The organism is Streptomyces sp. 6N223 (genome assembly GCF_052246635.1).
Classification (GTDB): domain Bacteria; phylum Actinomycetota; class Actinomycetes; order Streptomycetales; family Streptomycetaceae; genus Streptomyces.
The window spans coordinates 55,178-97,815 of record NZ_JBQQCA010000025.1; the positions used below are offsets into that span (position 1 = coordinate 55,178).

Annotated in this window: 45 protein-coding genes and 1 pseudogene (1 of these 46 cut by a window edge); 25 read left to right on the top strand and 21 right to left on the bottom strand. The window is 72.4% G+C overall.

Annotation, left to right across the window (positions count from 1 at the left end):
• From ACTWQH_RS17320 to ACTWQH_RS17355, 8 genes are all read left to right on the top strand, one after another.
• Positions 1–430 carry the 3' end of a recombinase family protein gene (locus ACTWQH_RS17320; protein WP_443287525.1) on the top strand. 1,139 nt of this gene lie to the left of the window's left edge, so the window shows 430 of its 1,569 coding nt (coding positions 1,140–1,569); the start codon falls outside the window, past its left edge; its stop codon occupies positions 428–430.
• 408 nt (positions 431–838) lie between these two features.
• The gene (locus tag ACTWQH_RS17325; protein ID WP_443287478.1) at positions 839–1,585 is read left to right on the top strand and encodes a hypothetical protein; all 747 of its coding nucleotides are present in this window, start codon (positions 839–841) and stop codon (positions 1,583–1,585) included.
• Positions 1,586–1,854: 269 nt separating this feature from the next.
• Positions 1,855–2,433 carry a recombinase family protein gene (locus ACTWQH_RS17330; protein ID WP_443287479.1) on the top strand — a complete coding sequence of 193 codons (579 nt, stop codon included), beginning with the start codon at positions 1,855–1,857 and terminating at the stop codon, positions 2,431–2,433.
• A 248-nt stretch (positions 2,434–2,681) separates the two neighbouring features.
• Complete coding sequence (locus tag ACTWQH_RS17335) at positions 2,682–2,885, top strand: hypothetical protein (RefSeq protein ID WP_443287480.1); 204 nt, start codon at positions 2,682–2,684, stop codon at positions 2,883–2,885.
• Positions 2,872–3,402, top strand: coding sequence for a DUF6879 family protein (locus ACTWQH_RS17340; RefSeq protein ID WP_443287481.1), 531 nt, complete (start codon positions 2,872–2,874; stop codon positions 3,400–3,402). Before ACTWQH_RS17335 ends, ACTWQH_RS17340 begins: the two co-directional genes overlap by 14 nt.
• Positions 3,395–4,225 (top strand): helix-turn-helix domain-containing protein, encoded by an 831-nt coding sequence (locus tag ACTWQH_RS17345; protein ID WP_443287482.1) that lies wholly within the window; start codon positions 3,395–3,397, stop codon positions 4,223–4,225. Before ACTWQH_RS17340 ends, ACTWQH_RS17345 begins: the two co-directional genes overlap by 8 nt.
• Positions 4,226–4,539: 314 nt before the next feature.
• On the top strand, positions 4,540–4,779 hold the full coding sequence (locus ACTWQH_RS17350; RefSeq protein WP_443287483.1) for a DUF7848 domain-containing protein: 240 nt from the start codon (positions 4,540–4,542) through the stop codon (positions 4,777–4,779).
• Complete coding sequence (locus ACTWQH_RS17355) at positions 4,779–5,081, top strand: hypothetical protein (protein WP_443287484.1); 303 nt, start codon at positions 4,779–4,781, stop codon at positions 5,079–5,081. The genes ACTWQH_RS17350 and ACTWQH_RS17355 overlap by 1 nt, the downstream gene beginning before the upstream one ends.
• A 220-nt stretch (positions 5,082–5,301) precedes the next feature.
• Here the strand turns inward: ACTWQH_RS17355 and ACTWQH_RS17360 are convergent, their stop codons facing one another.
• Positions 5,302–7,797, bottom strand: a complete 2,496-nt coding sequence (locus ACTWQH_RS17360) for a helicase-associated domain-containing protein (protein ID WP_443287485.1) — start codon at positions 7,795–7,797, stop codon at positions 5,302–5,304.
• A gap of 269 nt (positions 7,798–8,066) precedes the next feature.
• Between ACTWQH_RS17360 and ACTWQH_RS17365 the strand changes: the two genes are divergently transcribed.
• The 5 genes from ACTWQH_RS17365 to ACTWQH_RS17385 all read left to right on the top strand — a co-directional run bounded on the left by ACTWQH_RS17365 (position 8,067) and on the right by ACTWQH_RS17385 (position 12,616).
• Positions 8,067–8,918 (top strand): helix-turn-helix domain-containing protein, encoded by an 852-nt coding sequence (locus ACTWQH_RS17365; protein WP_443287486.1) that lies wholly within the window; start codon positions 8,067–8,069, stop codon positions 8,916–8,918.
• 315 nt (positions 8,919–9,233) lie between these two features.
• A complete protein-coding gene (locus tag ACTWQH_RS17370; RefSeq protein WP_443287487.1) occupies positions 9,234–9,770 on the top strand; it encodes a hypothetical protein in 537 nt (178 codons plus the stop codon).
• Positions 9,771–9,859: 89 nt separating this feature from the next.
• Complete coding sequence (locus ACTWQH_RS17375; protein ID WP_443287488.1) at positions 9,860–10,774, top strand: DUF4097 family beta strand repeat-containing protein; 915 nt, start codon at positions 9,860–9,862, stop codon at positions 10,772–10,774.
• Between the two features lie 40 nt (positions 10,775–10,814).
• Positions 10,815–11,813, top strand: a complete 999-nt coding sequence (locus ACTWQH_RS17380) for an ATP-binding cassette domain-containing protein (protein ID WP_443287489.1) — start codon at positions 10,815–10,817, stop codon at positions 11,811–11,813.
• Positions 11,810–12,616, top strand: a complete 807-nt coding sequence (locus ACTWQH_RS17385; RefSeq protein WP_443287490.1) for an ABC transporter permease — start codon at positions 11,810–11,812, stop codon at positions 12,614–12,616. Before ACTWQH_RS17380 ends, ACTWQH_RS17385 begins: the two co-directional genes overlap by 4 nt.
• Here ACTWQH_RS17385 and pstS read toward each other — a convergent pair.
• The 7 genes from pstS to pstB (ACTWQH_RS17420) all read right to left on the bottom strand — a co-directional run bounded on the left by pstS (position 12,603) and on the right by pstB (ACTWQH_RS17420) (position 19,417).
• Entirely contained in the window at positions 12,603–13,697 is a 1,095-nt protein-coding gene (gene pstS, locus ACTWQH_RS17390) for a phosphate ABC transporter substrate-binding protein PstS (RefSeq protein ID WP_443287491.1), read from the bottom strand. The genes ACTWQH_RS17385 and pstS overlap by 14 nt on opposite strands.
• Positions 13,698–13,715: 18 nt before the next feature.
• Complete coding sequence (gene pstB, locus ACTWQH_RS17395) at positions 13,716–14,618, bottom strand: phosphate ABC transporter ATP-binding protein PstB (RefSeq protein ID WP_443287492.1); 903 nt, start codon at positions 14,616–14,618, stop codon at positions 13,716–13,718.
• Positions 14,619–14,635: 17 nt separating this feature from the next.
• On the bottom strand, positions 14,636–15,583 hold the full coding sequence (gene pstA / locus ACTWQH_RS17400; protein ID WP_443287493.1) for a phosphate ABC transporter permease PstA: 948 nt from the start codon (positions 15,581–15,583) through the stop codon (positions 14,636–14,638).
• Entirely contained in the window at positions 15,583–16,401 is an 819-nt protein-coding gene (pstC, locus tag ACTWQH_RS17405) for a phosphate ABC transporter permease subunit PstC (protein ID WP_443287494.1), read from the bottom strand. Before pstC ends, pstA begins: the two co-directional genes overlap by 1 nt.
• Before the next feature lie 191 nt (positions 16,402–16,592).
• Positions 16,593–17,582 (bottom strand): PstS family phosphate ABC transporter substrate-binding protein, encoded by a 990-nt coding sequence (locus ACTWQH_RS17410; protein ID WP_443287495.1) that lies wholly within the window; start codon positions 17,580–17,582, stop codon positions 16,593–16,595.
• Positions 17,583–17,760: 178 nt separating this feature from the next.
• Positions 17,761–18,519 carry a response regulator transcription factor gene (locus ACTWQH_RS17415; RefSeq protein ID WP_443287496.1) on the bottom strand — a complete coding sequence of 253 codons (759 nt, stop codon included), beginning with the start codon at positions 18,517–18,519 and terminating at the stop codon, positions 17,761–17,763.
• Between the two features lie 40 nt (positions 18,520–18,559).
• Positions 18,560–19,417 (bottom strand): phosphate ABC transporter ATP-binding protein PstB, encoded by an 858-nt coding sequence (gene pstB, locus ACTWQH_RS17420; RefSeq protein WP_443287497.1) that lies wholly within the window; start codon positions 19,415–19,417, stop codon positions 18,560–18,562.
• Between the two features lie 400 nt (positions 19,418–19,817).
• Between pstB (ACTWQH_RS17420) and ACTWQH_RS17425 the strand changes: the two genes are divergently transcribed.
• The 4 genes from ACTWQH_RS17425 (at position 19,818) to ACTWQH_RS17440 (ending at position 22,476) form a co-directional block, all read left to right on the top strand.
• Positions 19,818–20,873: a hypothetical protein gene (locus ACTWQH_RS17425; protein ID WP_443287498.1), complete on the top strand. Its 1,056-nt coding sequence runs from the start codon at positions 19,818–19,820 to the stop codon at positions 20,871–20,873.
• Positions 20,874–20,950: 77 nt separating this feature from the next.
• On the top strand, positions 20,951–21,193 hold the full coding sequence (locus ACTWQH_RS17430) for a hypothetical protein (protein ID WP_443287499.1): 243 nt from the start codon (positions 20,951–20,953) through the stop codon (positions 21,191–21,193).
• A gap of 27 nt (positions 21,194–21,220) precedes the next feature.
• Entirely contained in the window at positions 21,221–21,598 is a 378-nt protein-coding gene (locus tag ACTWQH_RS17435) for a toxin Doc (RefSeq protein ID WP_443287500.1), read from the top strand.
• Positions 21,586–22,476 carry a fructosamine kinase family protein gene (locus tag ACTWQH_RS17440; protein WP_443287502.1) on the top strand — a complete coding sequence of 297 codons (891 nt, stop codon included), beginning with the start codon at positions 21,586–21,588 and terminating at the stop codon, positions 22,474–22,476. The genes ACTWQH_RS17435 and ACTWQH_RS17440 overlap by 13 nt, the downstream gene beginning before the upstream one ends.
• On the opposite strand, the gene ACTWQH_RS17445 is transcribed toward ACTWQH_RS17440, so the two are convergent.
• The 5 genes from ACTWQH_RS17445 to hisS form a co-directional block, all read right to left on the bottom strand.
• A complete protein-coding gene (locus ACTWQH_RS17445) occupies positions 22,467–22,766 on the bottom strand; it encodes a helix-turn-helix domain-containing protein (protein ID WP_443287503.1) in 300 nt (99 codons plus the stop codon). The genes ACTWQH_RS17440 and ACTWQH_RS17445 overlap by 10 nt on opposite strands.
• Positions 22,766–23,257 carry a DUF2975 domain-containing protein gene (locus tag ACTWQH_RS17450; protein ID WP_443287505.1) on the bottom strand — a complete coding sequence of 164 codons (492 nt, stop codon included), beginning with the start codon at positions 23,255–23,257 and terminating at the stop codon, positions 22,766–22,768. Before ACTWQH_RS17450 ends, ACTWQH_RS17445 begins: the two co-directional genes overlap by 1 nt.
• A gap of 79 nt (positions 23,258–23,336) precedes the next feature.
• Complete coding sequence (locus tag ACTWQH_RS17455; RefSeq protein WP_443287506.1) at positions 23,337–23,561, bottom strand: hypothetical protein; 225 nt, start codon at positions 23,559–23,561, stop codon at positions 23,337–23,339.
• Positions 23,562–23,581: 20 nt separating this feature from the next.
• A complete protein-coding gene (locus tag ACTWQH_RS17460; protein ID WP_443287507.1) occupies positions 23,582–23,773 on the bottom strand; it encodes a hypothetical protein in 192 nt (63 codons plus the stop codon).
• An 11-nt stretch (positions 23,774–23,784) separates the two neighbouring features.
• A complete protein-coding gene (gene hisS / locus ACTWQH_RS17465; protein WP_443287508.1) occupies positions 23,785–25,131 on the bottom strand; it encodes a histidine--tRNA ligase in 1,347 nt (448 codons plus the stop codon).
• Positions 25,132–25,355: 224 nt separating this feature from the next.
• Between hisS and ACTWQH_RS17470 the strand changes: the two genes are divergently transcribed.
• Positions 25,356–26,498 (top strand): hypothetical protein, encoded by a 1,143-nt coding sequence (locus tag ACTWQH_RS17470; protein ID WP_443287509.1) that lies wholly within the window; start codon positions 25,356–25,358, stop codon positions 26,496–26,498.
• Between the two features lie 45 nt (positions 26,499–26,543).
• A pseudogene (locus ACTWQH_RS17475) lies at positions 26,544–26,734 on the top strand (ATP-binding protein); the annotation flags it as partial.
• A gap of 30 nt (positions 26,735–26,764) precedes the next feature.
• Here ACTWQH_RS17475 and ACTWQH_RS17480 read toward each other — a convergent pair.
• The 4 genes from ACTWQH_RS17480 to ACTWQH_RS17495 all read right to left on the bottom strand — a co-directional run bounded on the left by ACTWQH_RS17480 (position 26,765) and on the right by ACTWQH_RS17495 (position 30,769).
• Positions 26,765–27,748: an ABC transporter substrate-binding protein gene (locus tag ACTWQH_RS17480; protein WP_443287510.1), complete on the bottom strand. Its 984-nt coding sequence runs from the start codon at positions 27,746–27,748 to the stop codon at positions 26,765–26,767.
• A complete protein-coding gene (locus ACTWQH_RS17485; protein WP_443287511.1) occupies positions 27,745–28,566 on the bottom strand; it encodes an ABC transporter ATP-binding protein in 822 nt (273 codons plus the stop codon). The genes ACTWQH_RS17480 and ACTWQH_RS17485 overlap by 4 nt, the downstream gene beginning before the upstream one ends.
• Positions 28,567–28,610: 44 nt before the next feature.
• Entirely contained in the window at positions 28,611–29,684 is a 1,074-nt protein-coding gene (locus ACTWQH_RS17490) for a FecCD family ABC transporter permease (RefSeq protein ID WP_443287512.1), read from the bottom strand.
• Positions 29,685–29,749: 65 nt separating this feature from the next.
• Positions 29,750–30,769, bottom strand: a complete 1,020-nt coding sequence (locus ACTWQH_RS17495) for a FecCD family ABC transporter permease (protein WP_443287513.1) — start codon at positions 30,767–30,769, stop codon at positions 29,750–29,752.
• Positions 30,770–30,889: 120 nt separating this feature from the next.
• Between ACTWQH_RS17495 and ACTWQH_RS17500 the strand changes: the two genes are divergently transcribed.
• Complete coding sequence (locus ACTWQH_RS17500) at positions 30,890–31,543, top strand: HAD family hydrolase (protein WP_443287514.1); 654 nt, start codon at positions 30,890–30,892, stop codon at positions 31,541–31,543.
• Between the two features lie 353 nt (positions 31,544–31,896).
• Positions 31,897–32,280: a cold-shock protein gene (locus ACTWQH_RS17505; protein WP_443287515.1), complete on the top strand. Its 384-nt coding sequence runs from the start codon at positions 31,897–31,899 to the stop codon at positions 32,278–32,280.
• Here the strand turns inward: ACTWQH_RS17505 and ACTWQH_RS17510 are convergent.
• From ACTWQH_RS17510 to ACTWQH_RS17525, 4 genes are read right to left on the bottom strand one after another with little or no spacing between them, the layout of a single operon-like run.
• Entirely contained in the window at positions 32,277–33,128 is an 852-nt protein-coding gene (locus tag ACTWQH_RS17510) for a 1,4-dihydroxy-6-naphthoate synthase (RefSeq protein ID WP_443287516.1), read from the bottom strand. The genes ACTWQH_RS17505 and ACTWQH_RS17510 overlap by 4 nt on opposite strands.
• Positions 33,121–34,116 carry a futalosine hydrolase gene (gene mqnB / locus ACTWQH_RS17515; RefSeq protein ID WP_443287517.1) on the bottom strand — a complete coding sequence of 332 codons (996 nt, stop codon included), beginning with the start codon at positions 34,114–34,116 and terminating at the stop codon, positions 33,121–33,123. Before mqnB ends, ACTWQH_RS17510 begins: the two co-directional genes overlap by 8 nt.
• Positions 34,117–34,121: 5 nt before the next feature.
• Complete coding sequence (locus ACTWQH_RS17520) at positions 34,122–34,721, bottom strand: hypothetical protein (RefSeq protein WP_443287518.1); 600 nt, start codon at positions 34,719–34,721, stop codon at positions 34,122–34,124.
• Positions 34,722–34,764: 43 nt separating this feature from the next.
• Positions 34,765–36,159 carry an MFS transporter gene (locus ACTWQH_RS17525; RefSeq protein WP_443287519.1) on the bottom strand — a complete coding sequence of 465 codons (1,395 nt, stop codon included), beginning with the start codon at positions 36,157–36,159 and terminating at the stop codon, positions 34,765–34,767.
• A 289-nt stretch (positions 36,160–36,448) separates the two neighbouring features.
• Between ACTWQH_RS17525 and ACTWQH_RS17530 the strand changes: the two genes are divergently transcribed.
• From ACTWQH_RS17530 to ACTWQH_RS17545, 4 genes are all read left to right on the top strand, one after another.
• Positions 36,449–37,348, top strand: a complete 900-nt coding sequence (locus ACTWQH_RS17530; protein WP_443287520.1) for a DUF3027 domain-containing protein — start codon at positions 36,449–36,451, stop codon at positions 37,346–37,348.
• A gap of 177 nt (positions 37,349–37,525) precedes the next feature.
• On the top strand, positions 37,526–40,669 hold the full coding sequence (locus tag ACTWQH_RS17535) for a sacsin N-terminal ATP-binding-like domain-containing protein (RefSeq protein WP_443287526.1): 3,144 nt from the start codon (positions 37,526–37,528) through the stop codon (positions 40,667–40,669).
• Positions 40,670–40,761: 92 nt separating this feature from the next.
• A complete protein-coding gene (locus tag ACTWQH_RS17540; protein ID WP_443287521.1) occupies positions 40,762–41,637 on the top strand; it encodes a calcium-binding protein in 876 nt (291 codons plus the stop codon).
• Positions 41,638–41,782: 145 nt separating this feature from the next.
• A complete protein-coding gene (locus ACTWQH_RS17545) occupies positions 41,783–42,586 on the top strand; it encodes a calcium-binding protein (protein ID WP_443287522.1) in 804 nt (267 codons plus the stop codon).
• The last annotated feature ends 52 nt before the right edge of the window (positions 42,587–42,638 follow it).

Genomic DNA, 42,638 nt, shown 5'->3' on the forward strand with positions numbered 1-42,638 from the left:
CCGGCAGGCAGAGGATGCGCTGAGCGATCTTGAGAAGGACCGGTACGAGCGCGGCCTGTTCAAGGGTGAGGACGGCGCCGCCCGGTACGCGACGCAGTACGCCAAGCTGGAGGAGCGGCTAGCGTCCCTGAAGGAGAAACAGCGCAACGCGAAGCCCGCTGGCGTGGAGGCGGTACCGACCGGCAAGACGTACGCAGAGCTGTGGGAAGAGGCGGACATCGCGGGGAAGCGTGACCTACTGCTCGACGCCGGGACGTTCGTGCAGGTGGCGCCCGCTCAGAAGGCCGGGCCGCGCCTTGACCCGTCGCGCTTCTCGATCTTCTTCGGAGAAGACGGCGTCATCCGGCGCGCTGACGCGGACGGCAAGGACGTTGAGGCTGCCGTCCGGGAAGTTGTCGAGCGGGAAGCACAGGAACAGGCAGCGCCGTAAGCCCGTCTGAGCGCCGTTCGCGGCCCGTTGCTGGGAACCTCCGGTGACGGGCCGTTCGCGTCCCCAGGCGCGCACCACCACGCGCGGGGCGTCGCTCGGAGCGTCGGCGTAGGCTCGGGACAGACGCGACGCGCTGACCAGCGGGAATGACGAAACTAGTGACGGATGACGGAACGAAGGCCATTTTGGTTTAACGCCACATGGGGGATAGATGGTTTGTTTTGTGCTCTCTTTTCACCTAACCATGCTTTGAACTGGCGTTATTGCTGTTCAGTGGGTCACTCCCAGGGTGGTAATCGGCGTCTGTTGGCTCACCTTGGTTCACCTGTTGTGGTCCTCGATCGCTGCGCGATCTTGCGGACAGCGGGAGTGAATGACTAGAGATGTCTGAATTGGGGGTTTGAGACGTTGGCGAAGTACATCGATGACGCTGCCGCTCGCCGCGCGCTGGAGTTCGCCGCGCAGCACGCCGACAAGGCCAGCAGCGAAGTCCCGTACAGGTGGAACGGATCGAGCTGGACGACGCCGGGCGGGGAGTGGCGGGACCTGCCGCTGATACGCCGGGGCGTGGGTGAGTGGCTGGGGCGCCTCGTCGGGGACGTGCGGGACTTCGAGGACCGACAGGTCATCGCCGAGCAAGAGCGCCGCGCCGCGCTGATGGAGGAGGTTCGCAGGCTCGAAACCGCGTTCTCCCAGCCGCACATGGACCCGGGAGCGCGAGACCTGTTGGTGCGGCAGGCCATCGAGAAGGACGAGGAAGCGAAGCGCATCGTGATCCCGGACGGCGCGCTTGACCTGGAGATCCTGGACGCGCTGAAGGCCGTGTCGGGTGAGATCCTGTCGGCGTCCGACACCCGTGCTACGCAACTCCTCTCGCTGGCCTCACAGTTCGACGCCTTCCGCGCTCCGATGCGTGACCCTGCCGAGTGGGTTGCTCGGCTCACGCCCGGCCCGCGCAGTGCCCACGTGCGTGCGTCGGTCGTGTGGGAGGCGTTCAGCGTTGCTGAGCCCGTGCTGGCCCGGTCTCTGGGCGTGCGGACGGGCAAGCGTCTGCTGTTCGCTGCGATGGACCGTCGTTTCGGCACGCGCCGGAAGTTGGCGGGCTACGAGGGTTGGCGCGGCGTGGCGCTGTCCGAGTCGGTCCCTGGGGAGTGACCCCCCGTGCCTTCCCGCCGAGACCGCACAGTCTTGGCAGGTCGGACCTTGTACGGGTTCACAAGCTCACGAGCGCGCCACGAGTGGTCAACGCGCCTTGTTCCGGGGCGTGTTGCGCTGAGTGATCGCTGTCAGGGCGTCTTAGAAACGATGGTTTCTGAGACGGTCACGCCGACCCCTGCCGACGTGCCTCCGGGGCGTTCAAAACTCGTCTCAGAACCAGTCCGAAACGCTTGGAGTTTTGAGACGAGTAATGAGACGATAGGGTCATGACGACGAACACCGGTCACCTCATCGGATACGCCCGAGTCTCCACCGACGACCAGGAGGCGCAGCTACAGCTTGACGCGCTCGCTGAGGCTGGCTGCTCCCGAGTCCTCACCGACAAGGCGAGCGGCAAGAACACCGACCGCCCGCAGCTCGCCGCCGCGCTGGACTACCTCCGCCCCGGCGACACGCTGTGCGTGTGGAAGCTCGACCGCTTCGCACGGTCGCTTATCGACCTGGTGACCATGGTGGACGGCCTTGCTGAGCGCGGGATCGGCTTCAAGGTCCTCACGGGCGCGCTCGCGAGCATCGACCCTCACACGCCGGACGGGCGCCTGATGCTCCAAGTCGTGGGCGCCATGGCGGAGTTCGAACGCTCTCTGATCAAGGACCGTACGCGCGCCGGACTGGAGGCAGCGCGGGCGCAGGGACGCACGGGCGGACGACCGGCCGTCATGGACGCTGACAAGCTCGCTGCGGCCAAGGCGCGCCGTGCCAAGGGGGAGAGCGTCACCGCGATAGCCAAGGCACTGGGCGTGAGCCGCGCGACGCTGTACCGCGCGCTGTCCGACGCCGAGTAGCGGAGCGCCAACCAGAGACCGTCTACCGATCGGTGGGCGGTCTCTTGCTGTGCGTGGGGAGTGACCCCCTCCACGCTGCCCCGCGTACCGGGGGCCAATAGCAGGTCTGTCCGTGTACGGCTCTCCGGGTATGACTATGGTACGGATGCCCGTTTTCCTGTTCCCGCAACACCTTCCCTCTTGCCGCCCCCTGGGCGTCGGGGAAGGCTGTAACGGGAACGCGCCAAGGGAAGCCCTGGGAGGGTGCCATGAAGCTTCGGATGCTCGCGACGGAGTGTCCCAACGCCTGTGACAAGAAGGACTGCCCCACGCTTTATGCCACGGATCGTGGGACGCTGCTGGTCCGTGGTGACCGCACGGACGACCACGGGCTCACGCTGCCTGCACACGAAGACGTCGTAGAAATCCCGCTGTCGCTGATCAAGAAGGCAATTGCCGATGGGCTCATCTAAGCCTCTCACTCTCGGAGAGCTTTTCGACTCGTTCGAACGTGAGGCGTTCCGGCTCGAAACGCTGGACGACTACAGCAAGTCGGGTAGCGTTGAAGCGTACAAGGCGTTTCTTGCCGGAGAGGGCAAGTCTGAAGGCTACAACTCCGATTGGGTGTCGGAGGTTCGCGGATACGTGAACGAGGGAAAGCGCGTTTATCGCGTGCACATCCTCTCTCGGCCACTGACTCCGTATCTGCGCTTCGAATTGGGATGGGGCTATCGGACGAACATGCTCGGGGGTGAAGAGTTCTTCATTCTCGACACTACGGAGCGGCCCAATCCACTGGAAGGTGTAGGAGACTTCTGGATTTTCGATGAATCAGCCGTAGGTGTCATGCGCTACGATGGCGCGGGGAATTTTCTCGGCTCCGAAGTTCTCCCCGAGGAACGAGCGGCAGAGTTTGTCGCCTACAGGGATGCAGCCCTTAGAAACGCGCAGCCGTTCACCGAATGGTGGGACAAATACGGCGGTGACTAAGGGAGAGCTGGGCGCAGCACTCCGGGCACTGCGGAAAGCTTCTGGAAGGGAAGCCAAAGCGGTTGCCCGGAGTTCTGTCATGTCTGTAAGTAAGCTCAGCAAGATAGAGACTGGGAAGCTAACTCCGTCGGTCGCGGACGTTGAGCGCATCCTCACGGCGATCGGCGTATCTGATGAAGTCAAAGCGGAATATCTTGAGCAAGCGCGAGCGGAGAAAACTGAGGCAACGGCCTGGCGCCTTATTCAGCGAATGGGGCTCCACAGGGCGCAAGAACAGGTCAGAGCCCTTGAGGCGCAGATGACGCGACTAAAGGTATTGCAGCCTGCCTTGATCCCGGGACTTCTGCAAACGCCCGAGTATATCCATGCCATTCTGTCGCGCCATGGTCTCACGGAGGATGTCCTAAATAAGACCACTCGTTCGCGCCTAGAGCGTCAGCGGGTACTGTACGACGCGGGCAAAGACCTACAGTTCATCATCACTGAGAACGTCTTTCGATGGCGCATCGTGTCGCCTGCCAGGATGGCGGAACAGGTTGACCGCATTATCTCGCTCTCTCGGCTGTCCAACGTTGACGTTGGCATTGTTCCCTTCACTGCCAATCAGAACGACATTGCGAACCATGCATTCGTAATAAGAGACGATCGAACCGTAACCGTGGAGACAGTTCACGCTGAGATCGTGGTGACTGACCCGAGGGACGTTGCCGAGTACGTAGAGAAGTTCGAACGGTTCTCCGCTGTGGCGCTGCACGGGGATGAGATGCGCGAAATGCTCGAAGAACTACGCAATGAGCTTTTGCGGGAACAGGAAAGCGGCTAGTTGGGTCTGCCTATCTCCCATAGGGTGAGGCCACTCACTGTCGAAGTCAAGGCAGGCCCCCATGACGTGTTGTCGCTGCGGCACTTTGACGAGTGCCCCTGTTTTGGATTTGGTATTCGGGAAGGTGGCCGCTGTATGAGCGCTGAACCTTCCCACGTCGAAGTCTCCGAATGCCCCCGTAAGGTAGACATCAGCCAGCTTGAATCCGCGTACCTCCTGCACAGGCTGGAATGCGAGACGTGCACCGTTCACGAGTCGTGCGAGATGGTGCGTCGGATGGAACACGCGCGTGACGCTGCGGGGGTGGTGCCCTCGTGACGCGCGCTGTCTACCGATTCCGTGAGCACACGATCATGCCGGATACCGGCCCCGACGCTGAGCCCGTCACTTTCGTGATGGAGTGCGTGACGTGCGGCGTAACGTGCGGCATCACTGGCAGGTCCGACGCGGGCACCGGGTGGGCGCTGGTGCACCTGAAGAAGAAACCCGGGCACGTGCGCTACCGCGAGCACATAACCCGGCCCTACAAGGTCGAGCCGGGGGCGTGGCGCTGATGAGAGCGACCGCTGAACGCTCCGAGACGCAGCACCAGGACGCCGACGCCGCGCAGGGTGAGAAGTTGCCCAGCCTGGAACGGCTCACCATGCGCCAACAGACCGGTATCGACTGCGCGCTGTGCGGCAACCGCATCGGCGTCCACGCGCGCTACCTCGGCAGCGTTCCCGACCGGCGCGGTAACGACGTGCGGCTGTACGGCTGCGCGCCCGCGTGTCCTCTGCCGCACCGTGAGCCGGGCACGTGGTGGCCCGCTGGACGGCCGCCTCGTCCGACGCGCCCACCGACGCCCGGCGCCTGAGACGCCCGCACCCTGCTACGCACTCGTTACCCGTCTCGACCTGCGGAAATGGCATACGGCTCGGGCTCAACTGTTAGTGTGTGTATCGCGCTTGATCGCCTGGACGATGAGCGGCCCGGTCTCCATGCGTCCTGTCTCCTGTCTCCTGCCTCCTCGGGCGATGCGGGTCATCGCGGCCAAGCCTCCAGTGTCGCACCCGGCGGCAGCGGTCCGGGGACGGTCAGGGGGCCAGCGGGTGGCTGCCGGTGATGCGGTGGAGGGGGTAGGTGCGGATCTCCTCCGCGGTGTGGTCGAAGCCGGTGACGAAGCCGCCCTCGACGCGGACGGGAGCCAGGACGCGCTGGCCGGCGATGCCGTCGGCGCCGACGTAGCCGATCCACACCAGGGCCCCGCTGCGCGCGGCCGACTGGAGGGTGGCGAGGGTCTCGGCGGCGGAGGTGCGGGGCGGGAGACCGGACGGCTCGGGCACGCGGGCGCCGGCCGGGTGCGGGGCGGCGCTGGCGGCGTGGTCGCCGGCGCGGAGGGCGCGGACGGCGGCGGCCAGCAGGGCGGGGTCGGTGTCGGCGCCGGAGACGTCGGGCACGGGGTGCGGCGCGGTGCGCGGCGGGGTGCGGCGGGCGGCGGCGCCGAGGGTCACGACCGCGCCGTCGGCGGCCTCGGCGGCGGGCGCCAGGCCCAGCTCGCGCAGGCGTTCCAGCAGCGTGTCGGGCGGCGCGGCACAGACCAGGACGGTGGGCGCGATGCGGCGCAGCCGCAGGGCGGCGGCGCGGCGGTCGGCCATCAGCTGGGTGAGGGCGGTCTCGTCGTCGCAGCGCAGGTAGCTGGTGCAGGCGCCCACCCGGAGTTGCCCGTGGCGGCGGGCCATGTCGTCGACCAGGTACGTCAGCGGCTGCGGCACGGGCGTGCGGGAGCGTTCGGCGAGGAAGGCGTGGAGCTCGGCGGCGCTCCAGCCGGCGTCGAGGGCGCGGCGTACGGAGTGCGGGGTGAAGCGGTAGACGGTGGCCCCGCCGGTCGACTCGACCTCGGCGGCCACGGCCATGGCCTGGGCGAGGTCGCGCTCCAGCGGGCCGGGGGCGACGGCGGTGAGGTCGGCCTGGAGGAGGAAGTGGTCGAGGGGGGTGGGGAGGTGGGCGGCGAGCAGCTTCCCGGCGTTATCCGCCCGGGCCCTGCCCTCGCGCTCGTCCGCGTGCTCGTCCGCGTGCTCGTCCGCGTGCGCTTCCTCGTGATCCCCGCCGCCGAGGAGGGAGCGGGCGAAGGAGGCGAGGGCGCCGCGGCCGGTGATGCCGAGGTGTTCGGCCTCGACGAGCGTGGCGCCGGTGATCTGGGTGCGCAGCTCCTCGGGCATGCGGCGCGGCAGCTCCCAGCGGATGCGCGCCTGCACCGCGCCGGGCTCGGGCGCGGTGCCCGGCGGGAGGCCGGCCAGCAGCGCCAGGATGCGGTGGCGCAGCTCGGCGGCGGGGCCGCGGTCCAGGCCGGGGCCGAGCGCGGCGTGCAGCCGGCCCTTGGCGTCGCGGCTGCCGACGAGGGCCGGGACGCGGGTGGCGGCGAGCCAGGCGTTGGCCAGGCGCAGCCACCGCCGCTCGGGCGGCTGGGCGAGCCAGTCGTCGTACGCCGGGGTGGGGGCGTAGCGCTCGTCGGCCTCGCCGTCGGAGGCGAGCAGGCCGGCGGCGTAGGCGAGTTCGGCCCAGAAGGCGGCCTCGGGCTCGGGCACGTCGAGGGTGACGGCGGCGCGCTTGAGGTCGCGTACGCCGAGCCCGCCCGAGCGCAGCATCGGCGGGCCGTCGGTCTGCCAGGCGGTCAGCAGCGTGTCGACGGTCGTGAGGGCGGCGAGCGCGGCGGTGCCTGCGGCGGCGTCGGCGGAGGCGGGGCCGTGGTGGGCGCGGCCGGCGAGCTCGGGCGGCAGCGGGCGCGGCTCGCGGTGGGCGCCGGCGCCGTGGCGGTCGGCGCGCAGGCCCAGCGCGACCTCGCGGGGGAGCACCACGGTGCCGGGGGTGTGCGGCAGCAGCAGGCCCCGGTCGAGCAGCCAGCGCACGTCGGGGCCTGGGTCGGCGGGGACGGAGCCGTAGGGCGGGCCCCACAGGAGGCGTTCGAGGACGGCCAGGGAGCGGTCGGGCGCCTGGTCGAGGAGGGCGGTCATGCGGTCGGCGTCGGTGAAGAGCGCGGCGAGCGCGGCGGCGGCGCTGACGGGGTCGTGGGTGGTGGGCAGCCCGGCGGTGGCCAGAAGCTGCTGCATGCGGCTGGGGGAGACGCGGCCGGCGGCCTCGGCCAGGGTGGGGCCCAGGCCGGTGGGGCTGGGGCGTTCGGCGGTGGGGGCCAGCAGCTCGCGGGCGGTGCGGACCAGGCGGGGCGCGGTGGGGGCGCCCCACACCAGGGCGTGGCGGCGCAGCGTGTCGAGGGCGTGCGGCAGTTGGCGTGCGCAGTCGGGGCCGGGGAGGAGGGCGTCGAGGGCGGCGCGCGGGCAGGGCTGCGGGGCGACGGCCAGGGCCTCGGCGGTCTGGAGGGCGAAGGTGTCGAGGCGTTCGAGGGCGCGCAGCACGGAGACGCGGGTGGCGGCGCGCGTGGCGAGCTGGGAGATGTCGGAGGGCAGGGGCGAGATCAGGTCGGGCCGGGCCCGCAGCAGACCGGCCAGCTCCTCGTCGTCTCGGGCGCGCAGCTCGTCGGCGAGTGTGCGGTGGTGGGGGCGGGCGTCCCCGGCGCCGCTGGTCCCAGGGGTCATCCGCCCTACGGTACCGGGATCGGGGGCGTTCCGGCACGGCCCGGGTGGGAGCCGCGCGCCGCGGCTGGCCGGAGACCGGTCGGGGCATGATTACGCCCTCCCGTGGTGTGGTGGTGTGTGGTGCCCCTGCCCGGCGGTGGCGGCGGTGGTGGCCGGTGCCGCCGGGGTGCGGCGCGCTGACCCTTATGTGCGGCGATGTGCGTGAGTGGACGCAGGGGGTGATGGGGCGGCAGACTCGGGGTCCAGCCAAAGGAAGGACCGGATGCGCGATGCCGCCGAGGGAGAATCCCACCGTTCGACAGGCCCGACTTGGTGCGGAGTTGCGGAAACTTCGGGAACGTGCCGGGCGGACGGCGCGTGAGGCCGCCGAGATGCTGGGCACCGACCAGGGGAAGATCAGCCATATAGAGTCGGGCCGGATCGGCGTCAGCGAGGAGCGCATCCGGAGGCTCGCGGCGTTCTACGAGTGCAAGGACGAGGCGCTGCTCGACGCGCTGTGCACCATCGCGCGGGAGCGGCGGGGGCAGTACTGGTGGGACGAGTACCGGAGCATTCTTGCCCCGCGATTCATGGACATCGCGGAGATGGAGCATCACGCGGTCGCGCTGCGCACCGTGCAGACGGTGACGATGCCGGGCCTGCTGCAGATCGAGGACTACGCGCGGGCGCTGTTCAGCAGCAGCCGGCGGCTGTCGGCGGAGGAGATCGACGCGCGCACCGAGCACCGGATGCGGCGGCAGGACATCCTGGACCGGGACGATCCGCCGCTGCTGGAGGCGACGATCCACGAGGCGGCGCTGCGGATGCGGTTCGGGGGGCGGGCGGTGGCGCGCAGGCAGCTCGAGCACCTGATGGAGATGGGCGAGCGGCCGAACGTGACGGTGCGGGTGGTGCCGTTCACGAACGAGGAGTTCTACGAGATGACGCAGGCGGTGATCTACGCCGACGGCGTCGTGCCGCAGCTGGACACCGTGCAGATCGACGGGCCGATCGGCGGGCGGTACCTGGACTCGGACACGCAGATCGCGGCGTACCGGGAGTTCCTGGGCCGCACGGGGAGCGTGTCGCTGGACCAGGAGGAGTCGCGGCAGCTCATCTACCACGTCGCGCGGGAGATGTGAGGGGCTGAGCCGCGCTCATCGCGGCGGCGAAGGCGGGGGTTTCGACGGGCTGGGGCTGGGGGTGGCTGAGTGGAGTGGCGCCTGGGTGGCGCCGCGTGGTGCCGTGTGGTGCCGTGTGGTGCCGCCGTGTGGCGCCAGCGATGGGCGCGGCACGGGGCCCGGCTGTTGACCAGGGCGGATGGTGCCTCGTTACCCCGCACGGCGCCGGAATGGCGTCGGGGAATGGCGCCTCGCGGCATCCCCTGGCGACGAGTGGCGCTGAAAATGGTGCCATGATGGCTTGCGGTGGTGCCATGCGTGTGCCATGCTGGCGTCATGGATCTCACGCCGTACGTCGACAATCTCCGGCACGAGCTCGCGGTCGCGGCCGACGCGGCCGGGGATGAAGCCCGTGCCCTGGCCGAGCGGCTCGCGACGCCGCTGGAGTCGGCCGTCCGCCTCACCCTGCTGAACGCGCTGTCCGCCGCCATGAGCGAGGTCACCCGCGACCTGGCCCCGGGCTCGGTGGACGTGCGGCTGCGGGGGCTGGACCCCGAGTTCGTGGTGACGGCGCCGCCCGTCGAGGAGATCTTCGAGTACGAGCCCGCCGAGGGCCACGGGCCGGCGCCCGCGCCCACGGCTCCGCCTCCTGCCGCCGAGGGTGACGAAGGCGCCACCGCTCGGATCAACTTCCGGCTGCCCGCGCACCTCAAGGCCCGTGTGGAGAGCGCGGCCGGTGCCGAGGGCCTGTCGGTCAACGCCTGGCTGGTGCGCGCGGTCGCCACCGCCCTGGAGCCCGGCGGCGAGCGCGCCGCCCCCCGAAGTCGCGGCCGGCGCGGGGGCAGGCAGGGATTCCAGGGGTGGGTCCGCTAGCCGCCCTCACCCTCCCGATCTGTCGATCCATCATCATCACCCGCCCTACCAGCGGGAACGCAGACCCTAGCCGTGAGGACGGTACCCCCATGCCTCGTTTCGATACTCCCGAACCCATTTCCGCCACCGTCGAGTTCGAGCTCGGCTCCGTCAGGATCACCGCGAGCGCGCGCGACGACACCGTCGTCGAGGTGCTCCCGACCGACGGCACGCGCGAGGCCGACGTGCGGTACGCGCAGCAGACCAAGGTGACCTGCTCGGACGGCAGGCTGCTGGTGAAGGGGCCCATGAAGCCCGCCATGTTCGGCCCCAGCCGCTCCAGCGGTTCCCTCGACATCAGCGTCGAGCTGCCGGCCGGCTCCGGTGTCGAGGCCACCTCGTCGCTGGCGGACGTCACCTGCACAGGGCGCCTCGGTGAGGTGCGGCTGAAGACGGGGCTCGGCGACATCCAGGTCGAGGAGGCGGCCAACGCCCACCTGAAGACCAGCCACGGCGACATCCGTCTGGACCGCGCGACCGGCGAAGCCGATGCCTCCGGGATGGGCCGGGTCGAGATCGGCGAGGTCACCGGCGTCGCCGTCGTGCGGAACGGCAACGGCGAGACCGCCATCGGCGAGGTCGTCGGCGAACTGCGCGTCCGCTCCTCCAACGGCAGCGTCGTCATCGGCGTCGCCCACTCCGGCGTGGACGTGAAGAGCGCCAACGGCAGCGTCTCCGTGGACATCGCGCACGGCGGGGTCGTCGCCAAGACCGCCAACGGCGGCATCCGCGTCGGCGAGATCTCCGGCGGCAAGGCCGAGCTCCACGGCGGGGCGGGCAACGTGGAGGTCGGCATCCCCGAGGCCACCGCCGCCTGGCTGGACGTCCACACCCGCTTCGGCGCGGTGCGCAACTCCCTGGGGGCCGCCGAGGGACCGGACCCGTCGGAGAAGACGGTCGAGGTGCGGGCCCGCACAGGCGTCGGCGACATCATCATCCACCGCTCGGGCGACAAGCGCCCCTGACAGCCTCCACAACAGCCTCCCGAGAGAAGGGCTCGCCGCCATGACCGCCTCCTCCGCTGCCCCCGCTGCCGCAGCCGCATCCGCCGCGGACGGCCGCCCGCCGGCGATCACCGCCACGGGGCTGACCAAGTCCTACGGCGACCACCGGGTGCTGGACGGCATCGCCCTGTGCGTCCCCGAGGGCACGATCTTCGCCCTGCTCGGGCCGAACGGCGCGGGCAAGACCACCACCGTGCAGATCCTCTCCACCCTCATCCCGGCCGACGCCGGCCAGGCATCGGTCGCCGGGTGCGACCTGCTCCGCGACGCCGAGGGCGTGCGCGCCTCGATCGGCGTCACCGGCCAGTTCTCCGCGGTGGACAACCTGCTCACCGCCGAGGAGAACCTGATGCTCATGGCGGACCTGAACCACGTGCCGCGCCGCGAGGGCCGGCGGCGGGCTGGGGACCTGCTGCGCCGCTTCGAGCTGTCCGAGGCGACCGCCAAGCCGGTCGTCACCTTCTCCGGCGGCATGCGGCGCAAGCTGGACCTGGCGATGACGCTGATCGGCGACCCGAGCGTCATCTTCCTCGACGAGCCGACCACCGGCCTGGACCCGCGCAGCCGCCGCACCATGTGGGAGATCATCCGCGGCCTGGTCGCCGACGGCGTCACCATCTTCCTGACCACGCAGTACCTGGAGGAGGCGGACCAGCTCGCCGACCGCATCGCCGTGCTGGACCACGGCACGCTGGTCGCCGAGGGCACGGCCGAGGAGCTCAAGCGGCGCATCCCCGGCGGTCACATACGCCTGCGGTTCGCGGACGAGAGCCGGCTGCGCTCCGCGGCGGCCCTGTTCGACCCCGTGACCATGAAGCCCGACACCGACGCGCTCAGCCTGCACATCCCCGGCGACGGCAGCATCCCGACCCTGCGGGCCGTGCTCGAGGCCCTCGACGGCGCCGGCGTCACGGCCGAGGAGCTGACCGTGCACACTCCAGATCTCGACGACGTCTTCCTCACCCTCACCGGCAACGCCGCGAAGGAGCCCACCCGATGACCACGCTCTCCTACGCCGTCAGCGACTCGTGGACGATGCTGCGGCGCAACCTCAAGCACGCGCTGCGGTACCCCTCTCTGACGTTCGCGGTCGTCCTGATGCCCGTCATGATGCTGCTGCTGTTCAACTACGCCTTCGGCAACGCGCTGGGCGGCGGCATTACCGGCGCCTCGCCGGTCACCGCCGAGGGCGGCGACTACATCGACTACGTCGCCCCGGGCATCATCCTGATGGCCGCGACCTCCGGGTCGCTGGCCGCCGCGGTCGGCGTCAACGTCGACAAGACCGAGGGCATCGTCAACCGCTTCCGCACCATGGCGATATCCCGGGCGTCGTTCCTCACCGGGCACGTCGTCGGCAGCGTCATCCCGACGCTCGTGGGCCTGGTCTTCGTCATCGGCGTCGCGCTCCTGGTCGGCTTCCGGCCCGACGCCACGCCCGTCGAATGGCTGGCCGCGGCCGGGCTGCTGACCCTGCTGACGCTCGCCCTGACGTGGCTGGCGGCCGGCATGGGCCTGATCGCCAAGACCCCGGAGACCGCCAGCAACATGCCGATGCCGCTGCAGTTCCTGCCCTTCCTGGGCAGCGCCATCGTCCCGGCGGAGTCCATGCCGTCCGCGCTGGGCTGGTTCGCCGAGTACCAGCCCTTCACCCCGATGATCGAGACGCTGCGCGGCCTGCTGATGGGCACCGGGATAGGCACCAGCGGCATCACCGCCCTGGCCTGGTGCCTGGGGCTCGGACTGGCGGGGTACGTGTGGGCGCGGACGGCCTTCTACCGTGGCTCGCTCACTCGGAGTTGATCCGCTCGATCTCCCGCAGGACGCGCCCGCGCAGCGACCGGCTCATGGGGGCGTAGCCCAGGTCCGTGGCGAGCGCGTCGGCCTGGGAGTCGTCCACGGCCCAGGTCCAGAAGTCCTTCAGGACGTCGGCCACCTCGTCCTCGTAGCCGCATGCGTAGGCGAGGACCCAGTTCGCGCCCGCGATCGGGTAGCCCTCACCGCCTATGTTGTCGAGGTTGAACTGGAAGTTGTCGGGGATATGGGCCACTTCGGAGGCGATGGTGGTGGCCTCAAGACTCGGCTCGATCGCGTTGCCGTCCTCGTTGACCACCCACGCCGTGGCCAGGTCGTTCTGGATGGCGTACGCCTGGTTGACGTAGCCCAGCCCCCCGGGGGTGCCGAGCACGGTGGCGGTCACGCCCTCGTTGCCGTCGCCGCCCAGCGTGTCCTCGTGCCAGCCGATGTCCGTGCCCTCCGAGTACTTCTCCGCCCAGAAAGGGACCTCAGTGGCGAGGTAGTGGGTGAAGACGTAGGTGGTGCCGGAGCCGTCGGAGCGGTGGACGGGCATGATCTCCCGGTGCGGCAGGTCCATCTCCGGGTTGAGCTCAACGAGGGCCGGGTCGTCGTAGTAGACGATCTGGCGGTCGTAGATGCGGGCGATAGCCTCCGCGGTCAGCACCATGCCGTCCAGCTCCGGGTCGTTGAAGGCGATCACGTCCGAGCCGAAGAGCACCGGGAACTGCACCGCCGGGCAGCCGCGCACCTCCTGGGCAACCTGGAGCTCGCTCTCCTCCAGATACCGTTCGGAGGAGCCGAAGTCCACGGTCTGCTGGAGGAACTGCTCGATGCCGCCGCCCGAGCCGATGGAGTCGTAGTCGATGGAGACGCCGGTCTCGATGCTGGAGGTGTAGTGCCGGATCCACTCCTGGAAGATGGGGTTGGGGAACGTCGCGCCCGAGCCGTGCACCTGGCCGGTGAGCGTGCCACGGGTGACCGTGCCGTCGTCGGCCTGGCATCCCGCGAGAGTTGTCGTGAGGGCCACGGCGGCCGCCGCGCCGCGCGCGACGGCCGCCGTGGTGAGCCGGTACCGCATGCCGATCATCCCCCGACAGCAGTGATCTCAGCCGAAGCGGCCGGAGATGTAGTCCTCGGTCCTGCGCTCGGACGGGTTGCTGAAGAGACGATCGGTGTCGTCGTACTCCACCAGCACGCCCGTCCTGGTGCCCTTCTTCTCGTCGGTGTCGACGCTGAAGAAGCCCGTCATGTCGGAGACCCGCGCGGCCTGCTGCATGTTGTGGGTCACGATGACGATGCTGTAGTCGCTCTTCAGCTCCCGGATCAGATCCTCGATCTTGAGGGTGGCGATCGGGTCGAGCGCCGAGCAGGGCTCGTCCATCAGCAGCACCTCGGGACGCACGGCGATGGCGCGGGCGATGCACAGCCGCTGCTGCTGACCGCCGGAGAGCGCCAGGCCGCTGTCCCTCAGCTTGTCCTTGACCTCGTCCCACAGCGCGGCGCCGCGCAGCGCCTGCTCGACGATCTCGTCCATGTCGCCGGTCATCCCGATGGTGCGGGGGCCGAAGGCGACGTTGTCGTAGAGCGACTTGGGGAAGGGGTTGGGCTTCTGGAAGACCATGCCGATCTTCTGCCGCACCAGGACGGGATCGACCCTCGAGCCGTACAGGTCCACGCCGTGGTAGAGCAGCTCGCCGTGGACCTTGGCGGCGGGAATGAGGTCGTTCATCCGGTTCAGGCACCGCAGCACGGTCGACTTGCCGCAGCCGGAGGGGCCGATGAGGGCGGTGACGTTCTTGCGGAAGACGTCCATCGACACCTCGCTGACGGCCATCGTCCCGCCGTAGGAGACGCCGAGCTTGTTCAGCTCGAAGACCCGCTCCTTGTGCTCGACCTGCCGGTCCTTGTGCAGCCGTTCGGGATGCAGGGCGATGGGACCGGGCTGGTCCTGGGGCTCGGGCGCCTCGGAGTCCTGTCCCTCGGGCGTCCGGTCGGTCTCGTTAGTCATGTTCTCGGCCACCTCGCCTACCACTTCCGCTCGTACCGGTTACGCAGCCAGATCGCGAAGGAGTTGACCGCGAGCAGGACCACCAGCATCACGATGACGCCCGCCGCCGCCAGCACGCGGAACTCGGGTTGGGGACGCCCCGCGAAGTTGAAGATCATCACGGGCAGCGCGGTGTAGGAGCCGTCGAAGAACTCCGGGTCGTACAGGACGAAGGTGCTCGCCCCGACCAGCAGCAGCGGCGCCGCCTCGCCGAGCGCGCGGGAGACCGCGAGGATGATGCCGGTGAGGATCCCCGGCAGCGCGCTCGGGAGTACATTGCGCGAGATCGTCTGCCACTGGGTGGCGCCCAGCGCCAGCGAGCCGGCCCGGACGGAGTTGGGCACCGCCCGGATCGCCTCCCGGGAGGCGATGATCACGGTCGGCAGCACCAGCAGCGTCAGCGTCAGCGAGCCGGCCGCGGCGACGAAGCCGAGGTCGAGCGGGCCGCGGACGATGAACCCGAGGCCCAGGATGCCGTAGACGATCGAGGGCACGCCCGCCAGGTTCTGGATGTTGAGCTCGATCAGGCGGTTGTACCAGCGGGAGTTGTCGGCGTACTCCTCCAGGTAGATCGCCGCCCCCACGCCGATCGGCACGACCAGCAGGATCACGCCGCCGATGATGTACAGCGTGCCCAGGATCGCCGACCGAAGGCCGGCAAGATCGGGCAGGATCGTGTTCGGGTACTCGGTGAACAGGTCCCAGCTCAGGCGGGACTCGCCCTCCTGCGCGGTCCACACCAGGAGGGAGACGAGGCCGAGCAGCGCGACGCCTATGCCCAGCAGCAGCAAGGCGAGGAAGAGCGCGTTGCTCGCCTTGGCGCCGCCGCGCGCCTGGCCGAAGACGCTCTCGGTCGCGGCCCGCGCGCCGGCCGTCGCCAGCCGGGTGCGCTCGGAGACGTGGGGTGTCTTCTCGCCGGTGGACATCACTCGTACACCTCACGGAATCGGCGGACCAGGCGGATGGCGAACATGTTCATCACCAGCGTCATCACGAACAGCAGCGTGCCGACGGCGAAGATCGTGTCGTATTCGATCGTGCCGGTGGAGGCGTCACCGGTCGCGACACCGGCGATGTAGGCGGTCATGGTCTGCATGCTGTCCAGGGGGTCCCAGGTGAGCTCCGGCTTGCCGCGTCCGGCGGCCATCACCACGACCATCGTCTCGCCGACGGCGCGCGAGGCCCCCAGCACCATGGCGGCCACGATGCCCGAGATGGCGCCCGGGACGACGACCCGGAGCGAGACCCGCATCTTGGTCGCGCCCAGGGCGTACGCCCCCTCCCGCAGGCCGGCGGGCACCGCGCGCATCGCGTCCTCGGAGACGGAGGCGACCAGCGGGACGATCAGCAGGCCGACGCCGACGCCGGCGACCGCCGCCGAGAAGTCACCCTTCCAGTCCAGGAACGGCAGCACGTCCTCCAGGAACGGCCTGAGGAAGCCGATGGCGAACAGGCCGATGGCGACGGTCGGGATGCCGGCCAGCACCTCCAGGGCGGGCTTGAGAACCTGGCGCACCCGGGGGTGGGCGTACTCGGAGAGGTAGATCGCCGAGAGCAGCCCGACCGGCACCGCGACGATCAGCGAGACGACCGTGATCGTCATCGTGCCGACGACCAGCGGCCACACTCCGAACTCTCCGCGCGTCGGTGCCCACGTGGTGCCTGTCAGGAAGTCCCCGAACGAGACCTCGCCGAAGAAGCTGAACGTGGGCTGGAGCAGCGAGAGCACGATGGCGGTGGTCACCGCTACCGACAGGGCCGCACAGAGCGCCAGAAGCGCCTTTATCGCCTTTTCACCGTATCGCGGACGCGCGGCCCCCAGCGGCCGGTGCGGGGTTCCCGCGCCGGCGCCGGGGGCCGTGGTGCCGCTGCTTTGAGCTGGCATGGATGGGTGTCCTACTCCCTGTTCGTCCCTCGTTCGCTGGGCAGAGACGCTCAGCTGCCGGCGTTGCCGGCGAGCTCGTCGATCTTGGTGTGACCCTCGTCCATCTGCTCCTGGGTCATCGCCACCATCGACGTGGCCTCGGCGATCTCCGCGGAGTTGTCGATGTAGAACCGCATGAACTCGATCACCTCGGGCCGGGCCAGCGCCTTGTCGCTCGCGTAGACGTACAGCGGGCGGCCGAGCGGGGCGTAGGAGCCGTTCTGCACGTTCTCCTCGGTCGGCGCGGTGCAGCCCTCGCCGCCGTCGACCTCCAGGGCCTTGACGCCGTCGCCGGCCTGCTGGGCGAAGGAGTAGGGCACGAACGCCATGGCGTTCTCCTCGCCCTCAACGCCCCTGATGGCGGCCTGGTCGTCCTCGCCGATGTCGGTGTAGGAGCCGATGGCGCCCTCCTCACCGTTGACCGCCTCGGTGAAGAAGTCGAAGGTTCCCGAGTCGGTGCCGGGGCCGTAGAGCGAGAGGCTCTCGCCGGCGAGGTCGCCGGCGTCCAGGCCCTGGACGTCGCCCCAGCTCCCGGCCTGGCCCTCCGGGCCCCAGATCGCCTTGAGCTGGTCGACGGTGATGCAGGTCAGCGGGTTGTCCGGGTGAACGATCACGGTGATCGCGTCGTTGGCGACCGTGATGCTGTCGAAGGCGATGTTGTTGCCCTCGCACGCCGCGACCTCGTCCTCCTCGATCTCGCGGGAGGCGTCGGACAGGTCGGTCTCGCCGTTGCAGAACCTCTCGAAGCCGCCGCCGGTGCCGGCGGTGCCCACGGAGATGCGGACGTCGGAGTTCTCAGCCATGAAAAGCTGGGCGGCGGCCTCGGACAGCGGCGCCACGGTGCTCGAGCCGTCGATCTTGATGTCGCCGGACAGGCCCTCCCCGCCGTCTCCGTTGCCTCCGCCGTTGTCGTCGTCACCGCCGCCGCAGGCAGCGAGAGCCAGGGCGGACACCGCGAGAATCGCCGCTGTCTTCGCGGACTTGGCGCGCCAGTTGCGCATGGCCGTTACTCCTCTTGAACCCCGACCGGGTCAGGCCGGTTTTAGATGACTTGAGAGCGTCGGTGAGAACGTAGGAGCGGCCAGCGAAGTGGCGGGAGCCGGAAGGTGAACAGGAGAATAGGTTCGGCGGAACCGATTGTTCACCTAGGTCTCTGTCTGGTAACACTAACCGCGTTCATCAGTTCCCCGGCGGCACGAGACGATATCCGACACCACGCACGGTTTGGATGATCTCCGGGTGGTGCGGGTCGTCGCCGAGTCGCTCCCTGAGGCGGCGAATGTGAACGGTGATGGTATTGGAACGCCGCGCCCCGTCGCCCCACAGCTCCGCACGGATCCGGTCACGGGTGATCACCTTCTCCGCGTGAAGCATCAGCAGGTGAAGCAGCTGGAACTCCCGCAGCGGCAGCCGCGCCGTCGACACGCCGTGCATCCGCACCTCGTACGTGCTCGGGTCCAGCGTCAGCGGCCCGCACACCAGCGGCTGGTCCCAGCCCCGGTTCCCCCGGTCGGCCAGGCTCAGCAACTGCGCCACCTCGCGCGGCCGGTAGGGCCGGGCCACGCAGGCGCTCGCCCCCGCCGCGAGCGCTGGCCCGACCTGGTCGGTGTCGTCAGGACCGACCCCCAGCACCACCGGGATGGACAGCCGCCGCCGCACCAGGCGCAGCACCGTCGCCCCGTCGATCACCGGCAGATCGGCCGAGACCAGCAGCACGTCCGGCTTGCGCAGCCCCGCCTCCAGCAGTGCGGTCGCGCCGTCCGCGCAGTGCACCACCGAGACCTGGTACTTCGCGAGCTGCGCCGTCAGGCCCTGGCGAATGCGCTCGTCGGCGTCGGCCAGCAGCACCACCGGGTTCGAGCCCAGCGGTATCCGCGTTTCCAGGGCGGAAGAGGGAGAGGTGGGAGAGGTGAGGGCCGAGTCCGTGGTGGGGGGCATGGTGTCGTCGTCGTCCAGGCCGTGACCGTCGTGGCCGCCGTCAGCCGAAACGGCCGGAGATGTAGTCCTCGGTGCGCTGGTCGGCGGGGCGGCTGAAGAGCTTTTCGGTGGCGTCGTACTCAACCAGGAACCCATAGCGTTCGCCCTCGCTGTCGGTGTCGGCGGTGAAGAACGCGGTCCGGTCCGAGACCCGGGCGGCCTGCTGCATGTTGTGCGTGACGATCACGATCGTGTACTCGTCCGCGAGCTTCAGCATCAGGTCCTCGACCTTGCCCGTGGCGATCGGGTCGAGCGCGGAACACGGCTCGTCCATGAGAACCACGTCCGGTCGCACGGCGATGGCACGGGCGATGCACAGGCGCTGCTGCTGGCCACCGGAGAGGGCGAGCCCGCTGCTCTTCAGCTTGTCCTTGACCTCGTCCCACAGCGCGGCCCCGGTCAGCGCCTCCTCCACGCGGTCGTCCAGCTCCGACTTGCTGAGCTTCTCGCCGCCGCCCGAGGCGTTGACGCGGGGGCCGTAGGCGACGTTGTCGTAGATCGACTTGGGGAAGGGGTTCGGCTTCTGGAAGACCATCCCGATGCGGCGGCGGGCCTCGGTGGGATCGACGTCCGACCCGTACAGGTCCTGGCCCCGGTAGGCCACCTTGCCGGTGACGCGGGCGCCCGGGACGAGGTCGTTCATCCGGTTCAGACACCGCAGCACCGTCGACTTGCCGCAGCCGGAGGGCCCGATCAGCGCGGTGATCTCGCGCTCCCGAACGGCCATCGAGACGTCCCGCACGGCGTGGTGCGTGCCGTAGCTCACGCCGAGACCGCCGAGGTCGAAGACGACCGGAGCGAGGTCGTTGGGCGCGCCTCGGCGGCGAGCCTCGATGGAGGTCGAAAGGCCAGTTGCCATGGTCCGGCTCCCTGAGGGCATGGGTGGGGTGTCCGGCAGGGACGTTCACCATGTAACGAGCCGTGGGTAGCGCGTTGCACGGCCTTCGGTGAACCCCCGATGAACAACGGTGTTCTCTCAGGTGCTATCGCCTGACCGGCATGCGGCGAGTCCGGCCGAGTCGGCAGCCATGGTCCCGCCAAGGTCTCGCCGAGTGGTCATCGCCGGTCGTCTTGTCCCTCGTGTGGGTGATCGCGGCCGGGGACCTGCCCGATTGCCGGCTGCGCCCCCTGGCGCCGTGAGAGCTGCCGGCCAGACCGCACTCCGCCCGAGGGCATGCCGGGTCCACGGACCCGCCCGGGACCTCGGTGAATGCGGCCAACTCCGGCCAATAACCAGCAGAAACGGTAGCATCGTGCCGATGGGCATCGAGGGTGAACAGCTGGTATTCGACTATCTCAGCCGGGTCGGGGACCTCGCGCACGGCACCAGCATGTCAGCCGCCGAGCGCGCGGCCCTGGTGAACCGGCTGCGGACGGAAATCGGCCAACGCCGGGCCGAGGCGGGCGGCGCGGAGAGCCGCGGCGAGGTCAGGCGCATCCTCGGCAGACTCGGCCGTCCCGAGGACGTCGTCGCCGCGGCGGCCGAGGGCCATGCCGCCCCGGCTCCGGCGGCTTCGGCGGCTCCGGCGACCAGGGCGACCCCTGCCCCGCCGCCGGGCGCCCCAGGAACCCCGGCGGCCGAGGAAGGGCCCGCCGCTCCCGTGCCCTCGCCCCGGACCTCGGCGGACCGCGAGCCCCTGACGCGGACCGGGCGCCCGGCCGAGGCCGAGGCCAGTTGGCCCGACGGGCAGATCGGCCGCTTCGTCGGCGGCCTCCTCCCCGAGGCGTTCCGCCGCGACGAGCCCGGCGGGGCCGGGGAGGAGAACGCCGAAGACCCGGACGGCGGCGGCGTACGCCTCACCAAGGGCGCCGGGGAGCTCGACGAGGACGAGGCGGCGGAGGCGGCGGAGGCCGCGGAGGCGGCCGAGGCGGCTGAGGCGGAGGCGGCCCGGGCCCCGAAGCCGGCCGCCGCGAAGCCCGCCCGTACGCCCCGCCTGCTCCCCCTCCTGCGCCGCGCCCTGTCCGGCCACCGCGTCGGCGGCCCCTTCGAGCTGCTCAGCGTCGCCCTCCTCGCCGCCGGGGGCGTGATCGGCTCCCTCTATCCCATGATCTTCGGCTGGCTCCTCGCCTACTGGTCCCCGCGCCTGAGCCGCGCCGAGGCGCAGTGGGCCACCTTCGGCATGCCCGCCCTCGTCGCCACCGCGTACGGCGCCTGGCTCGTCGGCCGCGCCAACGGCACCTGGGGCGAGCCGCTCGCCGACGGCGCCGCCGGTGACGCGCTCGGCGACCACTGGCCCTGGCTGCTGCGGACCGCCGCCCTCGCCAGCGCGGCGTTCCTCCTCTGGCGCGCCCGCCGTCCCCGCCCGGCCGGCTAGCGACGCCGGTACCCGCCGTCCTCGCCGCTGAACAGCCCCAATTGTCGACCCGGTACCGCGCTAGTACGGTGTGGGCCATGCCAGCCCTCAACGTGGAATTCACCGAACGCGAGCTCGAGGAGCTCCGGGCGCTCGCCAAGGAGCGCGGCACCACCATGAAATCCCTGGTCCACGAGGCCGCCGCCGCCGACATCGCCCGCCACCGGGCCCTGCGGGAGGGCGCCGAGGTCTTCCGGCGCTTCTTCACCGAGCACGAGGCCGAGTTCGCGCAGGCGTTCCCCGAGGACGAGCCCGCCGCCCGCGCAGCCCACGCCGCCTGACCCTCCCTCACACCACCCCCATCCCCTGTGCCTTCCGACATCTACATCGACGTGCCCTGGCTGCTCCAGCGGCACGAGGAAGTCCTGCCGGACCAGCCCACGGTCCAGGACTTCTCGGTGCTCGCCGCCGCCGTGGCCCGGCACCGCGTCGACCCGCCCCGCCTCGGCGTCAGCGCCGACGTCCCTTGGCGCGCGGCAGCGATCCTCCACACCCTCACGCTGCTGCGCCCGCTGCCCGACCGCAACGCCCGCTTCGCCTGCTCGGTGGCCGCCGCGTACATGCACGCCAACGGCGAGGTCATCGACCCGCCCTTCGGCGCCCTGGCCGACCTCGCCCGCGACCTGATATCCGGCAAGACCGACGTCTTCGGCGCCGCCGACCGGTTCCGTTCATGGCGGCTCTGACACAGGCCCGCGCCGCCCTGCGCGCGGCGGGCCTCGACGGGGACATCGCCGCCGTCACCACCCTCACCAGCGGCTTCACCCCGAACCACGTCTGGCTCGTGACCTGGGCCGACGGCACCCGCCGCGTCGTGAAGCACTCCACCGCCGCCCCCGCCGGGCTCTACGCCGCAGAGGCCGAGGGCCTGCGCGCCCTGGCCGAACGGGGCGGCGCCGTCGCCCCGGCCGTCCACCACGCCGACGACCACCTCCTTCTCCTCGACGCCCTCACCCCGCTGAACGCCGAGGACCCGCCGCCCGCCTTCTGGGAGGATCTGGGCCGCGCGGTGGCCAGGCTCCACGCCACCCCCGCCCCCGGCGCCCGCCACGGCTGGCACGCCGACGGCTGGCTCGGCCACCTCCCGCAGCACAACCCCTGGACCGACGACGGTTACGACTTCTTCGCCACCCACCGCATCCTGCGCTACCTCCCCGAGCCGCGCGCCCAGCAGGCCCTGACCCCCGCCGACCGCGCCGCCGTCGAACGCCTCTGCGCCCGCCTCCCCGACTTCGTCCCGCCCACCCCGCCCGCCCTCACCCACGGCGACCTGTGGCACGCCAACATCGTGACGACGGCCGACGGCACCCCGGCGTTCATCGACCCGGCCGTCTCGTTCACCTGGCCCGACGCCGACCTCAGCATGTTCCACGCCTCGGCCGCCACCCCGGGCCAGTCCGACCGCTTCTTCGCCGCCTACGCCGAGCTGCGCCCGCTGGGCGAGGGCTGGCGCGAGCGGATGGAGGTGCTGCACCTGCGGGAGCTGCTGAGCACCCTCGCCCACGCGGGTGACCGTTGGGGCGCCCTGGATCACGTACGCCGCATCACGGTCCGCTACGCCTGAGCCCCCGCGTCCGCGCCGGCGTCGGCGTCGGTTCCAGCAGCAGGCGATCCCCGGTGTCCTCCCTGCGCGGCCCTGTCCGCGAGGTTCTCGGGCTCCCAGCGCAGCAGGTCTCCCGGCTGGCACTCGAGCACTTCGCAGAGCGTGGCGAGCGTGGTGAAGCGCACCGCCTTGGCCCGGCCGTTCTTGAGCACTGCCAGGTTGGCGGGTGTGATCCCCACGCGGTACGCGAGCTCGCCCACGGACATCTTCCGCTTGGCCAGCATCACGTCGATGTCGACGACGATCGGCATCAGATCACCTCAGCCAGCTCGGCCCGCATCCGCGATGCCTCGACGTCGCGCGCGACGGCCTGAGCGAGCAGCATCCGGAGCACGAGCACGATGAGCGCGACCCCCAGGACCGCCAGGCCGGTCCCGCCCAGCAGGAGCACGATGCCGGGAGCCACGGCCTCGCCCGGCGCCAGTATCACGCCGAGCGCGAACACCAGGAGCGCGGCCGCGACGAACGCGCCGGTCACGATGTGCACGTAGCGGAAGGCAGCCTGGGAGAACACGGTTCCGCGCCGCACCATCGAGACCAGCCGCCAGACGCAGACGAGGACGACCTGAGCGGTCACCATGCCCAGGACCACGATCACGAGGATGGGGGCGCTCCGGTCCGTGAGGACGCTCTCCTCCAGGTCGGCGGCCAGCAGCGCCACCAGCACTGTCTGGACGAGTACCGATCCGGCGAGCAGCGCCACGAGCACGAGGCGCAGCGCAAGCACTGTGAGCCTTCCCATCGCCACTCCCTCGATCGAACAACGGCAAAAATCTATCGACAATCGATAGATATGGCAAGGGTGGGGTGACCGTGACCCGCTACGCCTGAACCCCCGCGTCCGCGCTCGGGGCGCGGCGCAGCCGGGCGTGCGCGAATCGTCCGCCCTCGAACGCCAGCCATACGCCGTCGAGGTGCCCGAACGGCGTTCCCCACGTGGCGAGTCCCCGGCCGTCCGCGATCAGCTCGGCGTAGCGGACGTACGGCTGCGGCCAGGCCCACTGGTCGTGGTGCCCGACTTCGCCCGGCACGTACCCGGACGGCATGTCGAGGGCGTCGTCGACGGTCAGCCCATGGCGATGGCCGTCTCGATCGCGCGCGGCGACGCGCTGGTGTCGACGGTCGCGAACGGCCCCGACGCCGCGCCGACGGCGCGCGCGAGCGCGACGCCCTGTGCGGACAGGTGCGAGCCGCGGCCGAGCGCCGCACCCTTCTTCGTCGGGGCGTGGCGCCGGACCTCCAGCCAGCGCAGGCGCATCCCGCTGACCGCTACGACTGGGCCGCGCCCTGGCCGAGCCGCCGTGCCAGCTCCGCCGGGGCCTCGTCGAAGGGGACCTGCGTCTGCTCGCCGCTGTCCATGTCGCGGATGGTGACCGTGCCCGCCTCGCGCTCCGTCGCGCCGTAGATCACGCAGAAGCGGGCGCCGGCGTCGCCGGCCCAGCGCATCTGCTTGGCGAACTTGCCGCTCGACCCGAGGTAGACGCCCGTGCGCACGCCCGCGCGGCGGATCGCGGCGGCCAGGCGGAAGCTGTCGGCGGCCAGGTCCTCGGCCATGACCGTGACGGCCACGTCGACCTGGGCGTAGTCGGCGGCGTTCTCCGCCTGCTGCTGCTCCAGCAGCAGCAGGATCCGCTCGATGCCGAGCGAGCCGCCGCAGGCCGGGGCGTCCTTGCCGCCGAGGCGGGCGATGAGGTGGTCGTAGCGGCCGCCGGAGGCGATCGAGCCGGGCATGCCGGGGGCGACGACCTCGAAGATCACGCCCGTGTAGTAGTCGAGGCCGCGCACGAGGTTGGGGGCGAAGCCGATGCGCTCGGTCGGGATCGTGCCCTCGGTGAGGCGCAGGAGCTGGTCGACCTCGGCCAGGCCCGCCTGCCCCGTCTCGCTCGCCTTCAGCTCGTCGCGCACGCGCTCGACCGCGTCGGCCGAGGTCAGGTCGTCGACCAGGCCGCGCGCCGCCTCCGCCGGCAGGCCGCGGCCGGTCACCAGCTCCTCGACGACGGCGTCGGGGGCGAGCTTGTCCAGCTTGTCGAGCGTGATCAGCACCCCGGGGCCGAGGTCCTCGGGCACGGCGTACGCCTCCAGCAGGCCGAACAGCGCCTGGCGGGAGTTGATCAGGAAGCGGAACTCGGTGACGCCGAGCGCGTCGAGCGCGTCGTGGAGGGCGAGGACGACCTCGGCGTCGGCGATGGGGGAGGAGGAGCCGACGATGTCCAGGTCGCACTGGACGAACTCGCGGAAACGGCCGCGCCCGGGGCGGTCGGCGCGCCAGACGGGGGCGATGGTGTAGCGCTTGTAGGGGGAGGGGAGCTGGCTGCCGTACGCCGCCGCGACGCGGGCGAGCGGGACGGTCAGGTCGTAGCGGAGGGCGAGGTCGGCCTCGCCGGTGGCCTCGTGCTCGCCGCGCCGCAGGATCTTGAAGATGAGCTTGTCGCCCTCGTCGCCGTACTTCCCGGTCAGCACCTCGAGCCGCTCGAAGGCGGGGGTCTGGAGGGGCTGGAAGCCGTACCGGGAGAAGACGGTGCGGAGCGTGGCGAAGGCGCGCTCGCGCTTCTCGTACTCGGCGGCGAGGAAATCACGGGTCCCGGAGGCGGGCTCGAACTGCTTCTGCGAGGCCATGGTGGTCATGGTCCCCGAAGCCGGTGGCTCAGGGCAAAGCAGATCCGCGCGGGGGCAGGGTCGGCGGGCCGTTGTCAGACCCGGCTGGTACCAATGAGTCACGGATTGATAACGGAGACGCAACCGGACAGCGCGCTGACGGGTCTCCACAGTGACGGGCTCAGCGATGCGTGGACGCGCAGGACGCGCAGGACGCGCAAGACGCGCAAGGGGAGGACCGAGACATGAGGGTCGGCAGTGTGGCCAGGGGCGTGGCGAGGGGCGCGGTCGTGGGCGTGGTGGCGACGGCGACGGCGGTCGCCCTGCCGGCGGCCACGGCGAGCGCCTGGCCGTCGCAGGAGTGGGAGGTGGTCTCGGCGGGCGAGCTGGGCACCTCGGCATACCTGGGCGCGGTCTCGGCGGCCGGGCCGACCGCCGCCTGGGCCGCCGGGTACCAGGTGATCGACGCCCAGCCGCGCGGCGTGCTGATGCGCTGGGACGGCTGGCAGTGGCGGCCGGACGACGCGCCGGGCCTGCCGGAGGTCATCTACTGGCTGGATGTCAGCGCCGTGTCGCCGCACGACGTGTGGGCCTACGGGAGGGTCCGCGGCGAGGAGTATGTGATGGCGCACTTCGACGGGTGGCGGTGGGAGACCGCGGAGATGCCCGAGGAGCCGGACGGCGGGAGCTACGGCGTCACCGATGTCGAGGCCGTGCACGGCCGCACCTGGCTGTCCGGGGACGAGGCGATCAGCACCTACGCCGACGGCGAGTGGGAGACCCTCGACCTGGGCTCCGGGGTGAACATCGTGGACCTCGACGCCCGCACCGCGCGCGACGCCTGGGCCGTGGGCCCGTACTGGCCCACCGGGCAGGCGCAGGAGCGGCGGCCGATGGTGCTGCACTGGGACGGCGGCGACTGGAGCGAGATACCGCTGGACCGGCCCGAGCTGCGGCCCGAGCACGTGTACGCCGAATCGCGCGACAGCGTGTACGTCGTCGCCCGGTCGTACGAGTCCGGCGAGTCCGGCGACCCCAACCACGCCGTGGTCCTGCACTGGGACGGCCACGGCTGGGAGGAGATACGCCTGCCGCTGTCGGGGATGTACGTGGACGCGATCAGCGGCGACGGCCACGGCACGGTGTGGCTCGGCGGCGACCCCGCGGGCTGGGAGGGACCGCCGGTGTTCTGGCGCTACGACGCCAGGGAGGAGAGCTGGACGGAGGTGACGGGCGAGACGGTGCCCGGCCACACCCAGGCGCACCGGGTCACCGACCTGGCACCGATAGGGCTGACCGGCGGCTACTGGGCCGTCGGCAGCTACAGCCTGATCACCGAGCCCGGACGGTCTCAGGAGCGCGAGCTCATCCACCACGCCTGGCGCTGAGCGGTCGGCGCGTGACGCGGCCTGGCCCGGCGACCCCCCCTCTCAGCCGCCGAGCACCTGCCGCGCGTCTTCGACCGCTTCTACCGCGCCGACCCCTCCCGCAGCCGCACCACGGGTGGCAGCGGCCTGCGCCCGGCCACACCAAGCACCTGGTGGAGGCGCACGGCGGCACGGTCGAGGCGGCCAGCACCCCGGGCCGGGGCTCGGTCTTCACGATCCGGCTGCCCGGACCGTGACCGTGACCGTGACCGTGACCGTGATCGTGACTAGTGGGCCAGGTGCTCGGCGAGCTCGTCGAGGATCTGGTTGGCCGCCGTGTAGCCGATGCCGAGGAACCACAGGTCGTCGTCGACGCGGAACGCCTGGTCGTTCTGGACGGCGGTCAGGGTGTCCCACAGCGGGCCGCCGACGGCCGCGTCCTCGCCGGAGCCCTCGGTGGAGCCGTAGGAGGAGTAGAAGATGACGTCGGCGTCGGCCTGGTCGACCTGCTCCGGGCTGATCTCGACGGCGAAGCCGTCCTCCGCCTCCGACAGGATCGCCGGGCGGCCCACGCCCACATCCTCCAGCACCGTGCCGATGAAGCTCTCCGGCCCGTAGAGGCGGGCGTCGGCGCCGTCGATGAAGCGCAGGATGCTCACCTCCAGGCCGGCCGCCGCCTCCGGGCCGCCGATGGTGTCGACGACCTCGGCCACGTGGTCCTCGTAGTCGGCGATGACCCGCTGCGCCTCGTCGGCCTTGTCGAGGGCGTCGGCGAACATCAGGAAGTTCTCCTTCCAGGTGGCGCCCGTGTCCTCGGCGAAGACGGTGGGTGCGATCTGCGACAGCTCGTCGTAGCGCTCCTCGTCGCGGACGTTGCTGCCGATGATGACGTCCGGGTCGAGGTCGTTGATGGTCTCCAGGTTGGGCTGGGTGATGGCACCGACGTCGGTGATGCCCTCCTGCTGCTTCGCCGGGAAGTAGCCGAGGAAGTCGTTCTCCTCGATGGCGTGGACCGAGCCGACCGGGGTGATGCCGAGGGTGAGCGCCGTGTCCAGCTCGCCGGTGTCGAGGACGACGACGCGCTCGGGGTCGCGCGGCACCTCCACCGGGCCGTTGGCCGTCTCGACCGTGTGGGTCTCGGCCGAGCCCTCGCCGTCCTGAGAGCCTCCCGAGTCGCCGTCGTCGCTGCCGCAGGCGGTGAGCGCGAGCGCGAACGCGACGGACGCCGCGAGAGCTGAGGCGTAACGGGCTGAGCGGGCTGAGCGGTTCATGTGACGGGTGCCTTTCTGGTTCTCATGGGGACGGGTGCGCCGGGGACGACGAGCGGCGAACCGGTGACCGGGTCGGGGACGATGACGGCCTCGAGGCCGAAGACCTCGCGCACCAGCTCCGCCGTGACCACCTCGTCGGGCGGCCCCTGCGCCGCGATCCTCCCGTTCTTCATCGCCACCAGGTGGTCGGCGTAACGGGCGGCCTGGTTCAGGTCGTGGAGGACGACGACGACCGTTCGGCTCTCGTCGTCCGTGACCAGGCGCCGCACCAGGTTCAGGACCTCCACCTGGTGGGCGATGTCGAGAAACGTCGTCGGCTCGTCCAGCAGCAGCAGATCCGTCTCCTGCGCCAGCGCCATCGCCAGCCACACGCGCTGCCGCTGCCCGCCCGACAGCGCGTCCACGGGCCGGTCGGCCAGGTCCGCCACGTCCGTGCGGGCCATCGCCTCCGCCACCGCCCGCTCGTCCTCGCCCGACCACTGCTGCCACCACCGCTGGTGCGGCTGCCGCCCGCGCGCCACGAGGTCGGCGACGGTGATCGCCTCCGGCACCGCCGGGGACTGCGGCAGCAGCCCCAGCGTCTGCGCGATCCGGCGGGTCGGGACGCGGGCCAGCTCCTGCCCGTCCAGCAGCACGGCGCCGCGCCGGGGCCTGAGCAGCCGCCCGAGGGCGCGCAGCGTCGTGGACTTGCCGCAGGCGTTGGGGCCGACGACGACCGTGACCTGCCCGTCCGGGATGTCCAGGTCGAGGCCCTCGACGACCGCCCGCCCGTCGTCGTACCCCAGCGTCAGCTCGCGGGCGCTCAGCCTGTGCGTCACCCCGGGCGTCACCCCGGGTGCCACCCCAGGCGTCACCTTGCGCGTCACCTTGGGCCTCCCGTGCGGTTGTTGACGATGAGCCAGAGGAGGTACGGCGCCCCGACCGCCGCCGTGACGACACCCACCGGCAGCTCGGTCGGCGCGAACACCAGCCGCGCCAGCACGTCGGCCAGCACGGTGATGAACGCCCCCGCCAGCGCCGAGCACACCAGCGGGATCTGGGCGGTGAGGGTCAGGCGGCGCACGATCTGCGGGGCCAGCAGCGCCACGAAGTCCACCGGGCCGCCCGCGCTCGTGGCCACGGCCGCGAGCAGCACGCCGAGCGTGGCCAGGCCGAGGCGGGTGCGGCCCAGGCGTACGCCGAGCGCGGTGGCGGTGTCGTCGTCGAGCACGACGCCCCGCTGGGCCCGCGCCGCCCACACGACGGCGGGCAGGAGGAGCAGCAGGGCCCAGGCCAGGGGCTCGGCCTCCTCGTAGCCGCGCCCGTTGAAGGAGCCCGTCATCCAGACCAGGGCCTGCTGGGCCTGCTGGTAGTCGCCCTTGGTGAGGAAGAGCTGGGTGACGGAGCGCAGCGCGATGGCGAAGCCGATGCCGATGAGGACGAAGCGCGCGGCGTGCAGGCCGCGGCGCCAGGCGAAGGCGTACACCAGCCCGGCGGCGGCCAGGCCGCCCGCGACGGAGAGGTAGGGGAGGGCGTCGGCGGAGCCGACTCCGTACATCAGCGCCCAGACGGTCACGGCGGCGGCGCCGTGGGTGACGCCGATGACGTCGGGGCTGGCGAGGGGGTTGCGCGCCACGGTCTGGATGAGGGCGCCGGCGAGGCCGAGGGCGGCGCCGACGAGGAGGCCGACGGTGAGGCGGGGGAGGCGGAGCGTGCCGACGACGAACTCCTCGTCGGAGTCGAGGCCGAAGACGACGCGCAGGGCGTCGCCCGGTGCGACGGTGGACTCGCCGAGGCAGAGACTTGCGAGGCAGGCGGCGGCCAACGCCGCGAGCAGGCAGGCCGCGACGGCGGCGGCGCGCCGGTGGACGAGGAACGACGCCCGCACGCGCGCGGGCCGCCGCACGACGGCGTAGCCGGTGGGCCGGGCGCCCCCGGGGGCACCACCCCCCTTCACCCGACCCCGCGTGGCGTCCCGGGCGGGCGGGTGGGAGGACGGGTGGGAAGGGCGGGAGGAAACGCTCACGACGCCACCCCCGACCGCCGCACCAGGGCCACCAGGAACGGCACGCCCACCAGCGCGGTCATGACGCCCGCCGGCACCTCCGACGGAGGAAAGACCAGGCGGCCCACCGTGTCGGAGACGAGCAGCACCACCGGCCCCAGCAGCGCGCACATCGGCAGCAGCCACCGGTGCCCGCCCCCCACCAGCGCCCGCGCCAGGTGCGGCACCGCGAGCCCGACGAACGCGATCGGCCCGGCGGCGGCCACGCCGGCGCCGGTCAGCACCGTCGCGCCGAGGCCACCGACGATCCTGACCGCCGCCACGTTCTGGCCCAGGCCCCTCGCCACGTCCTCGCCCAGCGCCAGCGCGTCGAGGCCGCGCGCCACCGACACCACCAGCACCACACCCACCAGGAGGAACGGCCAGATGCGGCCCGCGATCTCCGCGTCCCGGCCCGACAGCGAACCGATCTGCCAGAAGCGGTACTCGTCCAGCGTCGCCGCCCGCGTCGTCAGCACGGCCACGGTGACCGAGGCCAGCAGCGCGTTGATCGCGGCGCCCGCCAGCGCCAGCTTCACCGGCGTCGCCCCGCCCCGGCCGCGGGCGGCGATGGCGTACACGGCGACGGCCGCCGCGCCCGCGCCCGCGAAGGCGAACCACACGTACCCGGCGAGCGTGTGCACCCCGGCGTAGGCGATCGCGAGGACGACGGCCACCGAGGCGCCCTGGCTGATGCCCAGAATGCCGGGCTCGGCGATCGGGTTGCGGGTCAGCCCCTGCATCACCGCCCCGGCCATGCCCAGCCCCGCGCCGACCATCAGCCCGACGAGGGTGCGCGGCAGCCGCAGCTCCCGCACCACCCGGGCGGCGGGGTCGTCGCCGCCGTGCAGCAGCGCGTCCCACACCTCGCCAACGCCCAGCGAGCGGCTGCCGAACGCCAGGCTGACCAGCACCGCCAGGCACACGCCGCCCGCCCCGGCCGCGAGCCAGCCCAGCCGCCGCCGGGTGTGGGCGGCGACGGGAACGGCGGTGTGCATAGGGGCCAGTCCTCGCGGTCAGCTCAGGTCAGCTCAGGTCGGGGCAGCTCAGGTCAGTTCAGGTCAAGTTAGGTAAGGCGGGCCTAAGTCTACGATGCGCCGGCGGGCACAATAGTTCGCATGTCCCAGGCTCCGCCCCCTTCCCCGTCCCGCCCCCGGCCGACCGTCGGCTTCGACCTCGACATGACGCTCATCGACTCCCGGCCCGGCATCAAAGCCACCTACGAGGCGCTGTCCGCCGAGACCGGCGTCTTCATCGACGCCGACCTGGCCATCACCCGGCTGGGCCCGCCGCTGGCGGAGGAACTGGTGCACTGGTTCCCGGCCGAGCGGCTGGACGAGGCCGGCGACCGCTACCGCGCGCTGTACGTGGAGCACGCCATCGCGACCACGCCGGCCATGCCCGGCGCGCGCGACGCCATCGCCGCCGTCCACGCCCACGGCGGCCGTGCCATCGTCGTCACCGCCAAGCACGAGCCCAACGCCAAGCTCCACGTGGCCCACCTCGGGCTGGAGCCGGACGCCGTGATCGGCGGCCTGTGGGCCGAGGGCAAGGCGGCGGCGCTGCGCGAGCACGGGGCGGCGGTGTACGTGGGCGACCACGTCGGCGACGTGCGCGGCGCGGCGGCGGCCGGGGCGGTGTCGGTGACGGTGGCGACCGGGCCCTGCCCGGCCGCCGAACTGCGCGAGGCCGGGGCGGACGTGGTGCTGCCCGCGCTCACGGCCTTCCCGGCGTGGCTGGAGACGTACGTGACGGGCCGGCCCGCCGCGTGAGCGCGCGGCGTTGCCGCGCCACGGAACACGGCAGCCCCGCCGCGGCGAGGGCGAAGCCGACCGCCATCGGCATGCTGTCGCTCATACCTTCCTGCTCATGGCCGGAATGAGTCTGCCGACGGCCGTCCCCAGGACGCTTCGGCGCGCCCGCCTCACACGCGAGCATACTTGCGGATGAGTCGGGGCAGTGATCCTCCGAAACCGCCCGGCGCCATCTTGTCACCGGGCCCGGGCCAGTTAGCCTTGAGAGCAGGCGGGTCGGACTGGCCCGCCGAATTAGTCATGGCAATGGCAATGCAATGGCAATGGCGCTGGCCGGTGGGCGGCCAGGACGAGTGCGAGGACGAGGACACGTGCCTACCGGCAAGGTCAAGTGGTTCAACAGCGAGAAGGGCTTCGGCTTCCTTTCCCGTGACGACGGCGGCGATGTCTTCGTCCACTCCTCAGCACTGCCCAACGGAGTGGACGGGCTGCGGCCCGGGCAGCGTGTGGAGTTCGGCGTTGTCGCGGGGCAGCGCGGCGACCAGGCGCTGTCGGTGACGCTGCTCGACCCCATGCCGTCGGTCGCCGCCGCGCAGCGGCGCAAGCCGGACGAACTGGCATCCATCGTCCAGGACCTCACGACCCTGCTCGAGAACGTCTCCCAGCAGCTGGAGCGCGGGCGGTACCCCGACCGGCAGAGCGGCCGCAAGATCGCGGGCATGCTGCGGGCGGTCGCGGACCAGCTCGACGTCTAGAGCGCTGCGGGGGACACGGGCGGCACGAGGCCTTCGGCCGCCGCCCGGTCCAGCAACTCGCGGACGGCGGCGTGGCCGGCCTGGCCCAGTTCGGCGGTGAAGTCGTTGACGTACAGGTCGATGTGAGACCGCGCCACGGCTGGATCCATCTCCTGGGCGTGCTCCAGCACGTACGCGCGGCTCGCCGCCGGGTCCGACCAGGCGGCGCGCACGGAGGCGCGGATCGTCTCGGCGATCGCCTTCAGCCGCGCCTCACCCAGGCCGCGGCGGGCGACGATCGCGCCGAGCGGGATGGGGTGGCCCGTGCTGCCCTCCCAGAACTCGCCCATGTCCGCGAGCTGGCGGAGGCCGCAGTCGCGGTAGGTGAACCGGGCCTCGTGGATCACCAGGCCGGCGTCGACCTGGCCGTCGCGGACCGCCGGCATGATCGCGTTGAACGGCATCACCCGCACCTCGCCGACCCCGCCGGGCACGTGCGCCGCCGCCCACAGCCGGAAGAGGAGGTACGCCGTCGAGCGCTCGCCGGGCACGGCGACGGTCTTCCCCGCGAGGCCGGCCGCGTCGACGGGACCTGGCTCGCGGGTGAGGACCAGCGGGCCGCAGCCCCGGCCGAGGGCGCCGCCGCAGGGCAGCAGCGCGTAGTCGTCGAGGACCCAGGGGAGGGCGGCGTAGGAGATCTTCAGCACGTCGCCGGTGCCGCGCGCGGCCAGGTCGTTGGTGATGTCGATGTCCGCGAGGGTGACGTCGGCCGGAGGCGCGCCGGGCAGGAGGCCGTGGGCCCAGGCGTGGAAGACGAAGGTGTCGTTGGGGCAGGGGGAGTAGTAGACGCTGAACGGCTCTTCAGCCATGGTCGGGTTCCTCCAGGAGCGCGGGTATCACGGGTGTGATGCGGGCGAAGGCGGCGGTCAGCGCCGCGAGCGCGCCCGGGATGCGCCAGGCGGAGCGGTCGCGGGTGCCAACGGTGTTGGAGACCGCGCGGATCTCGACGACGGGAACGCCGAACCCGGCGGCGGCCTCGGCCACCCCGGCGCCCTCCATCGCCTCGGCGGCGGCCCCCGGGTGCAGGGCGGCGAGCTCGGCGGCGCGCTCGTCGGTGCCGGTGACGCAGGAGACGGTGAGGACGGGGCCGAGGACGGCGTCCGCCGCGGCGGCGGCGGCGCGGGCGAGGGGGGCGGGGGTTTCGTAGGCGACGCGCCCGAACCCGAGCTGGGCGATGTCCGTGAAGCCCTCGCCCGTCCGTACGCCGAGGTCGGCGGCGATGATGGCCGACGCGACGACCACGGCCTCGACTCCCGCGACGCCGGCGAAGCCGCCGGCGATCCCGGCGGAGACGACGAGGTCGTAGCCGGGGGCTCCGCAGCGGGGCTCCGCCCCCGGCCCTCCCGGCGTGCGGGCGCGGGCCGTCCCCCAAGGCTTCCGCTCCAGGGCCTCCGGCCCCATGGCCAGCGCCGTGGCCGTCGCCGCGGCTGCCGCGGCCGGCCCGACGCCGCCGACCAGCACGTCGAACGCGGCTGTCCGATACAACTGCCGCCCACCGGGCAGCGCCACCGGCTGGACCGCCTCACCGTCTGCGCCGGTGCCCGTGCCGGGCGGGCCCGCGCCGTCTGTGCCTGTGTCCGCGCCGGGCGTGCCCGGCGCGACCGGGCCCACGCCCACGCCGCCCCCGCCGCCCACGCCGGCCGCGCGCGAAGCGCATGCGGCGGCGGCATCCGTCGCGTCAGCGCCGTCGGCGTCGACGACGGCTGCCGCGTTCGCCGCGCCGGCGGCCCGTGCGCCGGCGAGCACCGCGTCGCGCTCCGCCTCCACCGCCGTGACGACCAGGACCCTCGCCGTCACCGGGATCAGTCCTCGTCCGGCGGCTCGAGGCGGGCGTTCCACACGCCCTCGAAGGAGGCGAACAGCAGCTGCTCGAACTCCTCCTGCGTCTGGGCCTGGAAGATCTCCTCCACCTCGTACTCCTCGCCGAGCTGCGCGACGTTGACGACCAGATCGCCCGGCACCGGCAGCTCGTCCGGCGACTGGTTGCGCTGCGCCACCGCGTACAGATCGGTGCTGCGGAAGCTGCGGTACGTGCTGGTGAAGGGGTCGAGCCCGTACGGCTGGCCGTTGACGAAGAGGAGCCAGCCGTCGTCGGCGATCTCCGGGTCGACGCCGACGCGGAAGGTGTCGCCGGACTGGGTGGTGAAGGCCGGGGCGTCCTCCGCCTCCTCGGTGACCGTGCCCGCGAGGCAGTCCCTGGCGCGCTCCCCCGGCAGCATCTCGCCGTCGTCCCAGCAGCCGTCCGCCGCCTCGGGGGAGGAGGTGTCGGAGCCGAGCGTGAAGTGGGCGTTCGGGCTCGGCTTCTGGCAGGCCGACAGGGCCAGCAGCGCCAGCGTCGCCGCACCGGCGCCCAGCGTTCCCCTGAGCGCGGTCCCAGCGGTGATCCCAGTGGTCGCGGTCATGCGGGCAGGCTACCCGCCGCCCCCCACCGGCCCGCCGCAGGCGCTACCGCACCCGCGGCCGGAACGTGCCGCGTCTGGCCGCCGTCGTCAGGCTCTTTATCGTCGCCACCGTCCCGGCGATGACCACGCACGCCGCCACCGCCATGCCGACCGTCCCGTTCAGCGGCAGCGAGATGCCGACCGCGCCGCCCGCCACCCACGACATCTGCAACGCGGTCTCGGACCGGGCGAAGGCGGACGTCCGGACCACCTCGGGCACGTCCCGCTGGATCAGCGCGTCCAGCGACAGCTTGCCCATCGCCTGGCAGATCCCGGCCGTGGCCCCGATCGCCGCCACCGTCACCGCGCCGAAGGCGACCGTCGCCGCGACCGAGGCGGCCACCGCGAGCAGCATGCAGGTCAGCAGGATCAGCTCCGGCGCCCGGTCGCGCAGCCAGTTGCCGAGGGCGTTGCCCAGCGCGTTGCCCGCCCCGGCCACCGCCCCGACCAGGCCGAGCGAGAACTCCTCCGTCAGGCCGGGCAGCGGGTCCTCGCGCAGCAGGAACGCCAGGAAGAAGAGGAGGAAGCCCGACAGCGTCCGCAGGGCGGCGTTCGCCAGCAGCGCCTTGAAGACGGTCGACTCCGCGCCGCGCAGCAGCCGCCCGCCGCGCCCGTCGCGCGCCGCCGCCGCCTTCGTCTCGGCCAGCTCGGCGAGGTGCACGGTGCGCTCGCCGCGCGCCAGGTCCACCTCGTGCGGCAGGCGGAAGGAGAGGAACGCGCCCGTCACGGTGATCGCGCAGGCGGCGTACAGCGGCCAGCGCTCGCCGAGCGCGTGCAGTCCCAGGCCCAGCGGCGCGGCCGCGGCGGCCGAGATGAGGCCGGTCAGCGTTATCCGGGCGTTCGCCTTCACCAGCGAGATCTGCGACGGCAGCAGCCGGGGCACCACCGCGGCGCGCACGATGTTGTACGCCTTGGAGCAGACCATGACCCCGAGCGCCGCCGGGTACAGCTCCAGGCCGCCGCTGACCACGGCGCTGGCGAGCACCAGCGCCAGCATGCCGCGCGCCATCAGCGCCCCGGACATGGCCGCCCGCCGCCCGTGCGGCACCCGGTCGAGCAGCGGGCCGATGATCGGCGCGAGCAGCACGAACGGCGCCATGGTGACCGCGAGGTAGAGCGCCACGCGGCCCCGGGCCTCGTCCGTCGGCACCGAGAAGAAGATGGTGGAGGCCAGCGCCATCGTGATCAGCATGTCGCCGGCCGAGTGGACCGCGTGCAGCTCGATCAGCTTGCCCAGGCCCGTCTCGCCCGCGCCGTGGGCGTGGGTGGTGCGGCGGATGCGGCGGCCGAGGGCCAGGGGTGCGGCATGCAGCAGTCGCCCGGTCGCGACAACGACGCGCAGGGCCGGGGACGCGGCCGTCCCCGAGCCCTTCGTGCCGGACGAGCTGTCAGCTACCACGGCAGCCAGCGTAAGCGCTCGGCGGGGTGGTATTGCCCGATCACACCCGGATCGACATGCCTTCTCCTGTCGGATGCCCGTTCCAGCAGAGGTCCGGTGTCCACCGGATTCCCCCCGGACCGGCGCCCCGGCCGGTGCGGTAGCGTGGACGGCTGGTGCGCCTCACCTTCGTACAGCGCGACGTCGCAGCGGCCCGGGTTGCCGCTCCGTCGGCTCCGTTCGTCCCCAGGGGCCAGCACCGGACAACGGCGTAGGAGAGTCGATCGAAATGAGTCCAGTGAGCAGTCCCGTGAGCGCTGCCACGAGCGCGGCCATGGACGCCCCCGCCAACGGCAGCAACGGTGCGGCCGACGCCGCGCTGGGCGCCGCGGTCGGCGACGCCGCCGGCGGGGGCCGGGCCCGGCGGCGCGCCCCGGACAAGCTGTGCGCGGAGGCGGTGGACCTGGCGCGCGGGGTCGCCGAGGAGGCGGCGCGGCCGGGGCCGCTCGGGCCGTACCTGGGTGCCGTTGCCGAGGGAGACCGGCTCGTCACCCACCTCTTCGCCAGCGAGGAGCCCGGCTACCGCGGCTGGCGCTGGGGCGTGACCGTCACGCGCGCCGCCCGCGCGAAGCACGTCACCATCGACGAGGTCGCGCTGACCCCGGGACCGGACGCCCTGCTGGCGCCGCGGTGGGTGCCGTGGAGCGAGCGGCTGCGCCCGGGCGACCTGCGGCCCGGCGATCTGCTGCCGGCCGAGTTCGACGACCCGCGGCTGGAGCCCGGATACGCCCCGCCGGCCGGCGAGGAGACGGGCGAGGAGACCGAGGAGGAGGCCCGGGAGGAGGAGGCGGCGGAGCCGCTGCGCGGCACCATCGCCGAGGTCGCCGGCCAGCTCGGCCTCGGGCGGCGCCGCGTGCTGTCCTGGTACGGGCTGCAGGAGGCCGCCGACCGCTGGCAGGAGGGCTTCGGGCCCGAGACGCCGATGGCGCACGCCGCGCCCGCCTCCTGCGTGAGCTGCGGCTTCCTGGTGCCGATGGCCGGTGCGCTGCGGCAGGCGTTCGGCGTGTGCGCCAACGAGTTCTCGCCCGCCGACGGACACGTCGTCTCCCTGTCCTACGGCTGCGGCGCGCACTCCGAGGCGGCCGAGTCCCCCAAGCCCGAGCCGCCCGCCCCGCCGGTGATCGACCACCTCGGCGCCGACCCGCTGTAGGGCCCGTCCGGGGCCCGCCGGGCGGGGGCCCACCGCCACGGCGCGCGCCCCCGCGCAACCGGTACTGTCACAGTCGTGACGACCGACGAGCCCCTGCCCGCTGGCGCCGACGCTGCGGACACCGCAGCCGCCGCAGACGCCGCCGACCCGTTCGACACCGGGCGGCTGCGGCGTGCCGTGCTGAGCGCCTGGCAGGCGTCCCCGGCGCGGTTCCGGGAGGACGCCAACGCCGAGGAAGACCTCGCCCGGGGCGGCTACCGGGACCGGCTCGTCATCGAGCTGGCGCAGAACGCCGCCGACGCCGCCGCCCGCGCCGGACAGCCCGGCCGGCTGCGCCTGGCGCTGCGCGACGGCGTCCTGGTCGCCGCCAACACCGGCGCCCCCCTCGACGCGGCGGGCGTGGAGTCGCTGTCCACGCTGCGCGCCTCCGCCAAGCGCGAGCCCGGCCAGGGCACCGCCAGCGTCGGCCGCTTCGGCGTCGGCTTCGCGGCCGTGCTGTCGGTCAGCGACACCCCGTCCGTGGCCGGCGCGGCGGGCGGCGTTCGCTGGTCGCTGGCCGAGGCGACCGAGCTGGCCCGCGCCGCCGGGCAGGACAGCCCCGGCCTGCTCGAGGAGCTGGATCGCCGCACCGGCCAGCGCCACGCCGTGCCCCTGCTGCGCCTGCCGCTGCCCTGGCCCGAGGGCTCCAAGGACGCCATCCCCGACGGCTACGACACCGCCGTCGTCCTCCCGATGCGCGACGCCGCCGCCGAGGATCTGGCGACCCGGCTGCTGGACGCCGTCGACGACACGCTGCTGATCACCCTCCCCGGCCTGGCCGAGGTCACCGTCGTCACCCCCGGCGGCGGCGCCCGCACCCTGACCCGCCGCCAGTTCGGGCCGTACACGCAGATCACCGAGGAGCCGGGCCCGGCGGGCAGCGCCGTCCGCTCCACCCGGTGGCGCGTCTCCGCCCTCAGCGGCGAGGCCGACCCGGAGCTGCTGGCCGACCGGCCGCTCGAGGAGCGCGAACGCCGCCACTGGTCCGTGACCTGGGCCGTGCCCGTGGACGCCGAGGGCGCGCCCGCGCCGCCCGCCAGCCCGCCCGTCGTCCACGCCCCCACCCCCACCGACGACGCCCTCGGCCTGCCCGCGCTGCTCGTCGCCTCCTTCCCGCTGGAGCCCACCCGCCGCCACGTCGCGCCCGGCCCGCTCACGGCGTTCCTCCTCGACCGCGCCGCCGACGCCTACGTCGCGCTCCTCGCCGACTGGCGGCCGGTCACCGCCGGCACCCTCTCCCTCGTGCCCGGGCCGCTGGGCCGCGGCGAGCTGGACGGCCAGCTGCGGGCCCTGCTGCTCGAACGCCTCCCGCACACCGCGTTCCTGCCCAGCGCCGCCGCCGCGCTGCCGCCCGTGGCCGAGGGCGAGGAGCCGGTGCCCGACGCGCTGCGCCCGGCCGACGCCGAGCTGGTGGAGCGGGCCGGGGCCGAGACCCTTGCCGTGCTCGCCGAGCTGTTCCCCGTGCTGCTGCCCGCCGGGCTCGAACGCCGCCCCGAGCTGCGGATGCTGGAGGTCACCCGCGTCTCCCTCGGCGAGATCATCGACCGGCTGGCCGGCGTCGAGCGCCCGCCCGGCTGGTGGTGGCGGCTGTACGACTCGCTCGCCGGCGTCGACCCCGAGCTGCTGACCGGCCTGCCGGTGCCGCTGGCCACCGGGGGTGCCCCCGGCGATGGGGGCGCAGCCGCCGGGGGCGGCCGCACCACCATCGGGCCGCGCCGCGTGCTGCTGCCGGTGCCCGGCACCGAGTCCGCCGAGCTGGGGCGGCTGGGCCTCAAGGTCGCCCACCCCGAGGCCGCGCACCCGCTGCTGGAGAAGCTGGGTGCCAGCCAAGCCACGCCGCGCGCCGTGCTCGCCACCCCGCAGGTGCGTGCCGCCGTCGCCGCCTCGGCCGACATCGCGGACGCCGAGGTGTGGGACGAGGACGCCATGCCCGCCGCCGAGCTGGCCGAGACCGTGCTGGCGCTGGTGCGGGACGCCGGTCTCGAACCCGGCGACGAGCCCTGGCTGGCCGCGCTCGCCCTGCCCGACGAGGACGGCGAGCTCACCCCGGCCGGCGACCTCGTCTACCCCGGCAGCGCCTTCCAGCGGGTCATCCGCGAGGGCGAGCTGGCCGCCTGCGACCCGGAGCTGGCGGAGCGGTGGGGCGAGCAGCCGCTGACCGCCGTCGGCGTGCAGGCCGACTTCGCGCTGATACGCGCGGCCGACGTGGTGCTGGACCCGGACGAGATGGAGCCGCACTCGGAGGGCGACTTCGCCGAGCCGGACGACGTGGGGCTGCTGGACGCCGTCGACGTGTGGTGCGAGGACGTGCTCGACGCCCTCCCCGATACGCCGCTGCCGCCCGTCGCCGCCGAGGTGCTCGCCGTCCGCGACCTGGAGCTGATCGACGACGACCGCTGGCGGGAGGCGCTGGCGCTTCTCTCCCGCCCGCCCTTCCGGCAGGCGCTCACGGCCGCCGTGCGGGTGCGGATGCCCGACGGCGGCGTCGAGACCGCCCGCTCCTACACGGCGTGGTGGCTGCGGGGCGCGCCCGTGCTCGACGGCCGCCGCCCGGCGGGCCTGCGGGCCGCGGGCGTCGACCCGCTGCTGGCCGGCCTGTACGAGGACGCCGACGCCGCCGACGCCGACGAGGAGGTGCTGCGCGCGCTGGGCGTACGCACCACCGCCCGCGCGCTGCTCGCCGAGCCGGGCGGCGCGGCGGAGCTCCTGGCCCGCCTCGCGGATTCCGAGCGGGACGTGACGCCGCGTCAGCTGCACGGCCTGTACGGGCTGCTGGCCGGGCTTGAGCCCGATGAGGTCACGCTGCCGGAGGAGCTGCGCGCCGTGGTGGACGGCGTTCCCCGGGTGGTGCCCGCCGACACCGCGCTGGTGGCCGACGCCCCCGACCTGCTGCCCCTGGCGGATGGCCGGGCCCTGCTGCCGGTCCCTCCCGACCGCTCGTCCGCGCTGGCCGCCGTCCTCGACGTGCGCACGCTGTCGGCCGCCCTGCCCGCCCCGCCACCCGAGGGAGGCGCACGCCGCGAGGTCCCGGAGGCCGCCCGTCTCCTGCTCGGCCCCGACACCCCCGCGTCGTACGTGGAGCACGAGGAGCTGGTGATCGACGGCACGGAGCTGGACTGGCGCCTGGCCGCCGACGGCACGCTCCACGCCGCGACGGTGGAGGGCCTGGCGGCCGGCCTGGCGTGGTCCGCGTCCCAGTGGCCCCGCCGCTTCGAACTCGCGGCGCTCCTGGAAGATCCGTCCCGTGCGGAGGAATTGGACACAGCGCGCTGGTTCGATTGAAATCCTTTCGAGCACAACCACATTCTCCTCTGGATCGTCAAACTGCTGACACATCCGCAGCAGCGGATGCGCAGAGCCGCAGGAGGGGAATCATGCGGGCACACGCACGGGGAAATCTGTGGGGGACCACGCGGGGGATCACGCGAACGATCACGGGCCACAGGCCCGCCGTCTTCGCCGGTCTGGGCGTCATCGCCCTGGCCGGCACGGCACTGGCGGCGAGCCCGGCCGCCGCCGCGGACGAGCGAAGCTCGGGCACGGCGTACACCAATGACGCCGCCCACGCCGTCTACTACACGGCGGACGGCACCAGCAGCGACGTGCGCATCACCCAGGGGGAGGCGGGCGCGACCGAGTTCGTCATCGACGACATCGTGCCGGTCGCGGTCGGCGATGGCTGTGTCCACCCGGACGCCTCCGACGCCACCTACGTGGTCTGCACGCTCACCGACTTCGGCGACTTCTATTCCTCGGTCGGCGTCAGCCTCGGTGGCGGGAACGACAGCCTGTGGCTGCGCGCGGGGGCCGAGGCCACCGTTCACGGCGGCTCGGGCCACGACGACCTCAACGTCAACGGCGGCACCGTGGTCTACGGCGACACGGGCGACGACTGGCTCCAGGGGGGCTGGCTGAAGTACGGCGGCGAGGGCCACGACGGCATGTCCGGCTTCCGCGACTGGTACGAGGCGTACGGCGAGGACGGCGACGACTACATCATGGGCGGCACCGGAAACGAGTACCTCTTCGGCGGGCGCGGCCACGACTTCATCGAGGCCGGGGCCGGCGCGGACTACGTCTCCGGCAACGCCGGCGATGACGTCGTCTTCGCAGGCAAGGGCAACGACGACGTCTACGGCGGCGACGGCGGCGACGTCCTCTTCGGCAACAGCGGCAACGACTACCTGCGCGGCGGCGCCGGCGACGACTCCGTCTCCGGCGGCCCGGGCACGGACGACGTCCAGGACTGAGCCGACGGAACCTCACGCCTGATCGCGCGGCCCCGGCCCCTGTCCTGGTGTGGGCCGGGGGACGGGGCCGCGCAGCGCAACCAACCGCAGGGGCCACAGGTCTCACAAGCGGCACTCGCACAGCAGCGGAAGCAGGAGGGGATTCATGCGCAAGACAGCCACCGCCGTGGGCCTGGGGGTTCTGGCCCTGGCCGGCACGGGGCTCGCCGCCTCGCCGGCCGCGGCCGACAGCTCGGCGACGGCCTACACCGACGACGGGGGACACGCCGTCTACTACACGGCCGGAGACACCAGCAGCGACGTGCGCATCACCCAGGGGGACGACTACACCCAATTCGTCATCGACGACATCGTGCCGATCGACGTGGGCGACGGCTGCGTCCACCCGGACGCCTCCGACGCCACCTATGTGGTGTGCACGCTCACCGAGTTCGGCGACTTCTGGACCCACGTCGTCGCGGACCTCGGCGCGGGCAGCGACGCGCTCTGGCTGCGCGCGGGCGACGAGAACTCCGTCCACGGGGGCCCCGGGCACGACAACCTCAACGTCAACGTCAACGCCGTGGTCTTCGGCGAGGACGGCGACGACTGGATGGTCGGCGGCTTCCTGAAGTACGGCGGCCCCGGCGACGACGGCATGTCCGGCTTCGGCAACGACTTCGCGGCCTACGGCGAGGACGGCGACGACTACATCTACGCCAGCACCGGCAGCGAGGCCCTCTACGGCGGGCGCGGCCACGACACGATCGAGGCCAGGGGCGGGCACGACCTCGTCTACGGCAACAGCGGCGAGGACACCCTCATCGGCGGCAAGGGCGGCGACGACCTCTACGGCGGGCCGGACGCCGACGCCATCTACGGCAACAGCGGCAACGACCTGCTGCGCGGCGGCGGCGGAAGCGACCAGCTCTCCGGCGGCCCGGGCACGGACGACGTCAGCCAGGACTGACCCAGCCTGGACTGACCACCCCAAGGGGGGTGGGGGGGGGGGGAGGGGGAGG

Bases quoted from the DNA above. Each gene is read 5' to 3' on its own strand.
- ACTWQH_RS17330 (WP_443287479.1), top strand. From the start codon at position 1,855: ATGACGACGAACACCGGTCACCTCATCGGATACGCCCGAGTCTCCACC.
- ACTWQH_RS17335 (WP_443287480.1), top strand. From the start codon at position 2,682: ATGAAGCTTCGGATGCTCGCGACGGAGTGTCCCAACGCCTGTGACAAG.
- ACTWQH_RS17340 (WP_443287481.1), top strand. From the start codon at position 2,872: ATGGGCTCATCTAAGCCTCTCACTCTCGGAGAGCTTTTCGACTCGTTC.
- ACTWQH_RS17355 (WP_443287484.1), top strand. From the start codon at position 4,779: ATGAGAGCGACCGCTGAACGCTCCGAGACGCAGCACCAGGACGCCGAC.
- ACTWQH_RS17360 (WP_443287485.1), bottom strand. From the start codon at position 7,797: ATGACCCCTGGGACCAGCGGCGCCGGGGACGCCCGCCCCCACCACCGC.
- ACTWQH_RS17365 (WP_443287486.1), top strand. From the start codon at position 8,067: ATGCCGCCGAGGGAGAATCCCACCGTTCGACAGGCCCGACTTGGTGCG.
- ACTWQH_RS17370 (WP_443287487.1), top strand. From the start codon at position 9,234: ATGGATCTCACGCCGTACGTCGACAATCTCCGGCACGAGCTCGCGGTC.
- ACTWQH_RS17375 (WP_443287488.1), top strand. From the start codon at position 9,860: ATGCCTCGTTTCGATACTCCCGAACCCATTTCCGCCACCGTCGAGTTC.
- ACTWQH_RS17380 (WP_443287489.1), top strand. From the start codon at position 10,815: ATGACCGCCTCCTCCGCTGCCCCCGCTGCCGCAGCCGCATCCGCCGCG.
- ACTWQH_RS17385 (WP_443287490.1), top strand. From the start codon at position 11,810: ATGACCACGCTCTCCTACGCCGTCAGCGACTCGTGGACGATGCTGCGG.
- pstS (WP_443287491.1), bottom strand. From the start codon at position 13,697: ATGATCGGCATGCGGTACCGGCTCACCACGGCGGCCGTCGCGCGCGGC.
- pstB (WP_443287492.1), bottom strand. From the start codon at position 14,618: ATGACTAACGAGACCGACCGGACGCCCGAGGGACAGGACTCCGAGGCG.
- pstA (WP_443287493.1), bottom strand. From the start codon at position 15,583: ATGTCCACCGGCGAGAAGACACCCCACGTCTCCGAGCGCACCCGGCTG.
- ACTWQH_RS17410 (WP_443287495.1), bottom strand. From the start codon at position 17,582: ATGCGCAACTGGCGCGCCAAGTCCGCGAAGACAGCGGCGATTCTCGCG.
- ACTWQH_RS17415 (WP_443287496.1), bottom strand. From the start codon at position 18,519: ATGCCCCCCACCACGGACTCGGCCCTCACCTCTCCCACCTCTCCCTCT.
- pstB (WP_443287497.1), bottom strand. From the start codon at position 19,417: ATGGCAACTGGCCTTTCGACCTCCATCGAGGCTCGCCGCCGAGGCGCG.
- ACTWQH_RS17425 (WP_443287498.1), top strand. From the start codon at position 19,818: ATGGGCATCGAGGGTGAACAGCTGGTATTCGACTATCTCAGCCGGGTC.
- ACTWQH_RS17430 (WP_443287499.1), top strand. From the start codon at position 20,951: ATGCCAGCCCTCAACGTGGAATTCACCGAACGCGAGCTCGAGGAGCTC.
- ACTWQH_RS17440 (WP_443287502.1), top strand. From the start codon at position 21,586: ATGGCGGCTCTGACACAGGCCCGCGCCGCCCTGCGCGCGGCGGGCCTC.
- ACTWQH_RS17445 (WP_443287503.1), bottom strand. From the start codon at position 22,766: ATGCCGATCGTCGTCGACATCGACGTGATGCTGGCCAAGCGGAAGATG.
- ACTWQH_RS17450 (WP_443287505.1), bottom strand. From the start codon at position 23,257: ATGGGAAGGCTCACAGTGCTTGCGCTGCGCCTCGTGCTCGTGGCGCTG.
- ACTWQH_RS17455 (WP_443287506.1), bottom strand. From the start codon at position 23,561: ATGCCGTCCGGGTACGTGCCGGGCGAAGTCGGGCACCACGACCAGTGG.
- ACTWQH_RS17460 (WP_443287507.1), bottom strand. From the start codon at position 23,773: ATGCGCCTGCGCTGGCTGGAGGTCCGGCGCCACGCCCCGACGAAGAAG.
- hisS (WP_443287508.1), bottom strand. From the start codon at position 25,131: ATGGCCTCGCAGAAGCAGTTCGAGCCCGCCTCCGGGACCCGTGATTTC.
- ACTWQH_RS17470 (WP_443287509.1), top strand. From the start codon at position 25,356: ATGAGGGTCGGCAGTGTGGCCAGGGGCGTGGCGAGGGGCGCGGTCGTG.
- ACTWQH_RS17480 (WP_443287510.1), bottom strand. From the start codon at position 27,748: ATGAACCGCTCAGCCCGCTCAGCCCGTTACGCCTCAGCTCTCGCGGCG.
- ACTWQH_RS17495 (WP_443287513.1), bottom strand. From the start codon at position 30,769: ATGCACACCGCCGTTCCCGTCGCCGCCCACACCCGGCGGCGGCTGGGC.
- ACTWQH_RS17500 (WP_443287514.1), top strand. From the start codon at position 30,890: ATGTCCCAGGCTCCGCCCCCTTCCCCGTCCCGCCCCCGGCCGACCGTC.
- ACTWQH_RS17510 (WP_443287516.1), bottom strand. From the start codon at position 33,128: ATGGCTGAAGAGCCGTTCAGCGTCTACTACTCCCCCTGCCCCAACGAC.
- ACTWQH_RS17520 (WP_443287518.1), bottom strand. From the start codon at position 34,721: ATGACCGCGACCACTGGGATCACCGCTGGGACCGCGCTCAGGGGAACG.
- ACTWQH_RS17540 (WP_443287521.1), top strand. From the start codon at position 40,762: ATGCGGGCACACGCACGGGGAAATCTGTGGGGGACCACGCGGGGGATC.
- ACTWQH_RS17545 (WP_443287522.1), top strand. From the start codon at position 41,783: ATGCGCAAGACAGCCACCGCCGTGGGCCTGGGGGTTCTGGCCCTGGCC.